Annotated in this window: 61 protein-coding genes (1 of these 61 cut by a window edge); 34 read left to right on the top strand and 27 right to left on the bottom strand. The window is 70.2% G+C overall.

What is annotated here, in order from left to right:
• The 3 genes from TFC3_RS18855 to TFC3_RS18845 form a co-directional block, all read left to right on the top strand.
• On the top strand, positions 1-330 hold the 3' portion of the coding sequence (locus TFC3_RS18855) for a uridine kinase (protein ID WP_067501535.1). Its footprint begins 312 nt before the window's first position; the window shows 330 of its 642 coding nt (coding positions 313-642); the start codon falls outside the window, past its left edge; it ends in the stop codon at positions 328-330.
• A 213-nt stretch (positions 331-543) separates the two neighbouring features.
• The gene (locus TFC3_RS18850) at positions 544-966 is read left to right on the top strand and encodes a TraR/DksA C4-type zinc finger protein (RefSeq protein WP_067501532.1); all 423 of its coding nucleotides are present in this window, start codon (positions 544-546) and stop codon (positions 964-966) included.
• 69 nt (positions 967-1,035) lie between these two features.
• Positions 1,036-1,902: a DUF72 domain-containing protein gene (locus tag TFC3_RS18845; RefSeq protein WP_067501529.1), complete on the top strand. Its 867-nt coding sequence runs from the start codon at positions 1,036-1,038 to the stop codon at positions 1,900-1,902.
• Here TFC3_RS18845 and TFC3_RS18840 read toward each other — a convergent pair.
• Complete coding sequence (locus TFC3_RS18840) at positions 1,899-2,447, bottom strand: TetR/AcrR family transcriptional regulator (RefSeq protein ID WP_082772156.1); 549 nt, start codon at positions 2,445-2,447, stop codon at positions 1,899-1,901. The two genes, TFC3_RS18845 and TFC3_RS18840, sit on opposite strands and share 4 nt — an antisense overlap.
• A 76-nt stretch (positions 2,448-2,523) precedes the next feature.
• Here TFC3_RS18840 and TFC3_RS38780 point away from each other — a divergent pair, with 76 nt between their 5' ends.
• Positions 2,524-3,171 carry a nuclear transport factor 2 family protein gene (locus TFC3_RS38780; RefSeq protein ID WP_067501526.1) on the top strand — a complete coding sequence of 216 codons (648 nt, stop codon included), beginning with the start codon at positions 2,524-2,526 and terminating at the stop codon, positions 3,169-3,171.
• A 151-nt stretch (positions 3,172-3,322) separates the two neighbouring features.
• Here TFC3_RS38780 and TFC3_RS18830 read toward each other — a convergent pair whose 3' ends face one another.
• Positions 3,323-4,105 carry an aminotransferase class IV gene (locus TFC3_RS18830; RefSeq protein WP_161952630.1) on the bottom strand — a complete coding sequence of 261 codons (783 nt, stop codon included), beginning with the start codon at positions 4,103-4,105 and terminating at the stop codon, positions 3,323-3,325.
• 10 nt (positions 4,106-4,115) lie between these two features.
• Positions 4,116-4,847: a DUF72 domain-containing protein gene (locus tag TFC3_RS18825; protein ID WP_067507044.1), complete on the bottom strand. Its 732-nt coding sequence runs from the start codon at positions 4,845-4,847 to the stop codon at positions 4,116-4,118.
• Between the two features lie 81 nt (positions 4,848-4,928).
• On the opposite strand from TFC3_RS18825, the gene TFC3_RS18820 reads away from it, so the two are divergent.
• Both TFC3_RS18820 and TFC3_RS18815 read left to right on the top strand, forming a co-directional pair.
• Positions 4,929-5,243, top strand: a complete 315-nt coding sequence (locus TFC3_RS18820) for a BatC protein (protein ID WP_067507038.1) — start codon at positions 4,929-4,931, stop codon at positions 5,241-5,243.
• Between the two features lie 13 nt (positions 5,244-5,256).
• Positions 5,257-6,519 (top strand): cupin domain-containing protein, encoded by a 1,263-nt coding sequence (locus TFC3_RS18815; RefSeq protein WP_067501524.1) that lies wholly within the window; start codon positions 5,257-5,259, stop codon positions 6,517-6,519.
• A 141-nt stretch (positions 6,520-6,660) separates the two neighbouring features.
• Here the strand turns inward: TFC3_RS18815 and TFC3_RS18810 are convergent, their stop codons facing one another.
• The 5 genes from TFC3_RS18810 to TFC3_RS18790 all read right to left on the bottom strand — a co-directional run bounded on the left by TFC3_RS18810 (position 6,661) and on the right by TFC3_RS18790 (position 11,767).
• Entirely contained in the window at positions 6,661-7,368 is a 708-nt protein-coding gene (locus TFC3_RS18810) for a hypothetical protein (RefSeq protein WP_067501515.1), read from the bottom strand.
• Entirely contained in the window at positions 7,368-10,016 is a 2,649-nt protein-coding gene (locus tag TFC3_RS18805; protein WP_067507035.1) for an FtsK/SpoIIIE domain-containing protein, read from the bottom strand. Before TFC3_RS18805 ends, TFC3_RS18810 begins: the two co-directional genes overlap by 1 nt.
• On the bottom strand, positions 10,009-10,920 hold the full coding sequence (locus TFC3_RS18800) for a hypothetical protein (RefSeq protein ID WP_067501512.1): 912 nt from the start codon (positions 10,918-10,920) through the stop codon (positions 10,009-10,011). The genes TFC3_RS18805 and TFC3_RS18800 overlap by 8 nt, the downstream gene beginning before the upstream one ends.
• Before the next feature lie 4 nt (positions 10,921-10,924).
• On the bottom strand, positions 10,925-11,185 hold the full coding sequence (locus TFC3_RS18795; protein ID WP_067501509.1) for a hypothetical protein: 261 nt from the start codon (positions 11,183-11,185) through the stop codon (positions 10,925-10,927).
• A 165-nt stretch (positions 11,186-11,350) separates the two neighbouring features.
• A complete protein-coding gene (locus TFC3_RS18790; RefSeq protein WP_173745334.1) occupies positions 11,351-11,767 on the bottom strand; it encodes a hypothetical protein in 417 nt (138 codons plus the stop codon).
• A gap of 85 nt (positions 11,768-11,852) precedes the next feature.
• Here TFC3_RS18790 and TFC3_RS18785 point away from each other — a divergent pair, with 85 nt between their 5' ends.
• Positions 11,853-14,375: an ATP-dependent Clp protease ATP-binding subunit gene (locus TFC3_RS18785; protein WP_067501506.1), complete on the top strand. Its 2,523-nt coding sequence runs from the start codon at positions 11,853-11,855 to the stop codon at positions 14,373-14,375.
• Here TFC3_RS18785 and TFC3_RS18780 read toward each other — a convergent pair.
• Entirely contained in the window at positions 14,372-15,349 is a 978-nt protein-coding gene (locus TFC3_RS18780) for a LysR family transcriptional regulator (RefSeq protein ID WP_067501503.1), read from the bottom strand. The two genes, TFC3_RS18785 and TFC3_RS18780, sit on opposite strands and share 4 nt — an antisense overlap.
• 142 nt (positions 15,350-15,491) lie before the next feature.
• Positions 15,492-16,061 (bottom strand): hemerythrin domain-containing protein, encoded by a 570-nt coding sequence (locus TFC3_RS18775; protein ID WP_067501500.1) that lies wholly within the window; start codon positions 16,059-16,061, stop codon positions 15,492-15,494.
• 68 nt (positions 16,062-16,129) lie between these two features.
• Between TFC3_RS18775 and TFC3_RS18770 the strand changes: the two genes are divergently transcribed.
• Together TFC3_RS18770 and TFC3_RS18765 are read left to right on the top strand one after the other, a co-directional pair.
• The gene (locus tag TFC3_RS18770) at positions 16,130-17,440 is read left to right on the top strand and encodes a M20/M25/M40 family metallo-hydrolase (RefSeq protein WP_067501497.1); all 1,311 of its coding nucleotides are present in this window, start codon (positions 16,130-16,132) and stop codon (positions 17,438-17,440) included.
• Positions 17,441-17,484: 44 nt separating this feature from the next.
• Positions 17,485-18,153, top strand: coding sequence for a hypothetical protein (locus TFC3_RS18765; RefSeq protein ID WP_067501494.1), 669 nt, complete (start codon positions 17,485-17,487; stop codon positions 18,151-18,153).
• Positions 18,154-18,202: 49 nt separating this feature from the next.
• Here TFC3_RS18765 and TFC3_RS18760 read toward each other — a convergent pair whose 3' ends face one another.
• A complete protein-coding gene (locus TFC3_RS18760; protein WP_067501491.1) occupies positions 18,203-18,394 on the bottom strand; it encodes a DUF5703 family protein in 192 nt (63 codons plus the stop codon).
• A 5-nt stretch (positions 18,395-18,399) separates the two neighbouring features.
• Positions 18,400-19,416 (bottom strand): aldo/keto reductase, encoded by a 1,017-nt coding sequence (locus tag TFC3_RS18755; protein ID WP_067501488.1) that lies wholly within the window; start codon positions 19,414-19,416, stop codon positions 18,400-18,402.
• Between the two features lie 162 nt (positions 19,417-19,578).
• Here TFC3_RS18755 and TFC3_RS18750 point away from each other — a divergent pair, with 162 nt between their 5' ends.
• The 5 genes from TFC3_RS18750 to mshC all read left to right on the top strand — a co-directional run bounded on the left by TFC3_RS18750 (position 19,579) and on the right by mshC (position 24,110).
• Positions 19,579-20,631 (top strand): LLM class F420-dependent oxidoreductase, encoded by a 1,053-nt coding sequence (locus TFC3_RS18750; RefSeq protein WP_067501485.1) that lies wholly within the window; start codon positions 19,579-19,581, stop codon positions 20,629-20,631.
• Positions 20,632-20,633: 2 nt separating this feature from the next.
• A complete protein-coding gene (locus TFC3_RS18745) occupies positions 20,634-21,311 on the top strand; it encodes a histidine phosphatase family protein (RefSeq protein WP_067501483.1) in 678 nt (225 codons plus the stop codon).
• Positions 21,312-21,420: 109 nt separating this feature from the next.
• Complete coding sequence (locus TFC3_RS18740; protein ID WP_067501479.1) at positions 21,421-22,020, top strand: DUF3090 domain-containing protein; 600 nt, start codon at positions 21,421-21,423, stop codon at positions 22,018-22,020.
• Positions 22,017-22,817: an SCO1664 family protein gene (locus TFC3_RS18735; RefSeq protein WP_067501476.1), complete on the top strand. Its 801-nt coding sequence runs from the start codon at positions 22,017-22,019 to the stop codon at positions 22,815-22,817. Before TFC3_RS18740 ends, TFC3_RS18735 begins: the two co-directional genes overlap by 4 nt.
• 54 nt (positions 22,818-22,871) lie before the next feature.
• Positions 22,872-24,110 (top strand): cysteine--1-D-myo-inosityl 2-amino-2-deoxy-alpha-D-glucopyranoside ligase, encoded by a 1,239-nt coding sequence (gene mshC, locus TFC3_RS18730; RefSeq protein WP_067501473.1) that lies wholly within the window; start codon positions 22,872-22,874, stop codon positions 24,108-24,110.
• 13 nt (positions 24,111-24,123) lie between these two features.
• Here the strand turns inward: mshC and TFC3_RS18725 are convergent, their stop codons facing one another.
• Entirely contained in the window at positions 24,124-24,915 is a 792-nt protein-coding gene (locus tag TFC3_RS18725; RefSeq protein ID WP_067501470.1) for a GntR family transcriptional regulator, read from the bottom strand.
• Positions 24,916-25,327: 412 nt separating this feature from the next.
• Between TFC3_RS18725 and TFC3_RS18720 the strand changes: the two genes are divergently transcribed.
• Positions 25,328-25,681: a hypothetical protein gene (locus TFC3_RS18720; protein WP_067501466.1), complete on the top strand. Its 354-nt coding sequence runs from the start codon at positions 25,328-25,330 to the stop codon at positions 25,679-25,681.
• Here TFC3_RS18720 and TFC3_RS18715 read toward each other — a convergent pair.
• A complete protein-coding gene (locus TFC3_RS18715) occupies positions 25,650-25,883 on the bottom strand; it encodes a hypothetical protein (protein ID WP_067501463.1) in 234 nt (77 codons plus the stop codon). The two genes, TFC3_RS18720 and TFC3_RS18715, sit on opposite strands and share 32 nt — an antisense overlap.
• 54 nt (positions 25,884-25,937) lie before the next feature.
• On the opposite strand from TFC3_RS18715, the gene TFC3_RS38105 reads away from it, so the two are divergent.
• Complete coding sequence (locus TFC3_RS38105; protein ID WP_161952629.1) at positions 25,938-26,111, top strand: hypothetical protein; 174 nt, start codon at positions 25,938-25,940, stop codon at positions 26,109-26,111.
• 104 nt (positions 26,112-26,215) lie between these two features.
• On the opposite strand, the gene TFC3_RS18710 is transcribed toward TFC3_RS38105, so the two are convergent.
• From TFC3_RS18710 to hpt, 4 genes are all read right to left on the bottom strand, one after another.
• Complete coding sequence (locus TFC3_RS18710; RefSeq protein WP_067501460.1) at positions 26,216-27,085, bottom strand: PAC2 family protein; 870 nt, start codon at positions 27,083-27,085, stop codon at positions 26,216-26,218.
• 93 nt (positions 27,086-27,178) lie between these two features.
• Entirely contained in the window at positions 27,179-27,700 is a 522-nt protein-coding gene (locus TFC3_RS18705; RefSeq protein ID WP_067501457.1) for a pyridoxamine 5'-phosphate oxidase family protein, read from the bottom strand.
• Positions 27,701-27,750: 50 nt separating this feature from the next.
• Positions 27,751-28,047 (bottom strand): HAD hydrolase-like protein, encoded by a 297-nt coding sequence (locus TFC3_RS18700; protein ID WP_067501453.1) that lies wholly within the window; start codon positions 28,045-28,047, stop codon positions 27,751-27,753.
• Positions 28,048-28,146: 99 nt separating this feature from the next.
• Entirely contained in the window at positions 28,147-28,695 is a 549-nt protein-coding gene (hpt, locus tag TFC3_RS18695) for a hypoxanthine phosphoribosyltransferase (protein WP_067501450.1), read from the bottom strand.
• A 165-nt stretch (positions 28,696-28,860) separates the two neighbouring features.
• Between hpt and TFC3_RS18690 the strand changes: the two genes are divergently transcribed.
• The 5 genes from TFC3_RS18690 (at position 28,861) to TFC3_RS18670 (ending at position 32,438) form a co-directional block, all read left to right on the top strand.
• Positions 28,861-29,745 carry a hypothetical protein gene (locus tag TFC3_RS18690; protein WP_067501447.1) on the top strand — a complete coding sequence of 295 codons (885 nt, stop codon included), beginning with the start codon at positions 28,861-28,863 and terminating at the stop codon, positions 29,743-29,745.
• Positions 29,746-29,850: 105 nt separating this feature from the next.
• Complete coding sequence (locus tag TFC3_RS18685) at positions 29,851-30,858, top strand: CDP-alcohol phosphatidyltransferase family protein (RefSeq protein WP_067501444.1); 1,008 nt, start codon at positions 29,851-29,853, stop codon at positions 30,856-30,858.
• Between the two features lie 109 nt (positions 30,859-30,967).
• Positions 30,968-31,513, top strand: a complete 546-nt coding sequence (locus tag TFC3_RS18680; protein WP_067507028.1) for a hypothetical protein — start codon at positions 30,968-30,970, stop codon at positions 31,511-31,513.
• 131 nt (positions 31,514-31,644) lie between these two features.
• Entirely contained in the window at positions 31,645-31,989 is a 345-nt protein-coding gene (locus tag TFC3_RS18675) for a helix-turn-helix transcriptional regulator (RefSeq protein ID WP_067501441.1), read from the top strand.
• Positions 31,986-32,438 (top strand): SRPBCC domain-containing protein, encoded by a 453-nt coding sequence (locus tag TFC3_RS18670; protein WP_067501438.1) that lies wholly within the window; start codon positions 31,986-31,988, stop codon positions 32,436-32,438. Before TFC3_RS18675 ends, TFC3_RS18670 begins: the two co-directional genes overlap by 4 nt.
• A 10-nt stretch (positions 32,439-32,448) precedes the next feature.
• On the opposite strand, the gene TFC3_RS18665 is transcribed toward TFC3_RS18670, so the two are convergent.
• Positions 32,449-33,177 (bottom strand): YqjF family protein, encoded by a 729-nt coding sequence (locus TFC3_RS18665; protein WP_067501435.1) that lies wholly within the window; start codon positions 33,175-33,177, stop codon positions 32,449-32,451.
• Positions 33,178-33,182: 5 nt separating this feature from the next.
• A complete protein-coding gene (locus TFC3_RS18660) occupies positions 33,183-34,154 on the bottom strand; it encodes an aldo/keto reductase (RefSeq protein ID WP_067501432.1) in 972 nt (323 codons plus the stop codon).
• Positions 34,155-34,288: 134 nt separating this feature from the next.
• Between TFC3_RS18660 and TFC3_RS18655 the strand changes: the two genes are divergently transcribed.
• Both TFC3_RS18655 and TFC3_RS18650 read left to right on the top strand, forming a co-directional pair.
• Entirely contained in the window at positions 34,289-35,029 is a 741-nt protein-coding gene (locus tag TFC3_RS18655; protein WP_067501429.1) for a neutral zinc metallopeptidase, read from the top strand.
• A 109-nt stretch (positions 35,030-35,138) separates the two neighbouring features.
• Positions 35,139-35,801, top strand: a complete 663-nt coding sequence (locus tag TFC3_RS18650) for an HAD family phosphatase (protein WP_082772153.1) — start codon at positions 35,139-35,141, stop codon at positions 35,799-35,801.
• A gap of 9 nt (positions 35,802-35,810) precedes the next feature.
• On the opposite strand, the gene TFC3_RS18645 is transcribed toward TFC3_RS18650, so the two are convergent.
• From TFC3_RS18645 to TFC3_RS18625, 5 genes are all read right to left on the bottom strand, one after another.
• Positions 35,811-38,357: an ABC transporter permease gene (locus tag TFC3_RS18645; RefSeq protein ID WP_067507020.1), complete on the bottom strand. Its 2,547-nt coding sequence runs from the start codon at positions 38,355-38,357 to the stop codon at positions 35,811-35,813.
• Positions 38,357-39,166: an ABC transporter ATP-binding protein gene (locus TFC3_RS18640; RefSeq protein ID WP_067501426.1), complete on the bottom strand. Its 810-nt coding sequence runs from the start codon at positions 39,164-39,166 to the stop codon at positions 38,357-38,359. The genes TFC3_RS18645 and TFC3_RS18640 overlap by 1 nt, the downstream gene beginning before the upstream one ends.
• A 160-nt stretch (positions 39,167-39,326) precedes the next feature.
• Positions 39,327-40,004, bottom strand: a complete 678-nt coding sequence (locus tag TFC3_RS18635) for a response regulator transcription factor (RefSeq protein WP_067501423.1) — start codon at positions 40,002-40,004, stop codon at positions 39,327-39,329.
• A gap of 78 nt (positions 40,005-40,082) precedes the next feature.
• The gene (locus TFC3_RS18630) at positions 40,083-41,696 is read right to left on the bottom strand and encodes a methyl-accepting chemotaxis protein (RefSeq protein WP_082772486.1); all 1,614 of its coding nucleotides are present in this window, start codon (positions 41,694-41,696) and stop codon (positions 40,083-40,085) included.
• A gap of 168 nt (positions 41,697-41,864) precedes the next feature.
• Entirely contained in the window at positions 41,865-42,863 is a 999-nt protein-coding gene (locus TFC3_RS18625) for a PD-(D/E)XK nuclease family protein (RefSeq protein ID WP_082772152.1), read from the bottom strand.
• Positions 42,864-43,022: 159 nt separating this feature from the next.
• Between TFC3_RS18625 and TFC3_RS18620 the strand changes: the two genes are divergently transcribed.
• From TFC3_RS18620 to TFC3_RS18610, 3 genes are all read left to right on the top strand, one after another.
• The gene (locus TFC3_RS18620; protein ID WP_236718416.1) at positions 43,023-44,093 is read left to right on the top strand and encodes a site-2 protease family protein; all 1,071 of its coding nucleotides are present in this window, start codon (positions 43,023-43,025) and stop codon (positions 44,091-44,093) included.
• 29 nt (positions 44,094-44,122) lie between these two features.
• On the top strand, positions 44,123-45,082 hold the full coding sequence (locus tag TFC3_RS18615) for a tRNA (adenine-N1)-methyltransferase (RefSeq protein ID WP_067501410.1): 960 nt from the start codon (positions 44,123-44,125) through the stop codon (positions 45,080-45,082).
• 69 nt (positions 45,083-45,151) lie between these two features.
• The gene (locus TFC3_RS18610; RefSeq protein ID WP_067501407.1) at positions 45,152-45,742 is read left to right on the top strand and encodes a hypothetical protein; all 591 of its coding nucleotides are present in this window, start codon (positions 45,152-45,154) and stop codon (positions 45,740-45,742) included.
• A 56-nt stretch (positions 45,743-45,798) separates the two neighbouring features.
• On the opposite strand, the gene TFC3_RS18605 is transcribed toward TFC3_RS18610, so the two are convergent.
• Entirely contained in the window at positions 45,799-46,098 is a 300-nt protein-coding gene (locus tag TFC3_RS18605) for a ferredoxin (RefSeq protein WP_067507018.1), read from the bottom strand.
• A 182-nt stretch (positions 46,099-46,280) separates the two neighbouring features.
• Between TFC3_RS18605 and arc the strand changes: the two genes are divergently transcribed.
• From arc to TFC3_RS18575, 7 genes are all read left to right on the top strand, one after another.
• Positions 46,281-48,062 (top strand): proteasome ATPase, encoded by a 1,782-nt coding sequence (arc, locus tag TFC3_RS18600; protein WP_067501404.1) that lies wholly within the window; start codon positions 46,281-46,283, stop codon positions 48,060-48,062.
• Positions 48,063-48,216: 154 nt separating this feature from the next.
• Complete coding sequence (gene dop, locus TFC3_RS18595) at positions 48,217-49,734, top strand: depupylase/deamidase Dop (protein ID WP_067501401.1); 1,518 nt, start codon at positions 48,217-48,219, stop codon at positions 49,732-49,734.
• Between the two features lie 127 nt (positions 49,735-49,861).
• Positions 49,862-50,077, top strand: coding sequence for a ubiquitin-like protein Pup (locus tag TFC3_RS18590; protein ID WP_023364349.1), 216 nt, complete (start codon positions 49,862-49,864; stop codon positions 50,075-50,077).
• 89 nt (positions 50,078-50,166) lie between these two features.
• Positions 50,167-50,640, top strand: coding sequence for an endonuclease domain-containing protein (locus TFC3_RS40485; protein WP_082772151.1), 474 nt, complete (start codon positions 50,167-50,169; stop codon positions 50,638-50,640).
• Positions 50,559-51,401, top strand: a complete 843-nt coding sequence (gene prcB / locus TFC3_RS18585) for a proteasome subunit beta (RefSeq protein WP_067501399.1) — start codon at positions 50,559-50,561, stop codon at positions 51,399-51,401. The genes TFC3_RS40485 and prcB overlap by 82 nt, the downstream gene beginning before the upstream one ends.
• A 51-nt stretch (positions 51,402-51,452) precedes the next feature.
• Positions 51,453-52,262, top strand: a complete 810-nt coding sequence (gene prcA, locus TFC3_RS18580; RefSeq protein ID WP_067501396.1) for a proteasome subunit alpha — start codon at positions 51,453-51,455, stop codon at positions 52,260-52,262.
• A 165-nt stretch (positions 52,263-52,427) separates the two neighbouring features.
• Positions 52,428-52,814: a VOC family protein gene (locus TFC3_RS18575; protein ID WP_067501393.1), complete on the top strand. Its 387-nt coding sequence runs from the start codon at positions 52,428-52,430 to the stop codon at positions 52,812-52,814.
• Positions 52,815-52,878: 64 nt separating this feature from the next.
• On the opposite strand, the gene rfbB is transcribed toward TFC3_RS18575, so the two are convergent.
• Positions 52,879-53,862, bottom strand: coding sequence for a dTDP-glucose 4,6-dehydratase (gene rfbB / locus TFC3_RS18570; RefSeq protein ID WP_067501390.1), 984 nt, complete (start codon positions 53,860-53,862; stop codon positions 52,879-52,881).
• 119 nt (positions 53,863-53,981) lie between these two features.
• On the opposite strand from rfbB, the gene pafA reads away from it, so the two are divergent.
• The gene (pafA, locus tag TFC3_RS18565; RefSeq protein WP_067501387.1) at positions 53,982-55,340 is read left to right on the top strand and encodes a Pup--protein ligase; all 1,359 of its coding nucleotides are present in this window, start codon (positions 53,982-53,984) and stop codon (positions 55,338-55,340) included.
• Positions 55,341-55,351: the final 11 nt, after the last annotated feature.

Below are 55,351 nucleotides of genomic sequence, written 5' to 3'. Positions count from 1 at the left end.
GGCGGCAGCGGGCGCATCGTGACGCGGCTGTGGGACGCCGCCGCCGACCGGGCGGCCCGCGAGCCCTACCGCGAGCTGCCACGCCATGCCGTGGTGATCATGGATGGCCCGTTGCTGCTCGGCGCGGGGCTGCCCTTCGAGCTGACCGTCCACCTGCACCTGTCGAGTGCCGCGCTGCAGCGGCGCACCGCGCCGGATGAGCAGTGGACGCTACCCGCGCTGCAGCGCTACCACGACGAAGTCGACCCGGCCGCGTTCGCCGACGTCGTGGTGCGCCTCGACGACCCCCGCCGCCCCGCCCTGGTCGAGCCCGACCGGCCCGGGGGATGAGTGAATCAACGCCTTTGACCTGGGACTTGGCGGCCTTTTCGTCCAGTCCGTGGCGGTAACGAGCACTGACAGTTATGCTGCGGTTACTTTTTTGCGGGGATCCCGTTTGGGATCTTCGCCGGCGGGTATCTCGCGGCTCCACGGTGGTACACGAGGGGCTGGCGCGGGGGATGTGCCACCGGCAGGGGCAGAGGGAAGGCAGGGGGAGCACACATGCTCGTCAACAGCGCGGTCATCACGGGTAAAGGTGCCGACACCGCCAGGAGTCGCTCGATCGAGGATGTCGAGCAGCTCCGGGCGCTGCTGCAGACCCGGTTCAACGACCTGAACCTCGAATACGAGGAGGCTGTCGCGGAGAACCAGCGGCTGCGGCTGGTCGAGATCGGCGACGCTGCCGGTGACGACCAGGCGGACAGTGGATCGAAGACCGCCGAACGCGACGCGGCGTCATCGCTGCTGCGTACCCTGCTCGACCGGCGTACGCAGGCCGAGGTTGCCCTGCAGCGTCTGGACGACGGGACCTACGGCAACTGTGAGGGGTGCTCGAACCCCATCCCGGTGGAGCGGCTCGAGGTGTTCCCGTCGGCCACGACGTGCGTGCACTGCAAGACCAACCGCGAACGTCGCGCGGGCTGACCCAGCGTTTCCGGTCCGCCGTCCGTCGCACGCTGACGGGCGGCGGACCGTTGGTATCGGAGCACACATATGGGTGAGATCCAGGTCGGCACGGCGTCGTGGACGGACAAGACGCTGATCGCCTCGGGCTGGTATCCGGAGTCGGCCGACAATCCGCAGAAGCGGCTCGCCTACTATGCCAAGCAGTTCCCGGTGGTCGAGGTGGACTCGTCCTACTACGGCCCGCCGGCCGAGCAGACCGCGCGGCTGTGGGCCGAGCGCACCCCGGCCGGGTTCACCTTCAACATCAAGGCGTTCAGTCTGCTGACCGGGCACCCGACCAAGGTCTCGGCGATCTACAAGGACCTGCGCCCCGGCACGGACAAGAAGAACATCTACCCCGACGATCTTGAGCCGCAGACGTACGAGGACATCTGGACCAGGTTTCTGTCCGCTCTTGATCCCCTGGTCGCAGCGGGCAAGCTCGGCGCGCTGCTGTTCCAGTTCCCGCCGTGGTGGGGGATCCGCCGATCCCACAAGGACTACCTGCGCGAGGTCGTGGCCCGGTGCCGGCCGCTGCGCCCGGTGTTCGAGTTCCGCAACGCCTCGTGGTTCGAGGGCGAGAACGCCGCCGAGACGCTGGCCTTCCTGCGCGACAACGAACTGCCGTTGGTCTGCGTGGACATGCCGCAGGGCCACAAATCGTCGGTCCCGCCAATCGTGGAAGCCACCGCGGAGCTGTCGGTCGTGCGCTTCCACGGCCACAGCGAGAAGTGGACCAGTAAGAACATCCAGGAAAAGTTCGGCTACGACTACTCGAAGCAGGAATTGGCGTCATGGGTGCCGAAACTGCGGGAGCTGGCCGGGCAGACCCAACGCACGCAGGTCTTTCTGAACAACTGTTACTCCGACAACGCCCAGCGCAATGCGCAAACGCTCATCGACTTGCTCGGTTAAGTGCGTAGCCCGTTGACTAGTAACGTCAGCAAACGGTCGGCCGGAGCAGGGTCCTGCTGAGTGGTCCACGCGATCGCGCTCACCATTTTGAAAACGTCATCCGTGCGCACCCCGATATTCACCACACCGGCCTTGCGCGCGCGTTCGAGCAGGGCGGCGCCCACGTCCAGCAGTTCGGCATGCAACGTCGCGGCCAGCCCGCTGCTACGATTCAGCGCCGAGTTGAGCACCGTCGCGGCCAGCCCGCGGTAGGTCAGCGCGTGCTGCAGGGTGGCTCGCAGCCAGGTGGCCAGCGCCTCGAACTCGTCGTCGGCGGTGAGCAGCCCGCGGCCCAGCCCGGCCAGCTCGGCGATCTGCCCGGCCAGCACCGCCTCGACCAGGTCGAGCCGGGTGGGGAAATGCCGGTACAGCGTTCCGCTGGCGACCCCGGCGCGCCGCGCGATGTCATCCAGCGAGGCATCCACCCCGGACTCGGCGAACGCCAGGCGGGCCTGCTCGACCAGCCGCTCATAGTTCCGGCGGGCATCCGCGCGCAGCTCAACCACCTCACCCTTGCTAACCGGGGACACAGTCCGTTACCGTCCGGATAACCGGACCATGCTTCAGCTTAAGGGGTGTCCCATGACGCTGCCGGACCCGGACCGCGACGCCATCACCGATCTGATCAACCTGCACGGCCACCTCACCGACGCCGCCGATCCGCAGGGCGCCGACCGGTTGTTCACCCCGGACGTGATCTACGACCTGGAGGATTTCGGCCGCGGCACCATCCACGGGATCGCCGCACTGCACACGGCTGGCCGACCGGCCGGCCCCCTCGCGCATCACGTCACCAATATCGTCATCGTGCCCACCGGCGACGGCGAGGCCCGGGTGCAATCCAAGGGGCTCGCGATCAACCGCGATGGGACGGCGGGGAGCGTCACCTATGACGACGTCGTCACCCGCCGGCCCGAGGGCTGGCGGATCAGCCACCGCAAGGTCAGCGCCGCCCGCACCGCCCGCATCGCAGGTCCGCGGGAGGTGCTGGAGCGCTTCCGCCGCGCCTCGATCGAGCAGTCCGTCGACGGCATGGGCGCCTTGTACGCCACCGGCGCGGTCCTGGAATTCCCGTTCACCCCGGCCGGTGTGCCGTCCCGCCTGGTGGGCCGCGACGCGATCATGACCTGGATCGCCAAAGGCTGGCGTGCCAACCAGCTCACCTACGAGCGCTACCGGGAGCGGGCCGTGCACGACACCGCCGACCCGGGCACGATCGTCGTCGAGTAGGAAGCCGCCGGCACCAGCCCGGTCACCGGTGTCTTCGTGCTGCCGCACATCATGGTGCTCAGCGTGCGCGACGGCCTGATCGTGCATCTGCGCGACTATGTCAACGTGCCCGCCGCGATCGCAGCCATCGGCGGATAGACAGGGGCAGCCTCTACAACTCGTCCCAGGGGACCTCGTTCCAGGTCTCGGCAAGGATCTTGGCGAGCCGGTGATCCACCAGCGGCACCTCGTCGATGCTGGCGACGTCGCTGATGCCTGTCGAGTTGACCGTCGCGGCGCCGGCGAACGTGGTCAGCTCGCTCGCGTCGACCGGGCGCAGCGTCCACGGCGTGCCGTTCATCGACATGGCGATCTGCAGCAGCACCATGGTCACGCCGCGCAGCATCGGGGCGGCCGGCCACACCACCTGCTCGCCGTCCCACAGCGCCACGTTCCAGGCCGTACCCTCGCTGACACTGCCGTCAGCGGTGACGAAGACCCGGTCGTCGAAGCCGGCCAGCCGGGCCTCGCGGCGGTGGTAGTTGAGCATGAACGTGCCGCGATGCTTGTGCTCGGGAAGGTCACGGGCGTAGCGAACGCTCTGGAGGCGCAGCGGCGGCCCGGGGTGCCGCGGCTCGGGGTCCGAAATCGACACCAGCACGTCCGGCGGCGAGTCGGGCTGCGGGCCGGGCACCAGGGTCACCCGTACGGAGGCGTCGCGCACCGGGCCCAGCGCGTGCCGGATCAGCGTGAGCAGGCGGTGTTCTTCGGCGACGCCGACGCGGTGGCCGGACAGTTCCTCGGCGCCGTCCGCCAGCCGGGCCAGGTGCAGGGCAAGCCCGCGGGCCCGGCCGTCACGCACCTGCAGGCTGGTGAAGTGGCCGTAGTTCACCGAGACCAGCCGGTGCAGCTCGGCCACGTCGGGCGCACGCCCGTTCAACTCGACGTTCAGCACTCCGACCACCCTACGGGGTGGGGGTGACATCGAGACCGCGACGGCGAGCCAGCGCGGCCATGGTGGTCGCGTCGGTTACTGCCGCGCCGCCTGGATCATTGTTGAAATACACATGAGCCGGTACGTCCACAAGCCGATCCAGCCAGGTCCCCAGCGCCGTCCGCCCGTAGTGCGGCCAGGGGTGCGCCCGGCCCTCGTGCAGCCGCAGATAGCCGAAGTCCGCCGTGCGCCACAGCGGCGTCACCGGGTGACCCTTGCGGTCGGCCCACGACAGCGCTGCGTTGTGGCTGGTCAGCACGTCGCGGACGGCATTGGTCCACCAGCTGTCGTGCCGCGGCTCGACAGCCACCTTGATCTCGCGCGGGAACAGCGACAACGTCTCGTCGAGGGCGTCCACGTCCACCTTCAGCGTCGGCGGCAACTGCAGCAGCACCGGGCCGAGCTTGTCACCCAGCGCTGTCGCCCGTTCGAGGAAGCGGCCCACCGGCTCGGCCGGCTCCTTCAGCCGCTTGACGTGGGTCAGGTACCGGCTCATCTTGACCGCGAAGCAAAACCCGGCCGGGGTACGGCTGCGCCAGTTCTCGAACGTGGTGCGCTCCGGTAACCGGTAGAACGCGTTGTTGACCTCAACGGTGGCGAACGACTCGGCGAACTTCTCCAGCCAGAGCCGTTGTGGCAGCTTCGCGGGATACAGCCGGCCGTCGCCGCGCCAGTCCTTGTACTGCCAGCCTGAGGTGCCCATCACCAGCACGGGTGCGGTCTTCCCGATTAGCGGTGATCGAAACGGGTAGGAAGGCAGACCACCGACGAAGGAGAGATGATCATGCGACTGAGCGACGACGACATCACCGGCGGCAGCAGCACCTCGGGCGAGGGCGTGGCCGACGGTGGCGCGAACCCGAACGGCCACGACGGTGGCGCTGACGGCTCCGCGGGCGAGGGCCCGGCCGACGGTGGCGCGAACCCGGGTGGTCACGACGGCGGTGCCGACGGCTCCGCAGGTGAGGGCCCGGCCGATGGTGGCGCCAACCCCGGTGGCCACGACGGTGGCGCTGACGGCTCCGCGGGCGAGGGCCCGGCCGATGGTGGCGCCAACCCCGGTGGCCACGACGGCGGTGCCGACGGCTCCGCGTCCTGAGACCGGCCCGGCCATGACGAACCCTCAGCCGGACGGTGCTCAGCGCCGTCCGGCTCCGGCCCGTTCCGCGCTGTCGCGAGCGGTCGCGGCCGACCCGGCGAAGTTCGCCGAGGCGTACTGGGGGAGGCAGCCGCTGCTCACCCGCGCCGACGAACTCGCCGGACCGGATGGCTTCCGCGACCTGTTGTCGAGCGAGGCGGTCGACGACCTGCTCAGTGAACGCGGCCTGCGCACCCCGTTCCTGCGGGTGGCCAACCAGGGCACGGTGTTGTCCGCGTCGGCCTTCACCGGCAGCGGCGGCGCCGGCGCGGAGGTCTCCGACCAGGTCCTCGACGACAAGGTCATGAAGCTGTACGCCGAGGGCGCCACCCTGGTGCTGCAGGGTCTGCACCGGATCTGGCCGCCGCTGATCGACTACGCCCGCCGCCTCGGCGAGGAGCTGCGCCAGCCGTTGCAGGTCAACGCGTACCTGACCCCGGCGGGCAACAAGGGTTTCGCCACCCACTACGACACCCACGACGTGTTCGTGCTGCAGGTCGAAGGCACCAAACGCTGGCGCATCCACGAACCGGTGCTGAGCGAGCCGCTGGAACGCCAGGCCTGGGGCGGGCGCGCCGACGAGGTAGGGGCCACGGCCGAGGGCCCGGCGGCGCTGGACGTCGTGCTGGCCCCCGGAGACGCCCTCTACCTGCCGCGCGGCTGGCTGCACTCGGCTCAGGCGCAGGGGGAGCGGTCGCTGCACCTCACCTTCGGGGTGCGGGCGCTGACCCGCTATGCGCTGGTCGAGGAGCTGCTCAGCCTGGCTGCGGGGGACCAGCGGTTGCGGGCGACTTTGCCGTACGGGATGGATGTCGCCGATCCGGATCAGGTGGCCCCCGAGCTGAGCGAAACCGTGGCGGCGCTGCGCGACTGGCTGCTGCAGGCCGACCCGCAGGAGGTGGCCTCCCGGCTGCGAAACCGCGCCTGGCCGGCTCAGCGTCCGGAGCCCGTCAAGCCCCTGGCCCAGCTCGCGTTCGCCGAGCAGGTGACCGTCGATGACCGGGTCTCGGTGCGGCACGGCCTGCGCTGGCAACTGGTCGAGGACGGCGCGGAGCATGTGGTGCTGCGGCTGACCAGGCGCACGCTGCGCTTCCCGGCGTACTGTGCCGATGCTCTGCGGTTTGCGCTGGCCGGCGCCGTGCGAAGGGTGGGCGATCTGCCCGGCCTGGACGACGACCCGGACCGGCTGGTCCTGGCCCGGCGGCTGCTGCGCGAGGCCGTGCTGGTCCCGGCCTGAGGCTTACGGGGCCCGCGTCGCGCACGCGGGCCCCGGCCGCCCGTCCGGGCCGCCGCCCTGTTCGCCAGCGACCCGCTCACCCCCGGCTAGGACCAGACGCCCCTGGCATCGCCCGTGGAGCTGCGCCGCGGCGGCCTTGGTTCAGCCGCCCGCGGCGTTGGTGCGGACCACGGCGAGGATCAGCCCGGCGGTGATCAGCGCGGCGATCAGCACGGTGGCCACGGTGGAGGCGTCCAGCGGGGTGCCGCTGCGATCCGCGACCCGTTTGGCCGTCACCACCGCCAGGATCGGGCCGAGCAGCGCCACGATCAGGGCCACCACCGGCAGCCCGGTGGCCAGGTCGCCGCCGCTCTCCCGGCCCGCCCAGCGCAGCAACGACCAGGCTGCCAGGCCCACCGCGCCGCCGAGCGCGCCCAGGCCCGCGTACAGCATGGAAGCGCCTTTGAGGGGTTTGACCGCCGGGTTCCAGGCCGCGTGGGTCGCCGCTTCCTGCAGGTAGTCCTCGGGCTCGCGGTCGCGCTGGCGGGGGATCTGCGGCTGGGGGGCGCCGCCGAAACGGTCGGCCCGGCGCCCGGCCTTGTGGGAGAACTCCGCCCACAACCCGGCCACGTCCGCGTCCACCTCCTCCAGCCGGCGCTGGGCGGTGGCGACGGCCTGCTCGGCGTCGCGCACGCGTTGGGTGGCCGCCCGGACCGCCTCGTCGGCCTCGGCCGCGCGGGTGTCGTGCCAGTCGAGGGCCTCGCCGCGGTGCAGCGCCGCCTCGTCGTCGAGCTGCGTCAGCTTGCGCACTACGCTGCGGTAGTCGGGGGTGCGGCGTTCGAGCACGCCGTCGGTGTCGCCGATCGTCATCACATGGGTCCGTAGGGGATGATCACCTCGGCGCCGCGGTGCACCGAGCGGTCGAAGTGCAGGGCTCGCCAGGGGCGCGGATACCAGGCCGGGGAGCCGGTGCCCGGATAGTACGGCGAGAGCTCGCTGCCGTGCACGTCCAGCGCCACCCACGAGCCGATGACGTCGGTGCGGCTGGCCGGGCCGCCCAGCGTGTCGCGCAGCAGCGAGGCACCCCGCCACCACCCGATCACGTGCATCCGGCGTTCCGGGCCCTGCCGCAGAATCCGCCGCAGCTGCTCCTGGTGGGCGTTGCTCGCCGCGTCGACGGCATACAGCAGCAGAAACAACGGCCGGTCGGCAGCCGTGCCCTCGGTTGCCCGGGAGGCCGCGTCCTCGAAGAGGAAGTCCGCGTTGCCGGGGTCGAAGAACCCGGTGTCCTTGGCGGGCAGGATGTCGCGCAGCGCGTCGATCGCCGCGCCCGCGTCGGTGTCGAAGCAGCCCACCTTGAACTGGGCCGCGCCGGGCTCGAACTGCGCCGCCAGCGAGCGGGCCGCGGTGTGCAGCACGGCACACGCCTCGTCCACCCGGGTGCCCATCACCGCGATGTTGCGCCCGGGGGCACGGCGCAGCACGGTCGCCGCCGACCGGGCCTGTACGTCGATCGTCTCGCCGAGCAGCACCACCGGCGCGGCGACCGTCGGCGCTGGGCTCAGCCGCTGGAAGTCGAGGCTGTCACCGAGGCGCGGGATGGCGTCGCCGTCGAACAGCCGGGGCGCGGGCAGCTCCTGCGGGCGCCGGCGCCACAGCCGGTGCTGCAGCTCGCTCCAGCGCTCGCGGTTGCCGGCGTCGGGCACCCGGACCACCCGGTTGGCCTCCAACGCCCCGGAGTCGGCGTTGACCACCGCGTGGTAGCGGGGCAGCACGTCGGCGGCGCTGTTCTGCTCGGCCAGCACCCGGCGGGCCCGGGGCAGCGCGATGCGCAGCGAGAACTGGGCGACCAGCGCGGGCCGGCCCCACAGCGCCTCGATGCCGGACACGTCCTGGCTGGCCAGCACCAGGTGAATTCCCTGCGAGCGGCCCCGGCGGGCCAGGTCCTCGAGCAGGTCGACCGCCTCTGCGGCCACCGCGTCACGCCCGGCCAGCAGCACCTGGAACTCGTCGACCACGGCCACGATCCGCGGCCACGAGCCGTCCGGGTCCTCGGCGCGCAGCTCGGCCAGGTTGGTGACCTCGTGGCGTTTGGCGGCGTCGGCGCGGCTGCGCAGCTCGGTGCCCAGGAAGCGCAGCAGGGCGAGCCCGAACTCGCGGTCGGTGTTGACGTTCACCCCGACCAGGCGCACGTGCGGCAGCCAGCTGGGGTCGCGCCGGCCCGGGGCGAACCGGGCGAACGACACTCCCTCCTTGAAGTCGAGCAGGTAGAACGCCAGCTCCTCGGGGGAGTAGCGGGCGGCCAGCGCCCCCATCCAGGCGTAGATCAGGTTGGTCTTGCCGGTGCCCGAAGGCCCGGCTATCAGCGCGTGCGGCGGGTAGTCCGACAGCATCACGTGCACCGGCGCACCCTGCGGGCTGTCACCCAGCGGGGCGGTCAGCGCGCGGGCCGAAGTCTCCTGCCACTCGTGCTCGGGCAGCAGGCTGTCCAGCGCCACCGGGGCGGGGCCGGCCGCGACATGCTCGGCGATCGCCCGGCAGGTGCGGGTCACCACGGCCGGCGGCGGGCCCGGGTCCAGCTCCACCGGCAGCTCGCCGCAGCCGCTGAGCCGGGCCCCGTCGTCGGCCGCGACATCGATGATCTCCATGCCGGTGGTCTGCGGCACCGGGAGGTCCCGGATGATCAGGTGCACGCCGCACGCCGCGCCGGTGCGCACCAGCCGGTCGAGCTGGCTGCGTTCGTGTTTGGACAACTCGTCGGGGCGGCCCGCGCCGAGCAGGATGGCGATGCGCCACGGCTCCGGGCGGCGTCCGGTGGCCCCGGCCAGCTCCCGCAGCGACGAGTGCTCGCCGGCCAGCACCGTCTCGTTGATCCGGCGCACGTGGTCGACCAGCTCGTCGAGCAGCGCGCCGAGCCCGCCCGGGCCGACGAACTGCAGCACCCCGGCCGGGGCCAGCGGGGCGAACCCGGCCAGCCCGCCGCCGAGCTGCTCGGGGTCGTAGCCGGTGAGCAGGATCCGGCCCGGTTCGGTGCTGCCCAGCGCGCGCAGCAGCAGCCCGGCCACCACGTCGTCGCCGAGCCGCCCGTCGCCGCGCACCACCACATGCCCGCGGTCGAGCAACGGCACCAGGGCGGGGACTTCCCCCTCGTACGGCAGGAGCAGCTCGCCGATGCGCAGCTCCGGGGCGGGTGAGCCGGACCTGGCCGGGGTCGGTGTCCACTGTGACCACGGCAGGCCCGCGGACCCGGGGGCGGCCAGGGCAGCCGTCTCGGCCGCGGCGCCGGCCAGCTCGGCGAGGTTGTGGTCGTGCTCCTCGTCGATCTCGTGCAGCCGCTTGTCGCGTTCGTGGGCGAGCCGGGCGCGGCGTTCCCGGGCGGCCGCAACAACCCGCCCGCGCCGGGTGACCGCGTTCTCGTGTTCCTGCTGGGCGGCCCGCAGCGAGCCCATCGCGGCGCCGAGCGCATGCGACAGCGCGGCCCGGACCTCGACGACCTGCTGGGCGGCGGACTCAGGCACCGCGGCTCCGTCCACTCTGTTGCTGCTGACCTGGCTGGGCGGGCTCGCGCACCGGTTCGGGTGCGCGGGGGTCGAGCGAGTCGGGGTCGCGGCCCAGCCGGGCCAGCAGCACGCCGGTCAGCACGCTCGCGGTGACCGCCGAGTCGGCCGGGTGCGCAGGGGCCTCGGACTGCGCCGGCGTGCGGCAGATGCGGGCCAGCAACGTGTCCAGCACCTCCGGCGGCGTGCCCGGCAGCAGCGACTTCACCCGGCCGGTGGCCGCGCTCTGCAACCGTTTCAGGTCATCCGGGCCCGGCTCGTGCCCGAGCAGGTCGCCGGCCAGGCGGTGCAGCACCGGGGAGCTGACCGCGGACAGGCCCAGGCCGGTGGCCGCGTTCACCGCGTGCAGATCCCGGCCCACCCGGGCCCGGTCACCCGAGCGCACCCCGGCGGCGACGCGGCGCAGCAGTTCACCGGTGTCGGCCTGATTTCCCGGGGCGGGTGTGCCCTGCTCCGGTGAGGGTGGCGCCTCGCCGGTCAGCTGGGTGACCCGCTCCTGCCACCAGGCGCCGAGCTTCTCCGGCGAAGGTGGCGGCGCGTCGTTCTGCCCGCCGATCTCCTCGGGTTTGAGCCCGGCTTTGTAGTCGGTGTCCGGGGGAGCGCCGCCCTCACCGGCCAGCCCGACCGCCGCCAGGTAGGCGTCGATGGCGTCCTGGGCCACGCGCAGCGCGGCGAGCGCGTGCTCAGCGTGCTCGACGGCGGTGCCCAGCTGCGGCACCCCGAGCGGGTCGACCGAGGTCTGGCGTACCCAGTTGAGCAGCTCGGCGGCGCTGTTGAGGCGCTCGCGGGCGACCGAGACCAGGCCGGTGGGCAGCTCCTCGGAGGTGGCGCGGAGCTGGGCGCCGAGTTCCTGCAGCAGCGACATCGTGTCAGAGCGTCGCCGTGTAGGTCTGGGCCTGCTCGACCGCCAGCAGCGTGGCCCCGAGACATTCCTCGAGCTGCTGGTCGGCCTGTGACAGCGAGGCGTGCGCGGCGCCCACGGCGTCGTTGGCCGACCCGTCGAGCGCGGCGGCCAGGCTCTGCTGCGCCTCGCCGATCTTCTCGCGGGCCGCCTGGATGGCCGCTTGGCCCTCGGTGACCTGATGCAGGGCGGCGTCAACGGCCGCTTTGACCTCGGCGACGCTGGCCACTCGTGCAGCCTCCCGCTGTTCTGGCAAAAGCAGTTCTGGCAAAGGTATGTCTGGCAAAGGTGTTGTCTGGCAAGACTGTGCTGCGGTCCAGTTTAGTCGTCCGCGATGCGGGGGTCGTGCCCGAGTGCCCGTTTCACTCATGCATGGGTTTTCGCGGGCCGTGGCTCAGCGAGGCACGCTGCCCGGGCCGCGTACCTCGGCGCCCAGCGCGGTCACCCGTTCGCGCAGGCCCCGGTCGGCGGTGACCACCACGACGCGGCGCCCGGCGCCCTCGGTGGCCACCAGGTCCACGATGGCGTCGTCACCGGAGCCGGACGCGCGCTGGATTCGTACCCCTGCGATTGGGGCGATGTCGCGGGCCTCGCCCTCCACGACCAGAACGAGCTCGACGGGCCCCGGAAGATCTGCCAGGCCTTGCACGTTGAGCGGGACGAGCTTGTCGCGCAGCCGTTCGGCGGCCCCCGCGCGGTCCCGCCACCAGCCGTCGGGCTTGGACCCGACCACGTTCGCAGCGTCTATGACCAGCAAGGGCACCAGGCAGCCGTCAGGTGATGCTGGGGCGGCGGGGCTGTCGGGCGGCATGTAAGCAGCGTCTCACATCGGAATGGGGCTATCCCACGAGGTGTTGTGTGACGTGGCAACAAAATTGTTGAAGGAGAGAAGACCCATGAGCATCGGACCCCTGGGACCGACCGGCCCCGGTGACTGGGATGACCTTTTCGCCCGCTTCTTCGGGGGTGGCGCGCGCCGGTCCGCCGAGCGGATCGACATCACCCGCTTCATGAGCGCCGACGCCCGCGCCGTGCTGTCGGTGGCCGCCCGCCGGGCCGCCGAGATGGCCCCGGCCGGCACCGAGCTCGCCGACCTCGACACCGACCACCTGCTCTGGGCGCTGCTGCAGCGTGAGCCGCAGCAGGCCCTGGTCCGCCGGGCCGGCGCCGACCCCGCCGCGCTGCTGGCCGAGCTGGAACGCCCCCCGCACCGCAGCGGCGGCCCGTCGCCGGAACGCCTCGCGCTGACCCCGGCGGCCAAGCGCGCCCTGCTCGACAGCCTGCAGATCTCCCGCGCGCTCGGCGCGTCCTACGTGGGACCCGAGCACGTGCTGATGGGCCTGAGCATCAACCCCGACTCCGCGGCCGGGCGGCTGCTTGCCGGTCGCCTCGACCCGCGCACCCTGCAGCAGACCGAGCCGCCGACCGGCGCCGGCCAAGGAGGTGGCACCACGAACACCCCAACCCTTGAGCAGTTCGGCGTCGACCTGACCGACCTGGCCCGCCGGGGCGAGATCGACCCGGTCATCGGCCGCGCCGACGAGATCGAACAGGCCGTCGAGATCCTGTCGCGGCGCACCAAGAACAACCCCGTGCTGATCGGTGAGGCCGGCGTCGGCAAGACCGCGATCGTGGAGGGCCTGGCCCAGCGCATCGTGGACGGCGACGTCCCGCAGACCCTGGCCGGCAAGCGCGTCATCCAGCTCGACCTGGCCGGTCTGGTGGCCGGCACCCGCTACCGCGGCGACTTCGAGGAGCGGCTGCGTAAGGTCATCGACGAGATCCAGGACAGCGGCGACGGCCTGATCGTGTTCCTCGACGAGATCCACACGCTGGTCGGCGCGGGCGGTGGCGGCGGTGAGGGCGGCGGCATGGACGCCTCCAACATGCTCAAGCCAGCCCTGGCCCGCGGGCAGCTACGCGTCGTGGGAGCCACCACACTCGACGAGTACCGGCGCTACATCGAGAAGGACGCGGCGCTGGCGCGGCGTTTCCAGCCGGTGCTGGTCGGCGAGCCCAGCGTGGCGGACACCGTGGCGATCCTGCGCGGGCTGCGCGACAACTACGAGGCGCATCACCAGGTGCGCATCACCGACCAGGCGCTGGATGCCGCGGCGGAGCTGTCCGACCGCTACATCACCGACCGCTTCCTGCCCGACAAGGCCATCGACCTGATCGACCAGGCCGGGGCGCGGGTGCGGCTGCGGGTCAAGACCCAGCCCGCGGACGTACGCGAGCAGGAACGCCGGCTTGAGCAGCTCACCCGCGACCGCGATCAGGCGGTGGCGGCCGAGGACTACGAGCAGGCGTCGCACCTGCGCGACGAGATCAACGCCATCAAGGCGGCGCTGGAGACCGACGAGGGAGCCGGCGGCGTGCCCCAGGTGACCCCGCAGGACATCGCCGAGGTGGTGGCGCGGGCCACCGGCATCCCGGTCGCCCAGCTCACCGAGCAGGAACGCGAGCGGCTGTTGCGCCTGGAGAGCCACCTGCACGACCGGGTGGTGGGCCAGGAGGAAGCCGTGGCCGCGGTGGCCGAGGCGGTACGGCGGTCGCGCGCCGGTCTCGGTGACCCGGACCGGCCGGTGGGCAGCTTCCTGTTCCTCGGCCCGACCGGGGTGGGCAAGACCGAGCTGGCCCGCTCGCTGGCCGAGGCGCTGTTCGGTGAGCAGGACCGGATGATCCGGCTGGACATGAGCGAGTTCCAGGAGCGGCACACCGTGTCCCGGCTCGTCGGTGCCCCTCCCGGCTACGTCGGCTACGACGAGGCCGGCCAGCTCACCGAGGCGGTGCGGCGCCGGCCGTACTCGGTGGTGCTTCTCGACGAGATCGAGAAGGCCCACCCGGACGTGTTCAACATCCTGCTGCAGGTGCTCGACGACGGGCGGCTCACCGACAGCCAGGGCCGCACGGTCAGCTTCAAGAACACCGTGCTGATCATGACCAGCAACATCGGGTCGGAGATCATCAGCGGCACCAAGCGCACGCTGGGCTTCGGCGCAGCCGAAGGCGGGTTCTCAGAGGACCAGGACCTGCGTGACCGGCTCGACCGCCGGCTGCGCGAGCAGTTCCGTCCCGAGTTCATCAACCGCATCGACGAGGTGATCATCTTCCGCCAGCTCGAGACGGCTCAGCTGCGCGAGATCACCGGGCTGCTGCTGGAGGAGACCCGGCGCCGCCTGCACGCCCAGGACATCACCCTGGACGTGGCCACCGAGGCGGTGGACTGGCTGGCCGAGCACGGCTACCAGCCCGAGTACGGTGCCCGTCCGTTGCGCCGTACGATCCAGCGCGAACTCGACAACCGGCTCTCCCGGATGCTGCTCGCCGCCGACCTCGCCCCGGGCCGGACGGTCCACATCGGCGTCACCGAGGACCGGCTGACCTTCACGGTCGACTCGCCGGCCCCGGTGGGTTAGACGCCCGCGAGCTGCTCGACGCCGAGCTGCGGGTAGTCCGCCAGCCATTGCACATAGAGCGGATTTCGCGCCGCGGTTTCCAGATAGGCCTCCCGGGCCATCTGCATGAGCCGCGGCGCGACCTGTGCCGCCGGGCTCTCCGGATGCCAGCCCAGCATCTGCTTCCAGCGCAGCGGCGCGCCCTTGATCGGCCGGTTGGCCAGGCCGGCGGGCGACCGGAAGTTGGGTTGCGCGATCATCACAGCCATGCCCGACTCGACCATGTCGATGGCGCTGCGCACATCGGTTTCCAGGATGCGCCGGGGGGTGAACCCGGCCCGCGCACACGCCGCGGCGAAGCAGTCGGTGAAGCACCCGCCGCCCGGCCCGCCGGCCCACGCCACCTCGCTGAGCTCGGCGAGGTCCACCTCGGTGCCCTTGGCCTGGGGATGATCGTCGGGCATGAGCACGCACACACCGTCGATGGCAATGGTCTGCCAGACCAGCCCGTGCTCGGCCGAGGGCACCGCGTCACCGCAGAACCCGGCCTGGGCGAAGTCCAGCTTCCCGGCCGCCGTCATGGTGGCCAGCTCGTCGCTGTAGTAGGACGCGTACGTCGTGATCTGCGCCTCCGGCTGCGCGTCGGACAGCCGCTGCACGAGCCCGCCCACGATCGGACCACCGATGGCCCCGATGCGGTAACGGCTCATCTCCTCATCGGATCCGGACCCCGCCAGCCGGGCCGCCTCGTCCTGCAGGCCCTTCATCGCCGGCAACAGCACCCGGGCACGGGACAGCACGAGCTCGCCAAGGGCGGTCGGGCGTGCCCCGCGGCGGTCGCGTTCGAAGAGCGGGCCACCCAGGGTCCGCTCGATGCGTTGCAGCTGCGCGGTCAGGGCGGGCTGGGCGAGGCCGAGCAACGATGCCGCCTTCGTCACGCTGCCTGTCTCCGCGATGGCACAGACCACCTTGAGATGCCGCAGCTCCAGGTTCATAGCGTGACGGTAGGACGTTCGCGGGATAAGGGCTAGACCTTCGGCCGGCCAAAGATCCCCTATATATGACGAATGGGTTAAACAAAAGGACAGAACACCGCTTAGCCGTACGGTCAAACGGCCGCGGAGCGTGTTGAGTCCGTCACAGATCTTTGGGGTACGTCGTCCGCCGGGTCACCACGTCGCGGACCTTGTCCACGATCGCCACCGCCGGATCGACCACTTTGTTCCACGGCGGCGTGACCGGCGTGCCGGGGTGCGGCCGGGTGGGAGCGGCCTCCTCGGCGAGCTCGAAGCGGTTGCCGAGCCGGACCAGATCCTCCACCGGAGCCAGCCGCTGCAGCAGCGGCAGTAACTCGCCGGCGGCCGCCTCGGTGTGCCGGTGCAGCCGGACCGCCAGATCCTGGCCGTCGGTGCTCTCCAGCAACCGGCAAGCCTCCAGCAGGGCCCGGTCCTCGTCCAGCTCGCGGCTCACCAGCTCCGGACCGTCGGGGACCAGGGAACGTACCGCGGGATACAGGTATTGCTCTTCGGCGGACAAGTGGCGCGAGATCGAGGCGATCAGCACCTGTGCGGTCCTCGGGTCGCCGTCGGCGAGGTACTGCTCGCAGAGTTTGCGTAGCTGACGATGCTGGCGGGTGACCACGTCGGCAACGTTGGGCCCGGTGGTCTCGCCCCCCACCGGCGGCAACGGGGGAAGAGGCACTGTCACGCCGCCGGTGTTACCCGGACCCGGTTGCCTGTCAAACGCTGGTGACATCGAGCTGGTAGGAATAGCGGATGGAACCACTTGACGCTGCCGGGGAAGTCGTCGGCATCTGCCGCGACCTTCTGCGGATCGACACCAGCAACACTGGTGACCCGCGCACCACCGTGGGCGAGCGCGCCGCCGCTGAATACGTTGCGGCCCAGCTCAGCGACGTCGGCATCGACGTCGAGCTGCACGAGTCGGCGCCCAAGCGGGCCAACCTGGTGGCCCGCATCCCCGGCAGCGATCCCTCGCGCGGCGCCCTGCTGGTGCACGGGCACCTCGACGTGGTGCCCGCCGACGCGAGCGAGTGGTCCGTTCCGCCGTTCTCCGGTGAGGAGAAGGACGGCTATCTGTGGGGCCGCGGCGCGATCGACATGAAGGACTTCGACGCGATGATGCTCGCCGTCGTGCGTGACTGGAAGCGCAAGGGTGTAGTGCCCCCGCGCGACATTGTGCTCGCCTTCACCGCTGACGAGGAAGCGGGCATGGAGTACGGCTCGCAATATCTTGTCCGAGAGCATGCCGGGCTGTTCGAAGGGTGCACCGAGGCGATCGGGGAAGTCGGCGGGTTCTCGTACACCGTCAACGATGATCTCCGGTTGTATCTTGTCGAGACGGCGGAGAAGGGCATCGACTGGTTGCGGCTGCACGCCAAGGGACGCCCGGGGCACGGCTCGTTCGTGCACGACGACAACGCCGTGACAGCGCTCGCCGAGGCCGTTGCTGCGGTCGGCCGGCACAAGTTCCCAATCGTCATCACGCCCACCGTGCGCGCGTTCCTGGAGCAGGTGTCCGAGGCGCTGGGCATCGAGCTCGACCCGGACGAGCCGGAGCTGGCCATCGCCAAGCTCGGCCCGATCGCCAACCTCATCGGCGCAACGGTGCACAACACCGCCAACCCGACGCGCCTCGAAGCCGGCTACAAGGACAACGTCATCCCCGGGCGGGCCTCGGCCACGATCGACTGCCGCACCCTGCCCGGGCAGGCCGAGCTGTTCCTGGAGCAGCTGCGCGACGTGATCGGCCCGGACATCGAGATCGATCACATCCAGCAGCAGGCGGCGCTGGAGACCGGCTTCGACGGTGCGCTGGTCGACGCCATGGGAGCCGCCCTGCGCGCCGAGGACCCGGGCGCTCGCGCGGTGCCGTACATGCTGGCCGGCGGCACGGACGCCAAGGCGTTCAGCACGCTGGGCATCCGCTGCTTCGGCTTTGCGCCGCTGAAACTGCCAGCCGATCTGAACTTCTCGGCCCTGTTCCATGGCATCGACGAACGCGTCCCGGTGCAGGGGCTACAGTTCGGCGTGCGCGTGCTCGACCGCCTGCTCAAGGCGAGCTGACTTCACTTTTTCAAGCTATTCCTTTGGAGAGGACTTCACTGACCATGAGCGACCAGAACGCGGAGCTGGACGCCGCCCTCGAACGGGTTGTGGAGGCCGCCCGGGCGCACCTGGAGGCGGTAAAGGCCGCCCAGGGCCGGGTCGACGACGACGACGTGTGGCAGGCCTACGTCGACTTGAACAACGCCTCGTTCGCCTACGACGAGCAACTGCTCGAGGCGTTCGGCGAGGTGACGCCGTGGGACGTCGAATCAATCGACCCGGACGAGGCGGACGCCCGCTTCGGCGGCGTTATCACCGGCCCCGACGGCACCGCCGCGGACCCGTACCCGCAGATCATCTCCGTGCGCCAGCGCCGCGACTACCGCGTGCCCAGCGTGGCGGGCCTGCTGCGGGTGGCCGACGCGGCCCGGCGCAACCTGGTGCCTGCCGACGAGGAAGCCGGCCCGGTGGAATCGGTCGGCGAAGCGGTGCTGGAGCTGCTGCAGGCCGGCGACGGCTCGCTGTCGTCGCTGGACGTGCCCGAACTCGAACCGCTGGACGGCCTGCTGACCGTCTCGGAGGTGCACGAACCGCTGGACCTCGAGGCGTTCGCCGACGAGGACGGCGCGGGTCCGTTCACACCGGCTGAACAGGATCTGCTGGTCGGGCGGCTCGACGAGCACCCGTTCCTGCCCGACGAGGAAGACGACCACGCCGGTCACAATCACTGAGCCGGTGCATGTGACAACGCGCCTCCGGCGGCTGCCGGGGGCGCGTTGGTCATATGGAGAGGCCGGGCTGGGGGGTGTCGCGGACCCTGCGGCGCAACATCACCTGGCGGGTGCCGTCGCGGAAGAGCTGAACGCGGGCCAGTTCCCAGCCGGAGAACTCGGCCTGGACGGCCAGCTGCGCCGCAGCGGTCAGGCGATCGACATTCGACGGCAACCGCAGCGGCGCGTATTCGTAGTCCATGGGAACTAATATGCGCCAGGCTCCGGCGAGTGACCAGCCCCCGGGCCGGTCAGCCCCTCCCGTTCCGGGTAACCCACCGGCACCGCTGAGACGTCGTCGAGCGCGAGCGCGATCTCAGCCGGCAAGGTGAGATCCTCGCTGAGCAGAGCCCCCTGCAACTGCCCGGCCGTGCGCGCGCCCAGGATGGGAGCGGTCACCCACGGGCGGTCGCGGATCCAGGCGAGCGCCACCTCCAGGGGCTCCACGCCCAGGCCGGCCGCCGCGGTCACCACCGCCTCGACGATGCTGGAGCTGCGCGGTTCCAGGTAGGGCTGCACGAACGGAGCCAGGTGGTCGGTGGCGGCCCGGCTGTCCAGCGGGCGGCCGTTGCGGTACTTGCCGGTCAGCACCCCGCGGCCCAGCGGCGACCAGGGCAGCACCCCGAGCCCCAGCGTGGCGGCGGCGGGCAGCACCTCGCGCTCGATGCCGCGCTCCAGCAGCGAATACTCGACCTGGGCGGCCACGATGGGCGCCCGGGTGGGGAAGGCGCGCTGCCAGGTGGCAAACTGTGCGGTCTGCCACCCGGTGAGGTTGGACACCCCGGCGTAGCGAACCTTGCCGCTGGTCACCGCATGATCCAGCGCCGCCAGGGTTTCCTCCATCGGCGTGTGCGGGTCGTACCCGTGCAGCTGCCAGAGATCGATGTAGTCGGTGCCGAGGCGGCGCAGCGAGGTCTCCAGCGTGCGCAGCAGGTGGCCGCGGGAGCTGTCGCGGCGGCGGTAACCGGCGTGCCCGAGACCGGCCTTGGTGGCGATGATCATCTCATCGCGCGCGACCAGGTGGCCGAGCAGCGAGCCGATCACCGTTTCGGCGTCGCCGTCGCCGTACACATCGGCGGTGTCGAGCAGGGTGCCACCGGCGTCCAGGAACAACTTGAGCTGCGCGGCCGCGTCGTCGGGGTCGGTGTCCCGGCCCCACGTCATGGTGCCGAGACCGAGCCGCGTGACCGCCAGCCCGCTCCGGCCGAGCGGTCGCTGTTGCATGCCTGAACCTTATGCAGCCCCGGCCACCCATGGAACGCTCCCAACGCCTCGATCAGGCCGCAGATCGGTCGGGTACGCGACCCAAGTCACCGAAGATCACTCACCGTGTCGGGCTAAGGTCTGTATCGCGGAACATCGGTGCTCCGCGGAACGGGAGGACCCGTGCGGCTCGGCTTCAGTCTCGGCTACCAGACCTCGTGGACCACGCCCGCCGACCATCTCGCCATGGCGCAGGAAGCCGACCGGCTCGGCTACTGCGTGGTGTGGGCGGCGGAGGCCTACGGTTCCGATTCGCCCAGCATGCTCGCCTGGATCGCCGGGCAGACCGAGCGCATCGACGTGGGTGCCGCGGTGATGCAGATCCCGGCTCGCAGCCCGGCGATGACGGCGATGACCGCGGCGACCATCGACACCCTGTCCGGCGGCCGGTTCCGGCTCGGGCTGGGCGTCTCCGGTCCGCAGGTCTCCGAGGGCTGGCACGGCACCCGGTTCGCCAAGCCGCTCGCGCGCACCCGTGAATACGTGGACATCGTCAAGCTGGCGATCGCCCGCAAGCCGGTGGAGTACGAGGGTGAGCACTATCGGTTGCCGCTGCCCGACGGACCCGGTAAGGCGTTGCGGCTGGGTTTTCATCCGCCACGTGCGGCCGTACCCATCTATCTTGCTGCCGTTGGTCCGAAGAACCTGGAGCTGGCCGGCGAGATCTCCGACGGCTGGCTGGCCATTTTCTACGCGCCGGATGCGGCGGGGGAGTTGCTGGGGCACATCGAGCGTGGCCGGGCCAAGGCCGGCAAGGAGCTGACCGGCTTCGACGTCTGCCCGACCGTTCCGGTGGCGATCGGGCCCGATGTGGCGGCCTGCGCCGATCTGATCCGCCCCTACGCCGCGTTGTATGTCGGTGGCATGGGCAGCCGCGAGCAGAATTTCTACAACCAGATCGCCGTGCGGATGGGTTACGCCGACGCCGCCAAGCAGGTCCAGGACCTCTATTTGGACCGCAAGGTGCGCGACGCGGCGGCCGCGGTCCCGCAGGAGTTCATCGAGCGCACCTCGCTGATCGGGCCCAAGGAGCGCATCGTCGAGCGGATCCGCGAATATGCGGCGGCGGGTGTGGGCACCCTGTCGGTGGCGTTGTACGTCGGCGACCGCGAGTCGGGCATCGCCACGCTGCGCACGGTCGCCGAGGCCTACGAGGCAGCCGGGGTGGCCGGGTAACCGTGACGACCGTGCTTCTGCTCCGCCACGGGCGGACCACCGCTAACGCGTCCGGCGGCCTCGCCGGACGCCAACCCGTCGAACTTGATGACACCGGCCGCGACCAGGCCAAACGCGTCGGTGAGCGACTGCGCGAGCTGCCCCTGACGGCCGTGGTGACCAGCCCGCTGATCCGCTGCAAGCAGACCCTGGAGCTGGCCCTGCCGGGGATGGAGCCACAGGTCGACGACGGGCTGATCGAATGCGGGTACGGCGAGTGGGAGGGCAAGCCGCTCAAGGACCTCGCCAAGGACCCGCTGTGGCCGGTGGTGCAGCAGCACCCCAGCGCCGTGGTGTTCCCCGGCGGCGAGGCCATGGCCGCGATGTCGGCCCGCGCGGTAGCCACCATCCGGCGCTGGGACGCCCGCATCAGCGCCGAGCACGGCCCGGAGGCGCTGTGGCTGGCCTGCAGCCACGGCGACGTGATCAAGGCCATCGTGGCCGACGCGATGGGCCTGCACCTTGACGAGTTCCAGCGCATCGTCGCGGACCCGGCCTCGGTCAGCGTGATCCGCTACACGCCGACGCGCCCGTTCCTGGTGCGGCTCAACGACACCGCCGATCTGAGCGGGCTGGTGCCCGCGGCTGCTCAGGGATCGTCCGACGCAGCGGTCGGAGGCGGGGCCGGAGGGGGCGTCTGAGCACGCCCTGTGACCAGCGTGTTACCGCTGCGTATGCTTGCGTTGCGCCCTCGGCGAACCGGCCCGGTGCGCTGCGCGCCGCCGCGCGCGGGCGGATAGGGTCGTTGCTATGACCCACCAGGTGCATGCTTTCGAGCCGCCGGAGCGGTTCGTCGCCGGGACGGTGGGCGAGCCGGGCGACCGGACATTCTTTCTCCAGGCCCGCGGTGGCGGGCGGGTGGTCAGCGTGGCGCTGGAGAAGGTCCAGGTGTCGCTGCTCGCCGAGAAGCTCGAGGAGCTGCTCACCGAGGCCAGCCGGCGATTCGGCGTCGACCTGCCCGAGACCTCGCCGCTCGGCACGGTATCGGACAACGAGCCGCTCGACACGCCGGTCGACGAGGAGTTCCGGGTCGGCACGCTCGGGCTGGCGTTCGATGTCGACACCACCACAGTGGTGATCGAAGCGATCGAGGCCGGCGAGGCCGACCCCGAGGTCGAGCTGGGCGACGACGACGAGCCGCCGCTGGGTGACGACGACGAGGACGACGACGACGAGCCCGACGACGACCTCGACCGGCTCCGGGTCCGGCTCACCCCCGAGGCGACCCGCGCGTTCATCGACCGGGCCCGCCGCGTGGTGAACGCCGGACGCCCGCCGTGCCCGCTGTGCGGCCAGCCGCTCGACCCGGCCGGCCACCTCTGCCCCCGGCACAACGGCTACCACCGGTGACCGTGCTCGCCGAGGACGAGGCGCTCGAGCTGCTCGGCAAGGGCACGCTGGAGCTTGAGGGCCGGTTGGTCGACGCCTCCAACACCACGCTGCGGGCCGGGATCACGCTCGACGGGCTGACCCAGCGCTGCGTGTACAAGCCGGTGCAGGGCGAGCGGCCGCTATGGGATTTCCCCGACGGCACGCTGGCCGGGCGGGAGGTGTCGGCGTTCCTGGTCTCGCAGGCCACCGGCTGGGGCATCGTCCCGCCCACGATCCTGCGTGACGGCCCGCTTGGCCCCGGCGCCTGCCAGTTGTGGATCGACGAGCCCGAGGACACCGAGGCGCTGATCGGCTTTGTCCCGGCCTACGCGGTGCCCGAGGGCTGGCTGGCCGTGGCCAGCGCCCGCGACGAGGACGGCGACGCCTATGCGCTCGCCCACGCCGACGATCCCCGCCTGGCCCGGGTCGCCGTGCTGGACGCGGTGCTCAACAACGCCGATCGCAAGGGCGCGCACGTGCTCTACGCCGAGGACGGCCGGGTGCACGGCGTCGACCACGGCATCAGCTTCCACGTGGAGAACAAGCTGCGCACGGTGCTGTGGGGCTGGACCGGCAAGCCGCTGTCCGGCGAGGCGACCGAGATGCTCGAACGCCTGGGCGCCGGCCTCGATGCCGAGCTGGGCGAGAAGCTCGAGGAGCACCTGACCATCTCCGAGGTGCAGCACACCCGATTGCGGGTACGCCGGCTGCTGCGCCGGGGCCGCTTCCCCGACCCGCCGCAGGAGTGGCCGGCCGTACCCTGGCCGCCGGTCTGAGGCGTTACTCACGTGCTCGGGGTTTCTGTCAGCAGGGCTCGATAGGCTCGCACCATGGACGCATGGACCGGGCACGAGGTGCCGACGCTGCCGGGGGACACCACCTCGCCGGCCCTGTACGACACGGCCCGCCGTGAGGTAGTCCCGACCACCTCCGGGCCCTCGGCAACCATGTACGTCTGCGGCATCACGCCGTACGACGCCACCCACCTCGGCCACGCCGCCACCATGATCACCTTCGATCTGGTGCACCGGCTCTGGCACGATGCGGGCAAGAAGGTGACCTACGTGCAGAACGTCACCGACATCGACGACCCGCTGCTGGAACGCGCCAACCGCGACGGCGAGGACTGGATCGTGCTGGCCATGCGCGAGACCGCCCTGTTCCGCGAGGACATGGAAGCGCTGCGGATCATCCCCCCGGCCCACTACGTAGGAGCGGTGGAGTCCATCCCGGCGATCGCCGCCCACGTCCGCGAGCTGCTGGCCGATGGGGCCGCCTACACCCTCGACGACGGCACCGGCGACGTCTACTACTCCATCGCCGCGTCACCGAAGTTCGGCTACGAATCCAACCTGACCCGGGACGAGATGCTGGTCCTGTCGGCCGAACGCGGCGGCGACCCGGAACGCCCCGGCAAACGCGACCCCCTCGACCCCCTGCTCTGGCGCGGCGCCCGCGACGGCGAACCGGCCTGGGACGGCGGCGACCTCGGTCCCGGGCGCCCCGGCTGGCACATCGAATGCGCCACCATCGCCCTGGGCCTGCTCGGCAACCGCATCGACGTGCAGGGCGGCGGCAACGACCTGCTCTACCCCCACCACGAATGCTCCGCCGCCCACGCCGAACGCCTCACCGGCGAAGCCCCCTTCGCCAGCCACTACGTGCACGCCGGCATGATCGGCCTCGATGGCGAGAAGATGTCCAAGTCCAAGGGCAACCTGGTCTTCGTCTCCCGCCTGCGCGGCGACGGCGTCGACCCCATGGCCGTGCGCCTGGGCCTGATGACCGGCCACTACCGCACCGACCGTCAATGGACCGACGATGTGCTCAAGGACGGCGAGGAGCGCCTCGCCCGGTGGCGCTCGGCCGCGGAGGCCGGTTCGGGGCCTTCGGGGGAGGGGCTGCTGGCAGCGGTACGCGAGGCGCTGCGCAACGACCTCGACACGCCGGCTGCCCTTGCGGTGGTGGACGCTTGGGTTGAGGCTGCGTTGGCTGGAGCGGGGGATGATGTCGAGGCGCCGGGCCTGATGGCGGCCGCGGTCGACGGGTTGCTCGGGGTGAAGTTGTAGGCGCTGAGGCGCCCTAGGCGAGGGCCAGGCCGGGGTCCGGGTCGGGGTCGGGCGTGGGCTCGGGGATGCGGTATTCCTCGGTCAGCGTGGTCATCGGGCCCGGCCAGGTCGCCTGGGCCACCTCGATGGGCTTGCGGGTCTCGTCGAACGCCACGTGCAGCAGGTGCAGCACCGGGGTGTCCGGGCGGATCTGCAAAATCTCGGCTTCGTCCCGGCTCGGCTGGCGGGCGCTGATCGTGTCCGTGGCGGACGTGTACCGCCGCCCGATCGCTTCCTCCGCTTCCTGGTAGAGCGGGCGGCCGTACGCTTCCCGGCGTTCCAAGGAGGTGCCGGAGGCGTCGGTAACCCGGAACCAGGATGCGCCCAGCTCGACGGTGGCGTCGTCGGCCCGGACGATGTGCCGGCGTACCAGCATCTCGGTGCCGTCCCGCACCCCGAACGCGTCGGCCACCTCGGGCGGGGCTGGCTCACGCCCCACGGCGGTGAGTTGCTGGCGGTACCGCGCAGCAAGATCGGCGTGGTAGCCGCGGTGCACCCCGTAACGACCGCGGGACAGGCGGTTGAGGCGCCGGCGGGTGCCGCGGACGTACGTGCCGGATCCGGGCTTGGTGATCAAAATGCCCTCGACCCGTAGCTGGTCGACGGCGCGCTGCACGGTCTGCTTGGCAACCCCGAACATCTCAGCCATGGCGGGAATCGAGGGCAGCCGCTCGCCGGGCTGCCAGTCCCCGCGCCGGATGCGCTCCTTGAGCTGCGCCGAGATCTGCCGGTGCGGGAACTCCGCGGCGCCGGGATTGATCGTCATGCTGCGTGCCTGCCTTCCGGGCGGGTAATGAAGCCCTAGGTTCCTAGGATGCCCTAGGGGTTGTGGTGGGCGGAACTGGACACGCCGGGGAAGTTGCGGCCCGAGTGACAGGGGCTCCGAGTTGTGCCGGTCGGCCTGGACCGGCTTTCAGGATGAAGGGACCCCAGAAGGTGGGGTGATCGTGGGGCGACCCCGTTCGACGGGGTTGCACAGGATCTGTATGCCGACCCCGAGTTCGCCGATGGCGCGCGGGATGGGCAGTCCGGTCGGGAGCGGTCGAGGCCGGCTTGCAACGGGCGACGGCGTTGATCGTGGAGGGACCGGATCGCCTGCGCGTCCCCGAGGACGATCCCGCGGTGACGGGGCACCTCCTGATCATCGGTCATCGCGGCGATCAGTAGGCTCTGCGACCATGGAAGCTCTCCGGCTGATTCTGCGGTACGTACACCTCGTGGGCTTTGCGCTGCTGCTTGGCGGAGCGGTCGTGCAGTATGTTTCGGGCAAGCTGCGGATCAACCCGGCGATGCTGTGGGGTTCGATCATCCAGGTGCTGACCGGCCTGGCCCTGGCAGCGCCGCTGCGCGGTGGCGGCGACGCCGAGCCCAGCCCGGTCAAGCTGGCGGTGAAGCTGGTGATCGCCATCATGATCTTCGTGATGGTCTTCATCCCGTGGCGCAAGAAACGCGAAACGGTCGCCCGCGGCCACTTCCTCGGCATCATCGCGCTCACCCTGATCAACGCCGGCATCGCCACCTTCTGGCACTGAGCTTCGCCGTCCGCTCGCTAATCCAGCCGTCCGCTCGCTGATCCATCAGTTCAGCCAGCCCGTCGAGAAGCCGCTGCTGGCCGAACTCCATCAGGATGTAGAGGCTGACCTCGGTACCGGGTTCGCTCAGGTAGCCCGCCATCATCGGCAGGTTGCCCCCGGCCAAGCTGGCGGCGAAGCGGTCCTGGTGAGCGTCATCCATTCGTGGCCGGTGAGGCCACTTTCCCGCTGTGCCTGCCCTTCGGCCTCGACGTTGATGGCGTTCGCGTCGTTACTGGACACTGCGGCCGGCGCGGACGCTGCGAACGCCGAGTCGTTGTCCACCACAGCGTTGGTCGCGGGCGGCTGGTGCCTGGTGGTTGTCGTGTTCGCCACCGTGGGCACGATCCGGCGTTCCCTGCGCGGCCCGCCCACCGCCCAGGTCTCGTGACAGCCGGGTCTTCCGGTTTCCGGACCACCCGAATCACAAGAACAGGGCCGACCGGTCCGGCACACCCTGTCGCCATGCCGGTAGAGGGGGCCGGCGACCGGGTGTTACCAGGAACCGGCGGTTGGTCCGGCTGCGCCTCCGCGGCGGCGCAGGTACTTTTCGAACTCGCTGGCGATCTCGTCGCCGGTCAGCGGCTTGATGCCTTCGTCGCCGACGCGTTCTTCCAGCTCGCGCACGTACTCGCCGAGCTCTGCGTCCTGCTCGGCCGCGGCTCGTACGCGCTTTTCCCACTCGTCGGATTCCTCGGCCAGGTCGGCCAGGGGGACCGGCAGGTCGAGGACGTCCTCGAGCCGGCTGAGCAGCGCGAGGGTGGCCTTGGGGCAGGGCGGGTTGTTCGCGTAGTGCGGCACGTGGACCCAGAAGGACAGCGCTTCCAGATCGGCGCGCCCGGAGGCTTCCTGCAGTACGCCGACGATGCCGGTGGGGCCCTCGTAGCGAGTGGGGGCGACCTTGTACTTCTCGGCGATGCCCTCTTCGGAGGCGCTGCCGCTGATCGGCAGGGGCCGGGTGTAGGGGACGTCGGCGAGCAGGGCGCCGAGCAGCATGATGCGGTCAACTTCAAGGCTGTGGCAGACCTCGAGGACCTGCTCGCAGAACGTGCGCCACTTCATGCTGGGCTCGATGCCGCGGATCAGCACGACATCGCGGTCGGTGCCGGGCGGACTGGCCACGCTGAAGCGCGTGGTGGGCCACTCGATTTTGCGGGTCTCGCCGTCGCTCATGGTGGTGGTGGGCCTGCTGACCTGGAAGTCGTAGAACTCCTCCGGGTCGATGGTGGTGATCTCGCGGGCCTGCCACACCTGCTCGAGGTGCTCCACCGCGGCCGTCGACGCGTCGGCGGCGTCGTTCCACCCTTCGAAGGCGGCGATCGCCACGGGGGAGCGCAGCAGGGGAAGGCCGTCGAACTCTGTCACGGTGCCAACCTTTCGTACCTCGATACCAAGAGCCTACGTGCCGCCGCCGCATCCCACCCGGTGGCCGCGCCGTGACGAGGCCCTCGCCCCCGCCTACCCGCCGGTAGAGCGCCGCCAGAACTGCCGTGGTGCGTAGCCGTCGCGACGCAGCCAGTGCTCGGTGTACACGACCCGGTCGGCCGGGATCACCACGAGCGGGCCGAGCGGCGGGTCAGCCAGATCCTTGGAGCGCTCGACGTGATTGGACTGCCAGCGTACGGCGGGCCAATAATGCTCGAACGCGGCATCCTCGGGCGACAAGACCCGGGCGTGTCCGAACAGCTGAGCGCCGCGGCTGCTTGCCTGGCCCACCAGCGGGGCGAAGACACCCACCGAGACGCGCGGGTCGGCGGCGATGTTGCGCAGCTTGGGGGTGCCGGGCGCGGCGGTGAACATCAGGTCGAAGCCCAGGTGGAAGTAGCGCACCGGGGTGGCCAGCGCCCCGGCCGTCCCGGTGGTCGCGAGCACGCACATGTTCTGGCTGGACAGCAGGTTGAGGATGCGTTCCTCGAGACGCTCGCGGGGCAGTCGTTCGCTCGGGGAGGCTCCGGCGAGCCAGGGGTTCGTCACGGGCATAGGCGATCCTCCCATCCCCGCCCAGCGCCGGCTCCGAGCAGGATCACCGTTCAGCGCCGGCTGCGGGCAGGATCACTGTCGAGCACCAGATCGAGCAGGACGGTGATGTCGCCGATGACTTCTCGGGGCCGGAATTGATCGGGGCTGTCGCGCACGCCGGCCACCCGCGGGTGCCCGGCGTTGGTGATCAGAACCGGTCGCGTGCCGGCGCGGTCTGCTTCCCAGAGCTCGCGGCTTCCGCCGTCGCCGACATACCAGCAGTCCTTTTCCGGTACGCCCAGCCGCCCCACGACCGCCGCGTACATCTCGATGTCGGGTTTGCGCCGGCCCTCCTGCCAGGAGAACACCGGCGCCCAGCGCGGTGGCGGTGAACGAGGCGCGCCGGCCGGACTCGGCGGACGGGTCGGTCAGGGTGCCGAAGAAGTCGAAGACCACCGCCCTGCTTCTCATCGGACCGCGTGCGGGGCCAGGACAGCGGCGCAGCGCAGGTTGCGGTATTTGCCGCGGTAGTCCAGGCCGTAACCCACGATCAGGCCGGCGGGCACCGGGAAGCCGACGTACGCGGGCAGGTCGAACGCCGGGCCGTCGGGTTTTCGCAGCAGCGCGCACACCGCTATCGACGCCGGCCTTCGGTTCTGCAGGTTGTTGATCAGCCACGACATGGTCAGGCCGGTGTCGATCACCGTCTCCACGATGATGACGTCGCGGCCCTCGATGTCCAGGTCCAGGTCCTTGAGCAGCCGTACCGAGCCCGAGCTGCGTTTGCTCGTGGTGTACGAGCGCATGGCCATCCAGCCGATCTCAACCGGACTGGTCAGGGCCCGGGCCAGGTCGACGGTGAAGGTGGCGGCACCCCCGAGCACCCCGACGAGCACCAGGTCACGGCCCGCGTAGCCGGCGTCGATCTCGCGCGCCAGCTCGCCGACCCGTTCGCGGATCTGCTTCTCCTCCAGCAGTACCGAGTCGAGATCGTCCGCAACGTGTCCGGCGTCCATTCCGGCCCCCTCCCGCGTTGGGCGCCATCTTGTCACGAGACGCGGGGGCGCCGGCGGGCCGTGTCGCCCGTTGGTGGCGGTGCGCTGTGGTCGTACCGGCGCAATGTTCTGCCTGGTCTGTGCCTCTGCCGGACATGGTGGCCGGGGGCGGCGCAGACTGCGGGGATGGGCCGGACCCGCGTCATCGTCGCTTATGTGGCAGTGGTCACCCTGCTTGCCACCGCAGGCTGGCTCCCTGTCGGCTTTCTGCACCGGCCGGCGGTCGAGACGAGTGGCTTGATCATCGCGTTCGTGGCTACGCTGCCCACGTCGGTTCTCGCTCTGATCCCGGTGGCGTTCGGGCTGCCGGTGCCGGTTGTGGCTTGCCTGACGGCCATCGCCAACGTGCTCACGGTGCACGGGCTGCGCCGGGTCGGGCCGGGACGTCTGGACGGGCTGCTGCAGCAGCGGCTCGCTGAGGCGCTGACGGCTACGCAGGTGCCGGTGACGCCCATGGCGCGCGGGCGGCGTACGGGTCGCACCGAGGCGGGGCGGCGCTTCCGGGAGCGCAGTCTGCTGCTGCGCGACGTACCGATGGCGTTCCGGGATCTTGCCGGGCTCTACCGCACGTCCTGGCAGCAGGCGGGTCTGCGGTTGCAGGAGCGTGAGCAGCCCCCGGCGCTGCGCGCATCAGATGCCGAGGGGTACGTGCTGCAACTCGAAGCCGCGTCCGGCTACTTCGGCGACGTCGTCCTGCAGGTGTCCTCGCCGCCCCGGCGCTACCCCGGTGTGCCCGGCGGGCTGGCGGTGAGCGTGATTCCGGCATTGCTGCTGGCCGGCGGGGTGCTCGCGCTCCCGCTGCGGCCGGGTTCGGCGACCTGGGCCGTGGTTGGGGCGCAGGTGCTGCTGGTGGCGCTGGAAGCTACCGGGGGGATCGCCCTGCTCGGCGGGGTCGTGTACGTGCTCTGGCCGCTGACCCGGGCGCTGGGGATCGGCCTGCTCGGCGGGGCCGCGACCACCGGCGTCCTCCTCCTGTTCATGATCAATCACGCCGGTGTGTCGTACCTGTAGGCTTCTGTCCCGTTTCTTGCCACGGCATCTATGATCCGAGACGGATTCCGGTAAGGTCCGCGAATCCCGCTGTTCACGCATTCATCACCTGGTGGAGTTGTCGGCATGGCTCAACGGTTCACCCTCGGCGAGATCCGCACTCGCACATACAAGGATCGCGATGCCTGGTGGACCGTCTGGCTGGTCGATCCGCTCGCGTCGCGCCTGGTCCGCCTGGTTGCCCCGGCCAGCTGGATCACCCCCAACGGCCTGACTATGGGCGCCTTCCTGCTGGGCATCGCGTCCGCGGCCTGCTTCGCGCAGGGTGACTACGTGTGGCTGGCGGTCGGCGCGCTGATCTTCCACCTGAGCTTCGTGCTCGACTGCATGGACGGCAAGATCGCCCGGCTCAAGGGCACCGGCTCGGTCTTCGGCGCCTGGCTCGACTACGTCTTCGACCGCCTGCGCGTGCTGATCTGCGCGATCGCCCTGATGGGCGGCCAATACGCCAAGACCGGCAACATCCACTACCTGTGGCTGGCCGGGGTCATCATCTTCCTCGACATGTTCCGCTACCTGAACGCCCTGCAGATGGGCAAGGTCAAGAACGACATGCGCCGCCGCCTCGAGGCCGCGCAGGGCGAAGGTGCCGCCGCCCCGCTGTTCGTCGAGGAGGCCGACGCCGAACACCCGCTCGGCGCCGGAGTGGCCGCCACCGCCGTGGACAGCCGCGGCGAGGAACGCCCGGTCGTGGACGTCTATGGCGACTTCCGCAGCAAGTTCGGCGCGTTCGTCAAGGTCCGCAACATGCTGGTCCGCCAGCGCATCCGGGCCCACCTGTTCAGCGGCATCGAGTTCCAGATGTTCGTCTTCATTCTCGGCCCGCTGACCAACCAGATCGCGCTGTTCACGATCCTGTCGGCGGTCCTGCTGACGGCGTTCGAGCTGCTGCTGATCTACAAGCTGTACACGGCGACGCGCAGCTACACCCGCAAGCTGGCCGAAATCGGCGTGACCAGCGAGGCCCAGGCCGAGGCTGTCGCCGCGGCGGCCGGGGTCGAGGAGGTCGAGCAGGTCGTGGACGGCGAACAGCTTGACGGGGTTGCACGACCAGCAGCGGCCGCGCACAACTGACCGGCTGCGGCCGTGCAACTGACCGGCGCGCGGCCGCCCGCCTGAGAGGTTCCTGCACGGTTTGCCGAAGCGCCCGGATCCGTTCGGACAATTCGGGCACAATGGCACCGTGCAGGATCATCCGCTCGAGGTCGGCGAGGACGCCACCACGTTCTTCCAGCCGCGTGCCGAGGTCTTCGTGACCATGCTGTGGACGACCGCGCTGGTCTGGCTGTTCTGCCGGGGTGTGTACGTGCTGGTGCAGCTGGCCCTGGGCATCTACCCGAACGTCGAGGACATCGCGTCGATTGCCGAGAGCCTGCTCATCGTCCCGGTAGTCGTTTCCGGCCTGGTCCTGCTGATCGCCTGGAACCGCTTCGGCTGGCTGAAGAGCTCGGTGCTCGGCCTGGAGTTCGCCGCCACCGGCCGTCGCGGCGTGCACCTGCAGTGGTCGGCCGTCGCCTCGGTCGGCCTGCGGCGTTGGGGGCCGTTTACCGAGCTGGTCATCACCCCGGCCACGATGGACGCCGTCAAGGAGCTGCCCGGACCGGGCCGGCGTCCCCGGATGCTGCGGCGGCCCTCGGGGCCGGCCCTGCTGCTCGACGTGGGGCTGATGTCACCTGGCCCGGAAACCCTGCTCGCCGAACTGCACCGCCGCATCCCCTCACGCGTCTGACGCCGATCACCTGGTGGCCCCGCGCAAAGAGCCCGGCTGAAAGAACCCGGCGCGAAGAGCCTCCTCTTGACCCGGCTGGGAGCGGCTCCTATGTTTAACGGATCCGTTAATTAACGAGGTCGTTAAACACAGTGACCATCGACCGTCTCAGCCTCGTTTTCGCCGCCCTGGCCGACCCCGCCCGCCGGGCCATCCTCGCCCGGCTGGCCGAGGGCGACGCCACGGTGTCCGAGCTGGCCGAGCCGTTCTCGATCAGCCTCCCGGCGATCTCGCGGCATCTGAAGGTCCTCCAGAACGCCGGGCTGATCACCCGCAGCCGGTCCGCGCAGTGGCGGTCGAGCACCCTGCAGGCCGAGCCGCTGCGGGAAGCCACCGCCTGGATGGAGCGCTACCGGCGGTTCTGGGACGACAACTTCATCCGGCTCGACGCGCATCTGCAGCGCATGCAGCAACAAGCTTCCGAGGAGGAGCCATGAGCGAGGACAGCAAGCTCGTCATCACCCGCATCTTCGACGCCCCACGCCCCGTGGTGTTCCAGGCGTTCACCGATCCCGACCAACTGGCCCAGTGGTTCGCGCCGGTCGGCATGTCGGTGCCCCGCGAGACGGTCGACGTCGACAACCGGGTGGGCGGTCACCAGCGTTTCACCATGGTCAACGACAGCGACCCGGAGCACCGGATGCCGGTCAGCGCCGTCTTCACCGAGTTCGTGGAGAACGAGGTGATCGCCGGCGAGGAGGACATCACCGACAATGCGGATGTGCCCGGCGACCGGCTGCTGATGCGCATCGAATTCTTCGACGAAGCGGACGACCGCACCCGCATCGTGCTGACCCAGGGCCCGTTCACGCAGCAGTGGCGCGACGGGGCCAACGAGGGCTGGACCAGCTCGTTCACCAAGCTGGACAAGATTCTGAGCCGGTAGGCAGACGGCGTCAGCGCGCCGCCACGCCGGGGCCGCCGAAGGTGACCGGGACGCCGGGGGAGTACAGCACGCTGACCGGCGGCCCGCTCATCGCCGGCAACCCCGCCGCGCCCAGCAACCCGTCGTCCAGGTTCACCAGCTCGGCGCGGTGCAGCGGCCACTGAGGATGCTCGTTGGGAAGGTGCACCGTGCGGCCCCATGCGCGGGTGTGCAGACCCCAGCGGGCGGTGAGGAAGTGCTCCAGCGGGGACGGGTCGCTCAGCGGCGCTCCCACCCGTACCGCAAAATCCGACGACGGACCGGACGGGCGCCGCCGGCAGGTGTAGCGCAGCAGGTCGCCGTCGCGGGTCAGGCGCATCCGGGACCACTTGTACGGCAGCCGCAGCAGGGCCTGCGCCGTGAGCACCGGCAGCAGCCGTTCGGCGTCCAGTGACAGGAACACCACGGCTCGCCGGCCCTTGGCGTCGACGCTGTAGAGACGCACGTTGGTCTCGCAGAACGTGCCCAGGTAGGGCAGGCCCGGTCCGCTGAGGGGTCCGAGCCCGACCATTCGGAAGCCGATCAGGCCGGCGTAGGTGACACCGTCGAGGGTGTCCGGTCCGGTGCCGCGCGGCAGGAACGGGGCGACCACCTCGGGGTCCACTGCCCAGTGCAGGAATGCCAGGTCGCGCCAGCTCTGCACCAGCCAGGGGCGGCGCACCGGGCGGAGCGTGCGCGGGGTGACCTCCTCGACGGCCACCAGCCTCAGCGCCCGATCGGGGTCATGTCCGCGTAACGCTCGCCCGACGGGGGCTGGATCGCCGACAACCGGGACAGCTGCTCGGGAGAGAGTCGCACCGCGTCGGCCGCCGCGTTCTCCTCGACCCGGCTGACCTGCTTGGTGCCCGGGATCGCGGCGATGTCGCAGCCCTGCGCGAGCACCCAGGCCAGCGCCACCTGGGCCGTGGTCGCGCCAACCTCGGCCGCCACCGCCGTCACCTCGTCCACGATGCGCAGGTTCTTGGTGAAGTTCTCACCCTGGAAACGCGGGTTGTCCTTGCGGAAGTCGTCGTCATCGAAGTCCTCCGGCGAGGTGATCGCGCCGGTCAGGAAGCCGCGGCCCAGCGGCGAATACGGCACGAAGCCGATGCCCAGGGTGCGCAGCAGCGGCAGCACCTCGGCCTCCGGGTCGCGCGTCCACAGTGAATACTCCGACTGCACGGCGGTGACCGGGTGTACGGCGTGCGCACGGCGGATCGTGGCGGGGGCGGCCTCGGACAGCCCGATGTGCCGGATCTTGCCCGCCTGCACCAGGTCGGCCAGCGCGCCCACGGTGTCCTCGATGGGCACGCCGGGATCCATGCGGTGCTGGTAGTAGAGGTCGATGTGCTCGACGCCGAGGCGCCGCAGCGAACCCTCGACCGCCACCGCCAGGTTGTCCGGGTGCCCATCGATGTGGCGGTGCGCGGGGCCGTCACGATGCGTCATCAGCCCGAACTTGGAGGCGATCACCACATCGTCGCGCCGCCCGCTGAGCGCGCGGCCGAGCAGCTCCTCGTTGGTGAACGGGCCGTAGACCTCGGCGGTGTCGAAGAACGTGACCCCCAGTTCGAGGGCGCGCTCAATCGTGCGTACCGATTGCGCGTCGTTGCCCTTGCCGGTGTAGAACGCCGACATTCCCATGCAGCCCAGCCCGATGCGCGAGACGTCGAGACCAGCCAGTGAGACCTGTTCCATGGGGGAAACGTACGCCCGCCGGACGCGACTCGCCCACCGCTTCGGCGTGTGCCGGGCCACACACCTTCAACCGGGGGTGTGCGGCCATCCGTATCGTGGAGGGAACCCGGTCACGCCAGCCCTGGAGGACCCGCATGCCGGTGCCGCACCGCAACCGTCTCGTCATCCCGGCTCTGCTCGGTGCGGCGCTGATCGCCCTCGGCTGCGTCGCCGCGCCCCAGCAGGGCCCGGCCGGTCAGCCGGCCCGCCCGCAGCAGCAGACGCGCACCTCACCGGCGCCGCTGGATCCCGACGTCGACGGCACGGACACCGTCGCGGAGTTCCAGTCCGACGTCGGGGACGCCCGCTCGATCGCCGAGGAGTACTGGAAAACCGAGTTCGACCGCTCGGGCCTGGATTTCCAGCCCATCGCCGAGCTGATCCCCTACGACGAGGACGGCGAGGTCGACTGCGGCGGGCAGGGGCTGGGCCTGAACAACGCGGCCTACTGCTCGGCCGGGGATTTCATCGCCTACGACGCGCAGTGGGCGTTCGGCGCGTTCCGGCAGATCGGCGACGCGTTCATCTTCTATCTGCTGGGCCACGAATACGCGCATGCCATCCAACGCCGGCTCAACCTGCAGGCCCAGTTCACCATCGAGCAGGAGCTGCAGGCCGACTGCATGGCCGGGGCGTACATCGGTGACATGGAGAAGGCCGGCCGGCTGCGCCTGGAGGACGGGGATCTGCAGGAGCTGGCCGCGGGTCTGGAAGCGGTGGGCGACGACCCCGGTCAGCCCTGGTTCGCCGAGGGCGCGCACGGCACCGCCAAGCAGCGCACGCGGGCGTTCAGTAACGGCTACAGCGACTCCCTCAAGCCCTGCAACCTGTCGTAAGGCCGGTCACATCAGGCCGTTCTGACCGGCCCGGCCTGGGACAATGCAGGAGGAGATTATCCGGTACGTCCGCAGGAGGGTCGCCCTGAGCGCACGACAACCGGCCGCGGTGCTCTTCGACATGGACGGCACCCTGGTCGACAGCGAGAAGGTCTGGGACATCGCCCTGGGCGAGCTGGCCCGCCACGCCGGTGGGCGGCTGTCCGAGCACGCCCGCATCGCCATGATCGGCGGCAGCATGGCCACCTCGATGCGCATCCTGCGCGAGGATCTCGGCCAGCCCGACCGCGACGAGGCCGCCGACGTGAGCTGGCTCGAACACCGCGTCGAGGAACTATTCGCCGGGGGCCTGGTGTGGCGGCCCGGGGCGATGGAGCTGCTGCACGCCGTCCGCGCCGCGGGCCTGCCCACCGCGCTGGTGACTTCCACCGGCCGGCGCCTGGTCGAGGTGGCTCTCAAGACGCTGGGCCGGGAGAATTTCGACGTGATTGTCTGCGGTGACGAGGTGTCGGCGCCCAAGCCCGACCCGGCGCCGTACCGCACGGCGGCCGAGCTGCTCGGCGTGCCGATCGCCGGCTGCGTGGCGATCGAGGATTCCCCGACCGGCATGGCCAGCGCCGCCGCCTCGGGGGCCGCGGTACTGGCCGTGCCGGCCGAGCTGGAGCTGCCGCCCACCGACGGGGTGCACATCCGCACCACCCTCGTCGGCGTCGACCCCGCCTACCTCGGCAAACTGCTCAGCGAAGAGGTCATCGCCACCGCCCAGGACTGAGCGTGAGCCTCAATCATGGGCGATGGCGCCCAGCACGTTGAGGCGGGCGGCCCGGATCGCCGGCACCACCGCGGCGATCACCCCGACCAGCGCGGCCAGCACCAGGTAGGTCCCCATCCGGCCCCACGGCAGCACCAGCTCGGTGATGCCGTCGCTCTTGAGCGCCCGGGTGACCGCCGAGCCCAGCCCGGCCCCGACGCTGACGCCCAGCAGCGCACCGAACACCGAGATGACCACCGCTTCCACTGTCACCATGCGCATGGTCTGGGCCCGGCTCAGCCCCACCGCGCGCAGCAGCCCGAGCTCGCGGGTGCGTTCCAGCACCGACAGCGCCAGGGTGTTGACCACGCCCAGCACGGCGATGAGGATCGCCAGCGCCAGCAGCACCTGGATCATGGTGATGACCGTGTCGAACGTGGCCGCCTGCTGGTCGATGAACCCTCCGGCATCCATGGCCGACACTTCGGGACTGCCGGCCAGCAGCGCCTTGATCTGCGGCAGCACCGCGGACACGGCGACCGCCGGGTCGAGCTGGACGAAGCCCATCATCGGCTGGGTGACGCCGAAGTCCTTGGTGGCCGCCGCGGGCATCAGCAGCCAGCCGGGCACGCTGTCCTCCGGGAACAACGCCGCGACCGTGTAGCGGTGCGGCTCACCGCGGGCGGCCTGGATGCTCACCGTCGAGCCGACGCTCCAGCCCCGCTCGGCGGCGTCCGGGATGCTGACGGCGATCTGGTCCCCGCGCAGCGGTGCGAGCCGGGTGGACCCGAACGCCGCGGACAGCTCGCCCAGGTCGTCGGTGGCGTCGACCCATTGCCGCTTGCCGTCGATGAGCACCTGGCCGCTCCACAGGCCGGCAGCCGCCCGTACCCCCGGGACGTTTCTCACCGACGCCACCACGGCCGGGTCGTAGCTCGGCGCGCGCGGGCCGTTCTGGTCGCCGCTGATGATGATCTGGGCGTGCAGCACCCGCCCGACCTCGGCGGTGAGGCTGCTCTTGGCCGAGTCCATGACCACGGTGACCCCGGTGACCAGGGCGATCCCCACCATCAGGGCGGCCGCGGTGATGGCCGTGCGGCGCGGGTTGCGCCCGGAGTTGAGCCGGCCCAGCCGCCCCGGCACCGACCAGGAGAACAACCGGCCCAGCAGGGCCACGACCGGACGGCTGAGCAGCGGGGTCAGCAGCGCCACGCCGACGAAGGTGACCAGCACACCGCCGAGAATGAGCCACAGTGTGGCGTCGCCGGCGTCGCCGGCGTCGCGGAACAGCCCGACGCCCAGCGCTGCGGCCCCGGCGGCGGTGACCGCCCCACCGGCCACGCTGATCGCGGTCAGCGGACGGTCCGGGATCGCGACGTCCTGCATCGCGGCGATCGGCGGGATGCGCGAGGCCCGCAGCGCCGGCAGCACGGCGGCGACCACAGTGACCACGATGCCCACCACAAACGAGCTGATCACGGCCGCGGGGGGCACACCCACCCCGGCCAGTTGCAGGCCCCCGGCGAACTTGCTGAACAGGGTGGCCAGCAGCCCACCCACGCCCACCCCGGCGGCCAGGCCGAGCACCGAGGCCAGCAGGCCGATCACGATGGCCTCGACCAGCACCGAGGTGATCACCTGGCGGCGGTTGGCGCCGAGCGCGCGCATCAGGGCCAGCTCGCGGGTGCGCTGCGCCACGATGATCGAGAACGTGTTGAGGATCAGGAAGATACCCACGAACAGCGCGACCCCGGCGAAGCCGAGCAGGATCTGGTTGAAGAAGCTCAGGCCCTGCTGCAGGTCCGCGGCGTTGTCGTCGGCGAGCTGCTGGCCGGTCTTGACCTCATAGTCCGCACCGAGCGCGGTGGCGATCCGGTCGCGCACCTGCTCAGGGGACACACCATCGGAGGCGGAAACCCGCACAGAGCTGAACACGCCGGTACGGCCAAGCATCAGTTTCTGCGCGACAGCCTCGGTGAACGCCACTTCCTGCGTGCCGCCCAGGCTGTCCCGCGAACCGCTGTAGCCCCACACCCCGACGAGGGTGAACTCCTTCTTGGGCTCCAACGTGAGCACGCCCACCCGGTCGCCCACCGTGAGCCCGGCGGCCTTGGCCACCGCGGCGTTGACGGCGATCTCGTCGGGTGCCGCCGGCCCCCGGCCCTGGCGCAGCTGGACCAATTCGTCCTCACCGGTCCACGCGACGCCCATCCGCGGTGGCCCGACGGAGCTGAGCACCTTGCCGTCGCTGCCGATGACCCGGGCGCCGTCGGCTCCGGCGAGCCCCTCGGCTGACCGTACCCCCGGAACGCTCTTGATCATATCGACCACGGCCGCCGGCAGCGGCGTGGCCACCTGCTCACCCTCCATCTCGGAGACCGCGACCTTGGGCTTGGCGCTGACCCCGACGTCGGTTGTCGAGTAGGCGTCGGCGAACACTCTGTCGAAGGAGCGGCTCAGCGTGTCGGTGACCACGAACGCGCCGGCGACGAACATGACCCCCAGCACCACGGCCAAGCCGGACAGGATCAGCCGCAGTTTGCGGCCCAGGAGACTTTTCAGTGTGGCGCGCAGCATCACAGGGCCGCCTTCAGTCCGATGAAGGGCGGCGGGGTGGTTGGCGAGGGCACCGGGGCAGTGAGCGTGTCGAGGCGCTTCATCGTGTCCAGGACGGACTCGGGGGTGGGGCCGGTGAGCTCGTCGACGATCTCGCCGTCGGCCAGGAACACCACCCGGTCGGCGTAGCCGGCCGCCACCGGGTCGTGGGTGACCATCACGATGGTCTGGTTGTGTTCGCGCACGCTGGCCCGCAGGAACGACAGCACCTCGGCACCCGAGCGCGAGTCCAGGTTGCCGGTCGGCTCGTCGGCGAAGATCACGTCGGGACGCCCGATCAGCGCGCGGGCGCAGGCCACCCGCTGCTGCTGGCCGCCGGAGAGCTGGCTGGGCCGGTGCGACAGCCGGTCGCGCAGCCCGACGGTGTCGATGACGATGTCCCACCACTGCGGATCGGGTTTGCGTCCGGCGATGTCCAGCGGCAGCCGGATGTTCTCGGCCGCGCTCAGCGTGGGCAGCAGGTTGAACTGCTGGAAGATGAAGCCGACCCGGTCGCGGCGCAGCCGGGTGAGCGCCTTGTCGCCCAGCCCGCTGACCTCGGTGCCGCCGACGTGCACGGTGCCCCGGTCCACCCGGTCGAGCCCGGCCAGGCAGTGCATGAGCGTGGACTTGCCGCTGCCTGACGGGCCCATGATGGCGGTGAAGCAGCCCTGCAGGAAGGTGGCGCTGACCCCGCGTAACGCGACGACTTTCGCCTCGCCCGAGCCGTAGACCTTCCACACCTCGTCGGCGCGCGCCGCGATCGGTTCGCCGGCCTTCGTCGCTGTCACGTCTGATCCCCCTCGTGGTACCGCCGGCGCTCTGCCTGGCTGGCCGCCTCAGTCTTGCGGGGGGATAAGGGCCCGACGTCCGTCTGCGGGCGGAGGAGAGCGCGGAGATTTGCCTGGGGGACGCCACCTACGAGGGGTCAGGGTTTTCCCGGAGAGGCGGTCATTTGCCGGGCAGCACAAGCCCTTTCTCGTACGCGAAAACGACCGCCTGCACCCGATCGCGCAACCGCAGCTTGGTCAGCACGTGCCCGACGTGGGTTTTGACCGTGGTCTCGCTGACGGTCAGGGCAGCGGCGATCTCGGCATTGGAATGTCCACGAGCGACATGGGCGAGCACCTCGCGCTCCCGGTCGGTCAGCGACTCCAGTACCGGCGCCACGGGCGTGGCCCCGGCGGCGGGCAACAGTTCGGCCACCCGCGCCAGCAGCCGCCCCAGGATCAGCGGGGCCAGCACCGCACCGCCGCCCGCCACGGTGCGCACCGCGGCCACCAGATCACCGGGCGCCGCATCCTTGCCGAGAAAACCCGCCGCTCCGGCCGCCACGGCCCCGAGCACCTGCTCGTCGGTGTCCTGAGCGCTCATGATCAGCACCCGCACCGGCAACCGGGCCGACACGAGGGCCCGGGTCACCGCCAAGCCGTCCATCTTGGGCAGCCGCAGCCCGGTGAGCAGCACATCGGGCAGCAGGCGCCGGGCCAGGTCGACGGCCTCGGCGCCGTCCCCGGCCTCCCCGGCCACGCTCAGCTCCCCGGCGCCCTCCAGCGCCCGGCGCAGCCCTGAGCGCAGCATCGGCTGGTCATGGGCCAGCAGCACCCGTACGGTCCGGACCCCGTCCATGGCACAGACCCTAGGCGATCAGCGAACGCGACGGTGCCGCGCCCGCGCCCCGCGCCGGCGCCACGAACGGGTGAACCTTCAGACGCGGAACTTGGCGACCAGGGTCTGCAGATCCTCGGCCAGCCGCGACAGTTCCCCGGCGGTGCGCTGCGACTCGGCCACTCCGGCGTTGGTGTTCTGCGCGGCCTCCGACACCCCGGCAATGGTCTGAGCGATGTTGGTCGATCCGCCGGCCGCTTCGGACACGCTGCGGCCGATCTCGCTGGTGGTGGCGGTTTGTTCTTCGACGGCGGAGGCGATGGTGTCGGAGTAGGCGTTGATGCGTTCGATGACCTCGGCGATCTGGCCGATGGCGTCGACGGCGGCGGTGGTGTCGGTTTGGATGGCCTGGATGCGGCTGGAGATTTCTTCGGTGGCCTTGGCGGTTTCCTGGGCGAGGTCTTTGACTTCGGAGGCGACTACGGCGAAGCCTTTGCCGGCTTCGCCGGCGCGGGCGGCTTCGATGGTGGCGTTGAGGGCGAGCAGGTTGGTTTGTTCGGCGATGGAGGTGATGACTTTGACGATGTTGCCGACTTCGGCGGAGGAGACGCCGAGTTTGGCGACGGTGTTGTTGGCGGATTGGGCGACTTCGACGGCGCCGCGGGCGACTCCGGCGGCGTCGGCGGCGCTGGTGGCGATCTCGCGGATGGAGGCGGTCATCTGCTCGCTGGCCGCGGCGACCGTCTCCACGTTCGCCGAGACATCCTGCGCGGCGGTGCGCACCGTGTCGGCCCGCGACGTGGTCTGCTCGGAGTTGACCGCGATCTGCGCGCTGACCCCGGTCATCTGCTGCGCCGAGCCGGCCAGCGTACGGCTGCTGCCACCGATCTGGGCGATGGTCTCGCGCAGGGTGCGGCTGGCCCGGTCGAGCTGCGCGCCCATGGTGCCGATCTCATCGCTGCTGTTCAGCCCGGCGTCGCGGGTCAGGTCACCGCCGGCGATGGCCTCGACGACACCCGACAGTGCCCGGATGCGGCGCACGATCGCGCGGGTGACCAGGATGGCGAACGCGCTTGCGGCGAGCATGCCGGCGGCCAGCACGACGATGGTGATCCACCGCGACATCTGGTAACTCTGGTCGGCCTGCTCGGCGTTGCTCCTCGCCGCGGCGACCTGGGCGGCTTCCATCTTGTCGAGCAGCGCGATGGCCTGCTGCACCGGCGGGGTCAGGCCCTCGTCGCGGATCTTCTCCACCTCTGCGGTGCGCCTCGCGCGGCTGGCCGGAAGAAACTGCTCGTCGCGGATCGTGCGGTAGGTCTTCCAGATCGCCACGAACTGGTCGAGCGAGGCGGTGTCGGCGGCGTTCTTGCGGTACGTCGCCACGTCGCTGTCCAGCGCGGTGTCGTACTGCTTGATCTGCTGCTCGTACTTGGTCATCGTCGCGTCGGCGGTGCTCATGCCGTGGTTGACGACCGCGACGCGCAGGCTGCCGACGTCGGAGGAGATCGAGCCGAGCTGCTCGGCCGGCAGCACACTGCCGGTGTAGATGCCCTGAGCGCTGGCGCTGATCCTGCTCATCTGCACCATGGCGAAGACACCCACTCCGATACCGACCAGCGCCAGGGTCACCACGATCGTCATGACCTTGGTGCTCAGCTTGCGGTCGCCGACCCAGCCCATCAGTCCGGGGGAGCGTGTTGCAGGGGTTGCCATCTCGTACACCTCGTCAGAAACACGCCGTGTACAGGGAACGCCACGGCCTGTATCTCTCATCGGGTGTTGTCCCGAGGACATGAGTCACGGTGTCGGCGGTCTCAGTGCTCCCGGGGCAGCCGCACGGCAGGGCGGCCGGCCTGCTCATGGTGGGCGCCGGGCGGCTGCTCAGGGCTCGAGGCGGCTGGCGGTGATGTCGTCGAGGGGCAGCGTCTGGGCGGGGGCCGGCAGGGCAGCCGGGTAGGGCGGTGGGGTGCCGCCGAACTCGGGGCAGAACTCCTTGTGGTTGCACCAGCCGCACAGCCGGCTGGGTTTGGGGCGGAAGTCGCGGTCCTGCTTGGCCCGCTCGATGGCCGCGGACAGCGCCACCAGGGTGCGCTCGAAGCGTTCCAGTTCCTCCGGCTCCGGGCTGTAGTCCAGGATCTCGGCGTCCTTGAGGTAGAGCAGGCGCAGCACCCGCGGCACCACCCCCCGGGTGCGCCACAGCACCAGCGCATAGAACTTGAGCTGGAACAACGCCCGGCCCTCGAACGCCTCCCGCGGCGCGCCGCCGGTCTTGTAGTCCACCACCCGCAAATCGCCGGCCGGGGACACATCGAGGCGGTCGATGTAGCCGCGGATCAGCAGTTGCTCGTCGATGAGCGTGGAGACCAGGCTCTCGCGTTCGGCCGGCTCCAGGCGCTGCGGGTCCTCGACGGCGAAATAGCCGTCGAGCAGCTCCCCGGCGCCGCTCAGAAAGCCGGCCAGCTCCTCGGCGGGAGCGGGCATGTCCGGCAGGGCGGCCTCGTCGGGCCCGGCGGGGGCGAAAAGCTCGGCCAGGACTGGTTCCTGCTCGACCAGGCGGTGCCACTGCGGTTCGACGAGGGCGGCGGCCGCTTCGGGGGTACGTCCGGAGGCCGGCAGGTCGAACAAGCTCTCCAGCACCGCGTGCACCAGCGTGCCCCGGACCTGATCGCGCGACGGTTTCTCGGGCAGCCGGTCGACAGTGCGGAAGCGGAACAGCAGCGGACAGGTCTTGAAATCCGAGGCGCGTGACGGCGACAACGAGGGCCCGGCCACCCCGGGCAGCGGCGAACCGGCGCTCTCCGGCGGCAGCACGGCGTCCCCCGCTGGGCGCGCAGTGCCTTCGAAAAAGTGCCCGGAGGACGAAACGACATCAACCGTCATGGCGCCCAGGCTAGGGGACAGGTACGACAAGTTTCGCTCTCAGGGTGGGTCCGTAGCATCGGGGTCGTGACGGATGACGCTCAGCAGACGCGGCCCGCGCGGCGCGGCTCCCGGCCGGTGGGCCGGGTGCTGGGCATTCCCGTGTTCACCCACCCGTCCATGATCCTGCTGGCGGTGCTGGTCACGGTCGTCTACGGCGGCTACGCGGAGCACGAGCTGGGCATCGGCGCGCCGTGGTCGTACACCGTGGGCCTGGGTTTTGTGGTCTGCCTGCTCGGCTCTGTCCTGCTGCACGAGCTGGGGCACGCTCTGGTCGCACGCCGCTACCACATCGGTGTGCGGGGAATCACTCTGGAGCTGCTCGGCGGCTGGACGGAGATGGACCGCGACGCGCCCAATCCGCGCGTCGACGCGCTGGTCTCGCTGGCCGGGCCGCTGGTGTCGTTCGTGCTCGGCGCGGCGGCCACGGGCGCGGCGCTGGTGCTGCCGGAACGCACCGTGGCCGGCGAGATCGCGTTCCAGCTGGCCGCGAGCAACATCATCGTGGCGTTGTTCAACGTGCTGCCCGGGTTGCCGCTCGACGGCGGGCGAGCCCTGCGCGCGGGGCTGTGGGCGCTGCTGAAGGATCGCAACCGCGCCACCGAGGGCGCGGCCTGGGCCGGGCGCGGCATCGCCCTGCTGACCGCGCTGGCGGTGATCACGCTCTACCAGCTGCGCATCCTGACGCTGTTCGGCGTGATCTTCCTGCTGTTCGTCACGTTCACGCTGTGGCAGGGCGCCGGGCAGTCGATCCGGCTCGCCCGCATGACCCGGCGGTTCCCGCTGATCGACCTCGCCCGCCTGGCCCGGCCGCTGATCGCCGTGCCGTCGGGCACCTCGCTCGCCGAGGCCCAGCGCCGCGCGCAACAGGCCGGCACCGAGCGGGCCGGGCTGGCCGTGGCCGACTCCAGCGGGCGGGTGATCGCGCTGGTGGACATCAACGCCGCCGCTGCGGTGCCGGACGCGCGCCGGCCCTGGGTGGCGGTCGACGCGGTGGCCCGCGACCTGACCCGGGTGCCCGTGCTGGCCGTCGGGCTGACCGGCGAGCAGGTGGTCAAGGCCGTGCAGGCCCACCCGGGTGCACAGTATGCGGTGACGGCAGGCGAGGATGTCGTCGGCGTGCTGCACGTCGCGGATCTGGCCGAGCTGCTGGAGCCGCGCCGCTTGGCGCGCCGCGCCGCTGCCCGGTGAGCGCCACCGGGAGACCGAGAGAGGGATCAGTGACCGTTCAGGACAACACCGTCGCCGCAGAAGTCGTGCCCGCCCACCGCGGGCCGTTCCGGGTGGGCGACCGGGTGCAGCTCACCGATCCCAAGAACCGCATGCACACCATCGTCCTGGAGCCCGGCAAGGCGTTCCACACCCACCGCGGCGCGCTGGAGCACGACGCGCTGATCGGGTTGCCCGACGGCAGCGTCGTGGTGTCCAGCGGCGGCACGGCCTATCTCGCGCTGCGCCCGCTGCTGTCGGACTACGTGCTGTCCATGCCGCGCGGCGCGCAGGTGATCTACCCCAAGGACGCGGCGCAGATCGTGGCCATGGGCGACATCTTCCCCGGGGCCAAGGTCATGGAGGCCGGCGTCGGGTCGGGCGCGTTGAGCTGCTCGCTGCTGCGGGCGGTCGGGGGATCGGGCGAGCTGCACTCGTACGAGATCAGGGAAGACTTTGCCGCCATTGCCCGCAAGAACGTCGAGTCGTTCTTCGGTGGCCCGCACCCGGCCTGGCACCTGCACATCGGCGATGTCGCGCAGGCCGAGGGGGAAGGTTTCGACCGCATCATCCTCGACATGCTGACCCCGTGGGAGGCGCTCGGCATGGTCGAGAAGGCGCTGGTGCCCGGCGGGGTCTTCATCGGGTACGTGGCGACCACGCCGCAGCTGTCCGAGCTGGTGGAGGCGCTGCGCGAGCGGGGTGGCTGGACCGAGCCGCGCGCCTGGGAGTCGCTGGTGCGCGACTGGCACGCCGAGGGCCTGGCGGTGCGCCCCGACCACCGCATGATCGCGCACACCGCGTTCCTGGTCTCGGCGCGCAAGCTGGCGCCCGGGGTGACCGCGCCGCCGCGGCGGCGCAAGCCGAGCAAGGGCGCCGAGGCCTACGCGCTGCGCCGCGCCGCGCAGGCCGCGCTGGCCGCCGCCCAGGCAGAGCAGCAGACGGAGAAAGTTGCCGATCCCGGCGCGTGACGCGGTCGCGGCCATCCGGTAGTTTCCGACGCGGATTCGTACGGTCTTGGGAGGGAACGGGTGGGCGCGATGAGTTCTCCGCCGTTCGGGGGCAGCAACGAGATGCCGGCGGTGTTCCCCGACTGGTCGCCGTACGAGGAGCTCGACTCCGCCGCCCGCGCTTACCTGCGGGACCCGGAGGTGGCCCTCGATGCCCTCTTCGGCGTGCTGCGCGGTGCGTCGGTGCTGTGCTTCACCCTGGAGCGCTTCGTCAACGAGGTGAACGGGGTCTGGCAGGAGGTCGTCATCTGCGACGGCAGCAGGCTGGTGCTCTGGCACGGCGAGGACGTGGCTCCCGGCGACGGCCCGGTCGGCTCGATGACCTCGTCGCTGCGGGTGGTGCCGCTGTCCACCGTGACCGAGGTGGGCTGCCGGCGGCGGCTCACCCGCACCTCCTCCGGCAACGCCCGGGTGGACAGCATCGACGTCTACCTGTTGCTCAGCTCCGTGGATGACGCGGTGCCCCCGCCGGGCATGGCCGAAGAGGAGGGCCGGGCGCCGCTGCGGCACGACGCGCTGCGCTTCGGTAAGACGCTCGACGATGGCGGACCGGGGCAAATCACCCGGTTGGAGGAATTTTCCCGAGTTGTCGCTTCTTTGGTCGGCCGTCCGACCCTGTGACGTTTGCCCCTGGGTGCACGAGGGCGTTGATGCCGGTTTCGCCGGGGGCTCGCGGGTTACCCGGTGACGTCGGGGCCGGCCACTTCCACGTCGTCGGCCCGGCGGACGACATGGATGCAATCGCCGGGGCACTCCTTCGCCGCGTCGAGCACTTCCAGCCGTAGCCGCGACGGCACATCCGTGCGCACTCCGGGGCTCTGCAGCAGCTCACCGGCACTGTCCTTGACGTAGGCGAGGCCGTCGATGTCGAACTCGAAGACCTCCGGGGCGTACTGCACGCACAGCCCGTCGCCGGTGCACAGGTCCTGATCGACCCAGACCTCGAGTTCGTCACGCTGTATCTGACCGGTAGGCACCGACACCCCATTACCTCCCACGAAAATCCCGGTCCGACGGTACCTGAACCCCCTGACAGCCTGGAGTACGCACCTGCCCCAATCGATCAAGCTTCAGTGACGAGGGTGTTGCATGGGTCGAAATCCGGCTTGCAGCCGCTAGTGTTGTTCTCAGAACGTTCGAGCCCCCGGGGAGGTGGGACGTGGCACGTAGCGACGAGGCGGATTCACGCGCCGCACGTTGGGAGAAAGAGGCCAACGATCTCTCCAGCCAGGTTGCGTTCCTGCAAGAGGAACTCGCTCTGGTTCGGCGGAAATTGACCGAGAGCCCCCGACACGTCCGTCAGCTCGAGGAACGGCTCGCGGCAACGCAGACGCAGCTGGCCCGAGTGACCGAGAACAACGACCGGCTCGTGGCAACCCTCAAGGAAGCCCGCGCCCAGATCGTCACTCTCAAGGAAGAGATTGACCGGCTCGCCCAGCCGCCCAGCGGCTACGGCGTCTTCCTGGCCGCCCACGAGGACGGCACCGTCGATGTCTTCACCGGGGGCCGCAAACTGCGGGTCGCGGTCAGCCCGTCCCTCGAGGCCGAGGAGCTCAAGCGCGGGCAAGAGGTGCTGCTCAACGACGCGCTCAACGTGGTCGACGCGTTCGGCTACGAGCGGGTCGGTGAGGTCGTGCTCCTCAAGGAGGTGCTCGACAACCCGGCCGGTGGGCCGGGTGACCGGGCCCTGGTCGTCTCGCACTCCGACGAGGAGCGCATCGTCCACCTGGCCGAGTCGCTGCGGGTCGCCTCGCTGCGGGCCGGCGACTCGCTGATGATCGAGCCCCGCTCGGCCTATGCCTACGAGCGGATCCCGAAGAGCGAGGTCGAGGAGCTCGTCCTCGAGGAGGTCCCCGACGTCGACTACACCGACATCGGCGGCCTGCACTCGCAGATCGAGCAGATCCGCGACGCGGTCGAGCTGCCGTTCCTGCACGCCGACCTGTTCCGCGAGCACCAGCTACGCCCGCCGAAGGGCATCCTGCTCTACGGCCCGCCCGGCTGTGGCAAGACCCTGATCGCCAAGGCGGTCGCCAACTCGCTGGCGAAGAAGATCGCCGAGCGCCGCGGCGAGGAGAAGCACACCAGCTACTTCCTCAACATCAAGGGTCCCGAACTGCTCAACAAGTACGTGGGTGAGACCGAGCGGCACATCCGCCTGGTCTTCCAGCGGGCCCGGGAGAAGGCCGGCGAGGGCACGCCGGTCATCGTGTTCTTCGACGAGATGGACTCGATCTTCCGCACCCGTGGCTCCGGCGTCTCCTCCGACGTCGAGAACACCATCGTCCCTCAGCTGCTCAGCGAGATCGACGGTGTCGAGGGTCTGGAGAACGTGATCGTGATCGGCGCCTCCAACCGCGAGGACATGATCGACCCGGCCATCCTGCGCCCCGGCCGGCTCGACGTGAAGATCAAGATCGAGCGCCCGGACGCCGAGGCGGCGAAGGACATCTTCGCCAAGTACATCCTCAGCGGCCTGCCACTCAGCGACGACGACCTGGCCGAGCACGGCAACGACAAGGACGTCACGGTCGCCGCCATGATCGAGGCCGTCGTCCTGCGGATGTACACCGAGACCGAGGAGAACCGCTTCCTCGAGGTCACCTACGCCAACGGTGACAAGGAGGTCCTGTACTTCAAGGACTTCAACTCCGGCGCGATGATCCAGAACATCGTCGACCGCGGCAAGAAGATGGCCATCAAGGAATTTCTCACCTCCGGCAAGAAGGGGCTGCGCCTGCAGCACCTGCTCGACAGCTGCGTCGACGAGTTCCGCGAGAACGAGGACCTGCCCAACACCACGAACCCCGACGACTGGGCCCGCATCTCCGGCAAGAAGGGCGAGCGGATCGTCTACATCCGCACGCTGGTCTCCGGGGGCAAGGGCGCCGAGGCCGGCCGCTCCATCGAAACCGCCAGCAACACCGGTCAGTACCTGTAACGACCCACCCGGCGCGGGCGGAGGGGCATCCCTCCGCCCGTGCTGTCTCTACTGAGCGTGTTGTGCCGGGCACGTCCCGACGCGAGTCCGGCAGGAAAAGCGTCTAGGCTCGATACATGGGCAACGGCAACACAGCTGCGGGCGGAGTGATCGCATGAGCGTTCGGCGGATTATGGGCACCGAGGTCGAGTACGGAATCTCCGTGCCCGGACAGCCCGGCGCCAACCCGATGGTCACCTCATCCCAGGTCGTCAACGCCTACGGCGCCCGGCCCGAGCTCAACCGGGGCGGACGCGCCCGGTGGGACTACGAGGAGGAGTCGCCGCTGCGCGACGCCCGCGGGTTCACCTATTCCGGCGCGGCGTACGACCCGGCCGACGCACTGGCCGACGAGGACCTCGGCCTGGCCAACGTGATACTGACAAACGGGGCCCGGCTCTACGTCGACCACGCGCACCCCGAGTACAGCACCCCCGAATGCACCAACCCGCTGGACATCGTGCGCTGGGACAAAGCCGGCGAGCGCGTCATGGCCGAGGCCTCCCGCCGCGCCGCGACCATCCCCGGCACCCACCGCATCCAGCTCTACAAGAACAACACCGACAACAAGGGCGCCTCCTACGGCTCGCACGAGAACTACCTCATGCGCCGCCAGACCCCTTTCGCCGACATCGTTGCGCACCTCACCCCGTTCTTCGTCACCCGGCAGATCGTCTGCGGCGCCGGGCGCGTGGGCATCGGCCAGGACGGCTCCGGCTCGGGCTTCCAGATCTCCTCGCGCGCCGACTTCTTCGAGGTCGAGGTCGGGCTCGAGACCACCCTCAAGCGCCCGATCATCAACACCCGCGACGAACCACACTCCGATGCCGACAAATATCGCCGCCTGCACGTGATCATCGGCGATGCGAACCTGTCGGAGATCTCGACGTACCTGAAAGTGGGCACGACGTCCCTGATCCTCAACATGATCGAGGAGAAGGTCTTCACCGGCGAGCTCGGCATCGCCGACCCGGTCAGCGAACTCAAGGCGGTCAGCCACGACCCCTCGCTCAAACACCTCATGCGCCTGCGCGACGGGCGCCGGTTGAGCGCCCTGGACCTGCAATGGGCCTACTACGAGCGGGCCAAGGCCTTCGTGGACGAACGCTACGGCAACGACGTCGACGAGCAGACCGCAGACATCCTCGCCCGGTGGGAAAGCGTGCTCACCCGCCTCGGCGACGACCCCATGAAGTGCTCCGACGAACTCGACTGGGTGGCCAAGCTGCGCCTGCTCGAGGGCTACCGGGAACGCGAGAACCTTGCCTGGTCCTCACCCAAACTCCAGCTCGTCGACCTGCAGTACTCCGACGTGCGCCCCGAGAAGGGCCTCTACCACCGGCTGGTGGCCAGGGGCTCGATGAAGACACTCCTCAACGACGAGGAGACCCGCCGCGCGATGGTGGAGCCGCCCGAGGACACCCGGGCGTACTTCCGCGGCCAGTGCCTGGCCCGGTATGCCTCCGAAGTGGTCGCTGCCAGCTGGGACTCGGTCATCTTCGACGTAGGCCGTGAATCCCTGGTCCGGGTCCCGATGATGGAACCCGAGCGGGGCACCAAGAAGCACGTCGGCGCGCTGTTCGACAAGTGCGACACCGCGAAGGACCTGCTCGAGGTGATCACCAGCCGTTGATCTGTTTCCGCGGGCGTCCGGCTCGGTTCGCTCGCAGAGAAACACGTGACGGCGCAGCGGTTTTCGTCGTACCCGCGAGGTAGGTTTTTCCCAACCCGAAGCGGTTGGGTGTTGAAGGGGGACAGGGATGGCAACGCGAGACACCGGCGGTCAGTCGCAGTCCGGCAAGGGTAAGCGCGACGAGGAGATCGAGGACGTCACTACGGAGGCCAACCCCGAGGTCGCCGAACGCCACGCCGAGATCACCGAGGACGTCGACGACCTCCTCGACGAAATCGACTCGGTTCTGGAAGAAAACGCCGAGGAATTTGTCAGGGGCTATGTGCAAAAAGGAGGTGAATGACAAGATGTCCGGTTTTGAAATTCACCTCCTGAGCGCTGCCTAGAAAAGACTTCGACTCAAGGGCGCGGGGACCGGACGGCGAAAGCGGTGTGAGGTGCTCCCGCGTCTGCGGTGCGCTGAAGCCGCTGGAACAGTTCTGTACCAGCAGCAAGCGACCCGGCGGCCGCGGTAGCTGTTGCCAGGACCGTTTCAACCTCCGCTTCAAAGCAGGCTATGCAAGCGCCCGAAGGAGAAGGGAGGCCGGGAGGCCCGGCCTTCCGCTCGATCCCGGACGGGCATCGACTCTGCCCCGACTGCGAGTCGAGCAAGCCCCTGACCGATTCCCGATTTGTGGCGTAGAAGATCCTCGACATGTCGAGCACGACCATCGCACCGACCGGTTGCGCGGGATATTGTGCTTCAACTGCAATGGCGGTCTGGGGCAGTTCCGGGACGACCCGGAGTTCCTGGCCAACGCGATTACATATCTGAAAGGAACCACGTGGCAGCCGGTTTTGACCCATCCGGGCGTCTTCCAGATGTGTTCACCAACGCGGGGACGTCTTCCTTCACGCAGTTCCTGACCCAGGCAGCTCCCGAGCTGCTGCCCGGGCGCCGGCCGCTGCCGCCGGGCCTGTCGGCCGGTGAGCTCGCGCCGCACGGCACCACGATCGTGGCCATCGCCACCGCCGAGGGTGTCGTGATGGCCGGCGACCGGCGCGCCACCATGGGCAACCTCATCGCCAGCCGCGACATCGAGAAGGTGCACCCCGCCGACGCGTACTCGCTGATCGGCATCGCCGGCACCGCCGGCATCGGCATCGAGCTGATGCGGCTGTTCCAGGTGGAGCTGGAGCATTACGAGAAGATCGAGGGCGCGATGCTCTCGCTCGACGGTAAGGCCAACCGGCTCGCCGCGATGGTGCGCGGCAACCTGGGCGCTGCCATGCAGGGCCTCGCCGTGATCCCGCTGTTCGCCGGCTTCGACCTGGCGCCGGTCAACGCGAGCCGGGCGGGGCGCATCTTCAGCTTCGACGTGGCCGGCGGGCTCTACGAGGAGACCGGGTACGACGCGATCGGCTCGGGTTCGCTGTTCGCCAAGTCGGCGCTGAAGAAGAAGTACCGCACCGGCGTCAGCACCCAGGACGCGATCCGCCTTGCCGTGGAGGCGCTGTACGACGCCGCCGACGACGACACCGCGACCGGTGGCCCGGACGTGACCCGCAAGATCTACCCGGTGGTGATGACGGCGACGGCCGAGGGCACGCACCGGCTGACCGAAACCGAAGTCACCACGGTGGCCGAGGCTGTGGTCGCCGGCCGGATGGAGAATCCGGGCGGCTGACCCGCACGCCCGCCGTCAACCCGATCCGGTCATCGTAAGGAGTAGCCACCCGTGGCCATGCAGTTCTATGCCTCGCCCGAGCAGGTCCAGCGCGACCGCTCGGAGTACGCCCGCAAGGGCATCGCCCGCGGCCGCTCCGCCGTCGTCCTCACGTATGAGGGCGGCATCCTGCTGGTCGCCGAGAACCTCACCTCACTGCGCAAAATCAGCGAACTGTACGACCGCATCGGCTTCGCCGCCGTCGGCCGCTACAACGAGTTCGAAAGCCTGCGCCGCGCCGGCGTACGCATGGCCGACCTCAACGGCCTCGCCTACGACCGCCGCGACGTCACCGGCCGTGCGCTCGCCAACGCCTACACCCAGACCCTGGGCGCCATCTTCTCCGAAACCCAGAAGCCGTACGAGGTGGAGATCTGCGTGGCCCAGGTCGGTGCTTCCCCGGAGGCCGACGAGCTCTACCGCATCACCTACGACGGCTCGGTGATGGACGAACCCGGCTTCATGGCCATGGGCGGCTCCGCGGAGGCCATCTCCACGGTGCTCAAGGAACGCCACGACGTCACCGCGGACCTGGCCACGGCCCTCGCGCTGGCCGTCAAGGGCCTGGGCAGCGTCGGCGGCGAGAACGGCTCCACCCGTGAGCTGGGCGCCGGCCAGCTGGAGGTGGCGGTGCTCGACCGCAACCGCCGCGGCCGTACGTTCCGCCGCATCTCCGGGGCGGCGCTGGAGTCGCTGCTCGGGGGCGGCAAGGACGTACCCGAACCCGAACGCGGCGACGCCACCGGCCCGGCCCCGGCCGAGGACAAGCCCACCGTGTCGGCCGCGTCGGTCGACCTGGAGGGCGCGCCCGAGGACAAGTAGGGCCTCGGCGAGATGGCCCGGCCTGAAAAGGCCGGGCCAACCGCTGGTGAGTGGGGGCCGTGACAGGCCGGCGGCGACGGGCGATCGAGCGTGGGCCCTCCGAGCGGGCGCGCGCATCGAAAAGGCAGTGCGTCCCGGCAGGGTAGGGCCGTAAACTCCGGCCGCGTGAGCCTCAACCCGGTACGCCACATCACCGTTGACGCGCATGACCCGGTGGTCCTTGCCGGGTTCTGGGCCGAGGTCACCGGTTACCGCCTGGACCCCGATTCCGATGCCGAGGGTGCGCTGCTGCACGCCCCCACCGGCGACGCCCCCGGGATCCTGTTCGTGCCGGTTCCGGACGACAAGCTCGGCAAGAACCGCGTGCACCTCGACATTCAGCCGCCCACCGGGACCCGCGATGAGTTCGTCGAGCGGATGCGCGGGCTGGGCGCCACCACGTACGAGGATCATCGCAACCCCGACGGCACCGGCTGGGTAACCATGCGCGACCCAGAAGGCAATGAGTTCTGCGTCGAGCGCAGCGCCCCCGAACGCGCGCAAAGTCACTGAGCGCACCTCATCAGAACGCGCCCGAGGTCACTGAGCGCACCGCCCCCGGGGAGCGGGAGCGCTCCTAAAGCGAACCCTCGCCCGCCAACGGCCGCCACCACTCGGTGTTCTCCCGGTACCACTGCACCGTAGCCGCCAGCCCCGCGGAGAACTCCACCTCCGGCCGGTACCCCCGCTCGCCCCGGATCTTCCTGTCGTCCAGCGCGTACCGCCGATCGTGACCCTTGCGGTCCGCCACGTGCTCGACCCGGTCCCAGCCGGCTCCGCAGGCCTGCAGCAGCAGCGCCGTCAGCCCCTTGTTGGTCAGCTCCTTGTCGCCGCCGATGTGGTAAACCTCGCCGGCCCGGCCACGGAGCAGCGCTGACGCCGTACCCCGGCAATGGTCTTCGACGTGCACCCAATCTCGCACCTGGGCCCCGTCGCCGTAGAGCGGCACCGGACGCCCGGACAGCAGGTTCGTCACGAAGCGGGGGATGAGCTTCTCGGGATGCTGGTACGGACCGTAGTTGTTCGCGCAGCGGGTGACTACAACGGGTAACCCGTGGGTGCGGTGGTAGGCCAGCGCCAGCAGGTCCGCGCCCGCCTTGGTCGCCGCGTACGGGGAGTTCGGCGCGATCGGGGTGTCCTCGCGCCACTTGCCCTGCGCGATCGAGCCGTAGACCTCGTCCGTCGACACGTGCACGAACTTGGTGACGCCGTGGCGCTGGGCCGCGTCCAGCAGGACCTGGGTGCCCACCACGTTGGTCTGAGCGAACTCGGCGGCCGCGAGGATGCTGCGGTCCACGTGTGATTCTGCGGCGAAGTGGATCACGTGGTCGTGCCGGCGCATCAGCGTGTCGACCAGGGCGGCATCGGCAACGTCGCCGGGGACGAAGTCGAGGCGATCACTTTCGGACACGGGCCCCAGGTTGGCGAAGTTTCCCGCATACGTCAGTTTGTCCAGGACCGTGATCCGTGCCCCGGCCAGGCCCGGAAGTTGATCCTGCAGGGCCAGGCGCACGAACGCCGAGCCGATGAAGCCGGCCACGCCGGTGATCAGAAGTTCCATCAACCGGGGAGTGTATCTGCAGGTCGCGCAGGTGTTGCGAATGGATGTGACAGATGATGACGGGGAAAAGGGCGCGTTGTCACTGCCGTTCGCCGCTGTGGTGAGGCTAATGTTTCGTCATGGAACGGCGAATTTTCGGCCTAGAAACCGAGTACGGCGTCACGTGCACCTATCGGGGTCAGCGGCGGCTGTCCCCGGACGAGGTGGCCCGCTACCTGTTCCGCCGAGTGGTGTCCTGGGGACGCAGCAGCAACGTGTTCCTCCGCAACGGTGCCCGCCTCTACCTCGACGTCGGTTCCCACCCCGAGTACGCCACGCCGGAGTGCGACTCGGTCACCGATCTGGTCGCCCATGACCGCGCCGGTGAGCGCATCCTCGAAGGCCTGCTGGTCGACGCCGAGAAGCGGCTGCACGACGAGGGCATCGCCGGGGAGATCTACCTGTTCAAGAACAACACCGACTCGGCCGGCAACTCCTACGGCTGTCACGAGAACTACCTGGTCTCGCGCCACGGTGAGTTCGGCCGGCTCGCCGACGTGCTCATCCCGTTCCTGGTCACCCGCCAACTGATCTGCGGCGCCGGCAAGGTGCTGCAAACCCCGCGCGGCGCCGTTTTCTGCCTCTCGCAGCGCGCCGAGCACATCTGGGAGGGCGTCTCCAGCGCCACCACCCGCAGCCGGCCCATCATCAACACCCGCGACGAACCGCACGCCGACGCCGAGCGCTACCGGCGCCTGCACGTCATCGTCGGCGACTCCAACATGAACGAGGTCACCACGCTGCTCAAGGTCGGTAGCGCGGACATCGTGCTGCGCATGATCGAGGCCGGCGTGGTCATGCGCGACCTGACCCTGGAGAACCCGATCCGGGCGATCCGCGAGGTCAGCCACGACACCACCGGCCGCCGCAAGATCCGCCTGGCTAACAACAAAGAGGTCAGCGCGCTCGAGATCCAGCAGGAATACCTGGCCAAGGCCACCGAGTTCGTCGAGCGCCGCGGCGGCGACCAGACCGCCAAGCGCGTGGTCGAGCTGTGGGGCCGCGTGCTCAACGCCATCGAGAGCGGCGACCTCGATCCGGTCTCCCGCGAGATCGACTGGGTGTCCAAGCTCAAGCTGATCGAGCGCTACCAGGCCAAACACGAGATCCCCATGTCGCACCCGAGGATCGCCCAGCTCGACCTGGCGTACCACGACGTGCGCCGCGGCCGCGGCCTCTACGCGCTGATGGAGAAGCGCAAGCAGATCGACCGCGTCAGCAACGACCTGGAGATCTTCGAGGCCAAGGAAACCCCGCCGCAAACCACCCGGGCCCGCCTGCGTGGCGAGTTCATCCGCCACGCCCAGGAGAAACGCCGCGACTTCACCGTCGACTGGGTGCACCTCAAGCTCAACGACCAGGCCCAGCGCACCGTGCTGTGCAAAGACCCGTTCCGTGCCTATGACGAACGCGTGGAGCGCCTGATCGCGAGCATGTGACCCGGGAGAGC

It is taken from the genome of Actinoplanes sp. TFC3 (genome assembly GCF_001553785.1).
GTDB lineage: Bacteria > Actinomycetota > Actinomycetes > Mycobacteriales > Micromonosporaceae > Actinoplanes.
The sequence above is the reverse complement of the archived record's forward strand: the minus strand, read 5'-3'. Positions and strand labels throughout refer to the sequence as shown.

Coding starts and splice junctions, on each gene's coding strand:
- TFC3_RS18610 (WP_067501407.1), top strand. CDS start 45,152: ATGAGTTCTCCGCCGTTCGGGGGCAGCAACGAGATGCCGGCGGTGTTC.
- TFC3_RS18740 (WP_067501479.1), top strand. CDS start 21,421: ATGACCCACCAGGTGCATGCTTTCGAGCCGCCGGAGCGGTTCGTCGCC.
- TFC3_RS18635 (WP_067501423.1), bottom strand. CDS start 40,004: ATGGACGGGGTCCGGACCGTACGGGTGCTGCTGGCCCATGACCAGCCG.
- TFC3_RS18685 (WP_067501444.1), top strand. CDS start 29,851: ATGGCTCAACGGTTCACCCTCGGCGAGATCCGCACTCGCACATACAAG.
- TFC3_RS18715 (WP_067501463.1), bottom strand. CDS start 25,883: ATGGATGACGCTCACCAGGACCGCTTCGCCGCCAGCTTGGCCGGGGGC.
- TFC3_RS18850 (WP_067501532.1), top strand. CDS start 544: ATGCTCGTCAACAGCGCGGTCATCACGGGTAAAGGTGCCGACACCGCC.
- TFC3_RS18670 (WP_067501438.1), top strand. CDS start 31,986: ATGAGCGAGGACAGCAAGCTCGTCATCACCCGCATCTTCGACGCCCCA.
- TFC3_RS18820 (WP_067507038.1), top strand. CDS start 4,929: ATGCGACTGAGCGACGACGACATCACCGGCGGCAGCAGCACCTCGGGC.
- TFC3_RS18705 (WP_067501457.1), bottom strand. CDS start 27,700: ATGCCCGTGACGAACCCCTGGCTCGCCGGAGCCTCCCCGAGCGAACGA.
- rfbB (WP_067501390.1), bottom strand. CDS start 53,862: ATGGAACTTCTGATCACCGGCGTGGCCGGCTTCATCGGCTCGGCGTTC.
- TFC3_RS18765 (WP_067501494.1), top strand. CDS start 17,485: ATGAGCGACCAGAACGCGGAGCTGGACGCCGCCCTCGAACGGGTTGTG.
- TFC3_RS18785 (WP_067501506.1), top strand. CDS start 11,853: ATGAGCATCGGACCCCTGGGACCGACCGGCCCCGGTGACTGGGATGAC.
- TFC3_RS18815 (WP_067501524.1), top strand. CDS start 5,257: ATGACGAACCCTCAGCCGGACGGTGCTCAGCGCCGTCCGGCTCCGGCC.
- pafA (WP_067501387.1), top strand. CDS start 53,982: ATGGAACGGCGAATTTTCGGCCTAGAAACCGAGTACGGCGTCACGTGC.
- TFC3_RS18655 (WP_067501429.1), top strand. CDS start 34,289: ATGCCGGTGCCGCACCGCAACCGTCTCGTCATCCCGGCTCTGCTCGGT.
- TFC3_RS18620 (WP_236718416.1), top strand. CDS start 43,023: ATGATCCTGCTGGCGGTGCTGGTCACGGTCGTCTACGGCGGCTACGCG.
- TFC3_RS18725 (WP_067501470.1), bottom strand. CDS start 24,915: ATGACGATCAATCCCGGCGCCGCGGAGTTCCCGCACCGGCAGATCTCG.
- TFC3_RS18800 (WP_067501512.1), bottom strand. CDS start 10,920: ATGTCGCTGCTGCAGGAACTCGGCGCCCAGCTCCGCGCCACCTCCGAG.
- TFC3_RS18645 (WP_067507020.1), bottom strand. CDS start 38,357: ATGCTGCGCGCCACACTGAAAAGTCTCCTGGGCCGCAAACTGCGGCTG.
- TFC3_RS18810 (WP_067501515.1), bottom strand. CDS start 7,368: ATGACGATCGGCGACACCGACGGCGTGCTCGAACGCCGCACCCCCGAC.
- TFC3_RS18780 (WP_067501503.1), bottom strand. CDS start 15,349: ATGAACCTGGAGCTGCGGCATCTCAAGGTGGTCTGTGCCATCGCGGAG.
- dop (WP_067501401.1), top strand. CDS start 48,217: ATGAGCGTTCGGCGGATTATGGGCACCGAGGTCGAGTACGGAATCTCC.
- hpt (WP_067501450.1), bottom strand. CDS start 28,695: ATGGACGCCGGACACGTTGCGGACGATCTCGACTCGGTACTGCTGGAG.
- TFC3_RS18660 (WP_067501432.1), bottom strand. CDS start 34,154: ATGGAACAGGTCTCACTGGCTGGTCTCGACGTCTCGCGCATCGGGCTG.
- TFC3_RS18770 (WP_067501497.1), top strand. CDS start 16,130: ATGGAACCACTTGACGCTGCCGGGGAAGTCGTCGGCATCTGCCGCGAC.
- TFC3_RS18790 (WP_173745334.1), bottom strand. CDS start 11,767: ATGCCGCCCGACAGCCCCGCCGCCCCAGCATCACCTGACGGCTGCCTG.
- TFC3_RS18755 (WP_067501488.1), bottom strand. CDS start 19,416: ATGCAACAGCGACCGCTCGGCCGGAGCGGGCTGGCGGTCACGCGGCTC.
- TFC3_RS18630 (WP_082772486.1), bottom strand. CDS start 41,696: ATGGCAACCCCTGCAACACGCTCCCCCGGACTGATGGGCTGGGTCGGC.
- TFC3_RS18825 (WP_067507044.1), bottom strand. CDS start 4,847: ATGGGCACCTCAGGCTGGCAGTACAAGGACTGGCGCGGCGACGGCCGG.
- TFC3_RS18690 (WP_067501447.1), top strand. CDS start 28,861: ATGGGCCGGACCCGCGTCATCGTCGCTTATGTGGCAGTGGTCACCCTG.
- TFC3_RS18845 (WP_067501529.1), top strand. CDS start 1,036: ATGGGTGAGATCCAGGTCGGCACGGCGTCGTGGACGGACAAGACGCTG.
- TFC3_RS18625 (WP_082772152.1), bottom strand. CDS start 42,863: ATGACGGTTGATGTCGTTTCGTCCTCCGGGCACTTTTTCGAAGGCACT.
- TFC3_RS18760 (WP_067501491.1), bottom strand. CDS start 18,394: ATGGACTACGAATACGCGCCGCTGCGGTTGCCGTCGAATGTCGATCGC.
- TFC3_RS38780 (WP_067501526.1), top strand. CDS start 2,524: ATGACGCTGCCGGACCCGGACCGCGACGCCATCACCGATCTGATCAAC.
- TFC3_RS38105 (WP_161952629.1), top strand. CDS start 25,938: ATGGCGTTCGCGTCGTTACTGGACACTGCGGCCGGCGCGGACGCTGCG.
- TFC3_RS18720 (WP_067501466.1), top strand. CDS start 25,328: ATGGAAGCTCTCCGGCTGATTCTGCGGTACGTACACCTCGTGGGCTTT.
- TFC3_RS18590 (WP_023364349.1), top strand. CDS start 49,862: ATGGCAACGCGAGACACCGGCGGTCAGTCGCAGTCCGGCAAGGGTAAG.
- mshC (WP_067501473.1), top strand. CDS start 22,872: ATGGACGCATGGACCGGGCACGAGGTGCCGACGCTGCCGGGGGACACC.